Consider the following 55,613-nt stretch of genomic DNA (forward strand, 5'->3'; position numbering starts at 1 on the left):
CCGTGGCCAAGGCATCCAGGCCTATAAACGTGGAGGTGTGGGTCTGACCAACTTGGTCCAGGCTGAAGCCCGTCAGGCGGACCTCTTCGTTGGCCCTAACGAGAAAGCCGAACGCACCATGGCCGTGCTGGACCAGATCAACGCGAAGTTCGGCAGAGGCACTGTGGGAGTAGGCAACGTGGGCTGGCGGGTTGGTGGAGCCAGACTTGGAGAGCAGTCCAACGTGACTATCAACGCTCAATGGCGACCCATATTGCATTCGTTGTCGCCCAGCTATACAACGAAGTGGGGCGACCTTCTGCAGGTGCGCTGACAAGGATCGGTGAAATAGCGACCATCAAACACTAGACACAACCAAAAGGATGGCGGTTGAAAATGGAAAACAGCAACATCGAATCAGGGAAGTACAAGCCGCGCTTTGACTTCGAAAAAGATCAAAAAACAGATCCGCCTGAGACTGGAAGTATCAGCGAGCTTTTGGAAGAGCTCAACTACGAGATAGCGCATGCGTCAGATGGCAGCAAAGCGAAACACTCTAATGCTTCAGGGAAAACAATAACCCGCAAGGAACTTAAAGGGGTCATTGACTTCATAAACTCCACATTGGGACAAGAGATTCCTTCCGGGAACTGCACACTTCCAATCTCGACCCTAAAAACAATCAAGCTCCTTTACATCAAGAACGACTCCAGCGACACCCAGCTGCTTCAAAGAATATCGAAACCAGGAACCATTAAGGCCACCTTCGAGCACTGGACAGAACGTAACTCTCCAAGAAACGAAAAGACCATAAAAGCAGCGTCCTATCTCATGTCCACACTTAAGCTTGAGATCGACGAGGAAAGACTTAACCAAATCCACATCAATAGACTCACACCATCGAAACTCCTTGAATACTACGCCAGACACATCAAGGAGCTTATAGAACCCATCTACATGGCTTTCGATGGCAATGATGAAGCCATTGCAAGCGCCTTTATGTTTGGCGCACATCAAATAGAAAGCTATCAACCCTCAACTATCCTGCCCAGCAAAGAATCCGCCCCCCTCCACGAAAGGCTGTACATCTATTTGCTAACGCTCCCATTCCTGCACTTCGTTGGAGAGTATCAGCAGGTTGTCGAATCAGAATACGGCGAGTTGAGCAAATACAAGATAGAGCCACTCTTCGCTCACGCCATCTCCTCACCGACGGAGTGCGATGCCCTATTGCGACCTGTCACATCACTCGCAGCCATTCACTTCTTCCTGCAAACCCATGCGAATGAGCTGGCACGCTTGGTTCACCAAGCCACTGGTTACGAGTTGAGATCCAGCGAGATCACAAACATAGCCGACGAAACGCAGAAGGTTCTGCATGCCTATGTCTTCCACGAATGGCACAGAACAGATCTTGACGTCATCAACATTTCAATGGCGGACTGTGTTGCAGCCTTATCAGCCATCACGATCCAAAAGAAGATCAAAACGAAGTACACGCCCTACTGGAAGGGACAGAGCTCAAGCGATAAAACGGCATCTCGCCTACTGAGTCACCTGGACACCTCAAGAGACATCGAAGAGCTATATGAAGAGGACTACATCCCGCAAGGCGCGATGCTCACCCTCTATCATCGATATTGCATCGCCTACGCATTACTTTTCGGTCGCAGCAACCGCATGGAAGCGTTTATGCGATTCCAGATCGCATATCTGAAGCACATGTCCATAGCTCACTCTCATTTCGATCTTGAAGCAGGCAACGAATACGAGAGAAAGATCAACATGTTTTGCGAAGACCTTATTCAATATATCGAAAATCAAGCCACTTCGCACACAATGTAATTTTTAACTCACATCACCCTTATACATATGTAGAAACTCACTTACATCCTTCGAAGCAACAACACGAAGAATGAAAGGAATCGAAGGGAATAGAAATAAAATAGAACTGGCAATAGATTACAGGCAGGGTGTGGTACGCGCACTTACCCTTTCTATCTAATCGCAACACCCTTTGATCGTGAGCATCTACCTACAGCCGACAAGAATCACTCTTGTCGGCTTTTTTATTCTCCCAAGAGAAAGGGTGATACAGCAATGGCAAGTTTCCACTACAGCATCAAAAGCGGAAAGAAAGGCAGTGCACGCAGGCACGCCAACTACATCGAACGGCAAGGTTCACATAGCGACAAAAAAGACCTTGTCCAAACAGGACATGGGAACATGCCCGAATGGGCAGGAGATGATCCGAAACGGTTCTGGAGCGTTGCTGACAAGCATGAGCGTGCCAACGGAGCAGTGTACCGAGAACATGAAATCACTCTTCCGAGTGAGCTCAGCACTGAACAGCAGGTCGAACTTGCCGACCGGCTTGCAAAGAATCTCGCAGGGATCAAACCCTACCAATACGCGCTTCATGCGCCTGAAGGAAAACTCGGAGGGGATCCGAACCCACACATCCACCTGATGTGCTCGGACAGACTGCCTGATGGCATCCCCCGTACACCTGAACAGACCTTCGCCCGCTACAACGCCAAGAATCCTTCCGCAGGCGGATGCCGCAAGGATAGTGGCGGAAAGAGCCCAATGGAGTTGAAGCAGCAGGTGACTGCACAACGAAAGCTTGTAGCGGACACCCAGAATCAGTTCCTTGCTGAGAACGGATACTCCGCCCGTGTAGACCACCGCAGCTTGCGCGACCAGGGCATTGCCAGGCCCCCGGAGCGCCACCTCGGCCAACGCTTCGTAAAGGAGATGGCAGATGCAGAGAAGTCACAGTATGCTCAATGCCGTAAAGAAGCGCAGGTAGCTTCAGACACTTAAAATCAGACAGCGGCCAGTACCTCACCCAGCGATTCTGCTACAAAGTCGCAGAATCGCAATGACACCTGCTGACCACGTTAAAAAAGCCCCGGCCTATCGCCGGGGCTCCCTTGGTACAAAGACTGCTTACAGCGCCCTCCGGTCAAAGTAGTGATTCATCAAGCGAAGATACGTCCTCTTGTCCCGGTACCCACTGCAGATCTGAATTGCTCCCTGGCCTTCAAGAACCGAGATGGCTGCATTCAGCCTTGCTCGGTTACGTACAGGTCCACAGCGCAAAACCTGGTTCTTGGGAACGCACGTATCCGAATAAATCCCTCTCCACCACTTGGCATGCAGATACCGATCCAGAGCTTGAGCATCGGCCTGATCCTGCGATACCACGAACGCAGGTGAGAACAGATGCTTGTACTCATCAACATGCCACCGAACGATCTCGAAGGCACGATTGATCGTATCGAGGGTGATGTCACCTCCCTCTCCACTGAAGTACTGCATCGATGCAGCGAGTCGTGCCACGATCTCCATGATCTTTGCCGCGAAGTCATTGATATCGCTCAAGTACTCCCCGTCGCGCAGCAAAGACTCAGTTTCTGATGCCAACTCTACCCAGCGTGCCCTGGCATCGATGGAGAAGGACACCACTTCACGAGCAACGGCGCCCGAGGCTGAAAGCTCCTTGTACTTCAACAACAGCTCCGCGACCCGCTCATGGAATGCCGGCAAATGCTCCCACACCGGTTCCACGTCCTCGATTCGCCGATAGCCCATCATGGAGCGAGGCCACGCGACCAAGTAACGTGCCCAATGCCCACTCCCCTTTGCGACAGAGCCTCGCCTATTGAGGAACTGCTTGAGCGGTTCATACTGGGTCATGATGCTCACAGACACACGCGGATTCATCGCAATCAGATGCTCGTTCTCCGCACGATCCAACGGCATCATTCCTGGTGAATCCCAGAGACGATTGAGTAAGCCCACATTCGCCATTGCCTCGCTCTTGAACAGCATGTGACCTTCATCAGTCGTGATGGCTATGGACTCACCATCACCCTGAACGGCCTCCATAATGGCCTTGGCCGTGATGTCCTGCCGCAGGAAGCAACGCAAGCGAGGCTGCAGTGGTTTCTTTTCTGCATACTCCTTCAGCTGAGACTCGAGTGCTTCCACAGACTTACCTGCTGCAACTGCTTTACTGATCGCGCTCTTCAGCCCCTTCATCTTGGCCGTCCAGAGTCCGTACTCGATCTCATAAGCCTCAGTCTGCTGCTTGAACGCAGCCAGCGCCTTCGTATCAGCATCACGGAAAGGCGCCTGCAGCAGCTCGAACACCGTTGACTTGCGTTCACCAGACTCAGCCACAAGCATCAAGTTCTGCGTTACAGGCCGGGGCTGCCCGGTTGGCAACTTGACATCAATCAGCCCCTGACAAGCCATCGAGATGGCATTGATGAGACCCATGCCAACCATGGCATCAGGAACCTGCACGTTGCGGAAGATCTCAAGACCAGCCTCACGCGCAATGTGGTGGAAGCTTTCCAGGGGATATTTGGGGGCATAACGCTGCCAATGGGTAGTCATCATGCATCCTCCTCTGCCGCGCCAAACGCGGTCTGCTCTTCAGCCTCGACCAACAGATGGCCACAGCTCTGGCACCGAGCAGCATCGCCCTCCGCATGGCGACGAGCACGCTCCTCATTGAGCAGCTTGCGGAATTGAATCAGGTTCAGATCATGCTTGTAAGCAGCATTGAACTGCTCCACCAAGATCTTCTTGCGCATCTTCTTTGCGATATGCTGCTCCAACACCGGGTACGCCTCCCTGAAGTCCTGCTCGAGCTTGGTCTTGCCCTTGGACAGCTGTTCATGCAGGGCCTTCTCGAGCGAGGCGAGCGGCGTGTTGGTGATTCCGAGATTAGCCATCATCACTTCGCTCCCTTCGCACGACGGAACTTCGCTGCACGACCTTCAGCCCATGCCATGGCTTCATGCGTCCAGTAGAACTTCGGAGACAGTTCACTGTCATAGAGCGGAATGCCCTTCGGGAAGTCCGGATCGGTCTTCATCAGCTCGTATGCCTTGCTCCTACTGACGCGAAGCAATACGATCAGCTCCTTCAACCGCAGCGTGGGGCTATCGGGCCAGCCGATCTGGTTCCGCTTCAGATCCAAACTGGGCAAAGTCGTTCTCTTGTCCAGGCTCTCACGCAGACTGTTCTTGATGTGCGTCATTTACTGATTCCTTCTCGTTGTTGATCGTTAGAGGAAGGAATCCGGCCGGTTTCCTATCGAAGGGGATTGGCCTCCGACGTGATCAGTGTCGATATGCTGCTGTTGGGGGTACAGGGAAAAAAAATCCAGGTTTTTTCCAGGGACGCGCACAACCGACCAGATCAAAGAAAAATCAAACACTTACATGCCAGAGAGCTTTCGCTCCCTGGCATGTCTCGTCCTCTGCGCCCACAAACCGGTCCGTTCCATCCGATGTCCGCTCAGGACCTGAACTGCCTCTTGTCCGTACCTGATACAGATCCGTACCGGTACTGCTCCCCTACGACACCAACCGAGACGCTTGCGCTTCCAGTCTGTCCTTGAGACTTCCGTTTGCAGTTGCCTGAGCAACCTCGCCGTGACCTGACGGATAGAACTCCTCAACCACAGCCGGTACGTCCTCATCCAAGTCCTCGAAGGCCCCGTTAGCGAAGCCCTGTCTCGCCGCCTCATCCAGTGCAGCTTGGTCGATCCCCGCTGCAGCTCTTGTTGCGTGTCGCTCAACCGCCTCTGCGACAGCCTGTTCGAGCGTCAGCCCGCTCCGAACCACCAGATCGACGTAGTAGATCGCTGATCGGTAGCTCATCGTCGTGGACTTGCCCCGCAGCTTCAGCTCGAGCGGCAGACAAGACAGCCTTCCGCCCGACACTGCACTGAGGTAGTGCAGCCGTGCTGCCAGTGTGCGGATGGTGTTGTAGGAGGTGGTGCGCAGAACAAAGCTACCCATCGCATCCCCCGCCCCGTCCCCAATGACCACATTCAAGCGGGCATAGGCTTTGCAGCCCCCACTGGCAAACTGGCACCCATCCGGACCAGGACAAGGCAACGTCTCCATGCCTTCAGGCCCAGCACGCCGGCAGGTGTCTCCGTTGCCTACACACAGCGGTCTTCCGTTCTCGCGATTGAACAGCGAATAGTCAGCCCGGAGGTTCAGGGTTGGATCGTCGAAGAGCAGGCGCACCGGGATGGATCGCAGCTTGTTACCCTCCGATGCCTTCCGCAGCTCTTCATCCAGCGGGTGCAGCACCCAGCCCTCACGGTTCTGTACCTGGCTGGTGAGGGTGAACTGGTCGTCCTTTTCGGGCAGCCGCTTGCCATTGCGCTCTACTACCCGGCCGATGGAAATACGCCCAATCACGGGCGGCGTTATGGCCAGTCCCTTCAGCATGATGTGACCTCTTTGATCGTGGTGTTGATCCGGAATCGGCGCGACCCCGGACGGACTACCGTGTAGGCCGCAGCGATCTCCGGGTGCTCGGCTGCGAGCCGCTTGGTATCCAGTGACGTGCCATCCTTACTACGGCGGTAGATGACTTCTCCCAGTGAGCCGAACCGGGCAATGGAAGCGTCCCCCATGGCTTGCTGCAGTGTCTGCTTGAGCAGTTCTATCTGCTGTTCCTGCTCTGCAACTGCCTCAGTGAACGAGACCAGGTTGGTGAAGGTCTCGACCAATTCCGGGTCCTGACTGAAATCGACAACGGTGTCCTTGCCTGGGTACAAGCTCCGCAACGCACTGGCCGCTGACTCCGAGCCATCGGCTGGAGGCTCGATGTCATTGATGACGTGCTCCCAGAACCGGGCCTCCAATACCACCAAGCGGCTGATGATCTCTTCGTCTCGCTCAATACGGTGGATCCTTAGCGCCTGGCCACACAGCAGCACTGCCACATCTGCTGCCTGCTTCCCCGTCACTGCCAACTGATGCTGTACCTGCAGCTGCACGTACTCGGGAACCCCGTCTTTCCACAGCCGAGAGCCGAACTCCCCTGCTGTCTTGCACTCAAGGATTTGGACCGCCGGGGAACCAATTACCTCTCGATCGAGGTTGGCCAGCATGTGCGGGAAGGTCGGATGCTGCAGAACGGCGTTGACTCGGCGTACCCGGTTCCCCGTGCGCTCCTGGTAGGCTGTGGCCACCATGGGTTCGAGCAGGGTTCCCCAATAGCGGGGATCCTCTTGTCCAGGGGGGATCTCTTCCATTGGCTTGCGGCCCGTCTTCTCCTGCCACAGCTCCAGCTGGCTCTTGTAGGGGTTCAACCCCACGGCGGTGGCAGCATCCGAACTACCGATGCCGCCATTGCGGACCTCCAGCCACTGCTGGCGATCCAGTGAACGCGTATCAACCAAACGCAACGCGGTGTGCTTGCTCATTGGCAATCTCCGGAATAGAAAAGGCCGCCTTGATGGGCGGCCTTGGTCAGGTCTTTCATTTCAAGCTATCGATGTGGTCAAGATGAATGGGCGAAGCGACAGCACTGATCGCTGCAGCTCTGTCAGACCATGCCTTGAGAGGCCATCGAGACCACCTCATGACTGGTGACAACGAAATGGTCCAACAGCCTCACGTCCACGGTGTCCAAGGCAGCCTTCAGCCGCGCCGTGACTGCGCGATCTGATGCAGATGGCTGCAAGCTACCGCTTGGATGGTTGTGAGCCATGAGTACCGCCGATGCATTATGGGCAAGTGCCCTCTGAACCACGATCCGAGGATGAACCTCGGCTGCATCAATCGTTCCTGAGAAAAGCCGCTCAACTGCGATGAGCTGGAACTGCGTGTCGAGAAAGGCAACCTCGAAATGCTCGCGGTTTTCGCCTCCCAGACGTAGCCGGAAGAGCAATGCACCCTGGGTTGCTCCTCCCAGCACCTCCCCTGGCAACGATGCCCGTTTCTGCAGGATCTGCAGCGCCCTCGCAATCGTCCTGTCCTCACGTACCCGGATCCTGCTCTCCTCCTCATCGGATCCGGCCCTTGATGTGGTCATGTGATAGGCCTGCGCTTCCATCAGGCCACCAACTTCATCACTTCATCCCACGCGCGCTGCTTGAGCTGAGCTCCAGCACCGAACCATGCCGCATCACGGCGGTGATCATCGCTACGAGCTCGTCGGTGGTGGTCAACGTACTCCGTGACGCTGTTGAGTACGCCCCAGGCCGTTGCACGGCTGGAAGGCAACAAAGCGCCTCTACCGCCGCCCTCATACAGGGCACGGACACTGGCCAGCGCCTGTTCGTTGACGACCTCAGCGGTGCTGCCCTGGCCTTGGTAGGTAAGCACCCGTCGCAACAGACCATCGACCGTATCGGGGTCAACTGGACGGTCGCAGAGGGCTTTCATGCGAGCCACGAAGCTGTCCCATGTCGAGACGGTGATCCCCAACTGCCGCTTCACGGCATCCGGGTCGAACTGACTGCGGTGCGGGACCTTGATGGCTCCGCTGCTGTCTCCCAGAGCGATCTGTAAGGTGTTGTTGCACACCACCCGCACCGAGGTGAACTGCGCCGTCGTGGCCAACGTGCCGTCACAAGCGGTGGCCAACAAAAGATAGCCATCCACCCGGTCACGCCCCTTGAGCGAAGTGCTCTGGCCCGTCCGAGCCATGGCCCAGAACTTCTTGCCACCCTTGAGCACCCCCGCCGTCTCCAGCTCAAAGCCACTGTGCTGCGTCAGGTCACGGTAGAACTCCAGGATCTCTCCCGGCTGGACCACCTTGAACCGCTTGGAGACGACTGCCAGCGGCTCCCTGGTATCGGAGCGATAGAGCACCTTCTGCTCCGGGAAGGAGTGGATGGCACCGATGGCATTGCTACCCGTGATGAAGCGGACCTCGGAGTCCTCGATTTGCCAATCCATACCAGCCTGACGCTTCCAGACCTCAATGGGCTGGTGCTGTTCAAGCTTATTGCCCAGACCATGCCACGGCTTAGCACCCGCATAAGCCATTGTTTCAACCAGATGCATCGTATTTTCCTCGCTTCTTATGGCACAAACGCACAAGGCCCGGACGATGCCGGGCCTTGTGCGTATGCCAATGCAGTATCAATTAAAGGGTTCGATGTCTTCACTGCCCGAAGACAGAGCACACCGAGCAACCGCAGCGATGATGGAGGCTGCGACAACCAAAACACAGTACAGACAATCGGATCTTTCTTTCATACAGCCATACCCAAGGAAGATGCTTCATTGCGGAGCATCGACACGCGAAGCCAGCAACCACCGGCATCAACTGGGTGATATGTGTCTGAATTTATTTATATTACGCATCCGCAACTGCCCCAAACAAGGTTGAAAGCGGTGCACTATCGATCGTCTGAGTGGTCATCCTCCGCCTCTTTTAGTAATACTGCCGGATGTAGCTGTAGGCTCTCTCGAACAGCTCCTCATCCGCGTGCAGCTTGTATTTGAAGAGGGCCTTGCGCAGTGCCTTCTTGACTTCACGCTCACCGGCCTGCGTGCCTTGCCAGCCCGGGAAGCGGACTAGTCGCACAATCTCGTCGATGTCGGCGACCACACGTTCCACCATGATGGGTGTCTCGGCCGTCTTGACCTCGTTGAACAGCTCGGTGAGCGCCGCCTTGCCGCGATCCTCGTCCTCTTCGGGCGGGACATCCTTCTCGGCTTGCAGCGTTTCCTTGGCGATCTCCAACAACTGCTTGAGAAATTCAACGCTGTTGACCTGCCCAGACTCGAAGCGGTCTTTCAGCGCGTCCAACCGCTCGGAGAGCTGTTTGAACTTTGGGTTGCCTGCGTGCTTACGCATACGCCGACTCAGCTTGATCTCAATCTCCTTGGCCTTTTTAGGATCGGGATTCGAGAGCACTGCCTCCAATAGATCGGCATCCAACACCAATGTGTCGAGATCGTCCCGCACCGCGTCGACGTGGACGTTCTGATGGATCAGCTCGATGGTTTTGGCGCCCAGAGAGTGCCAAATCAACCTGCCATGCCCACTGGAGGGCTGCACCGACTGATAGACCTGAGACAACCACTTGTAGTCTTTTTCAAAAGGGCCCAGAACGGTGTCCGGTGACAGCGCCTCCCAGATCTTGCTGAGCACGCTGTACTCGGCAGCAAAGTTGTCTCGCACCTCGTTGTTGGGCAAGCACTCCTGCGCCGCCATCAAACCTTCGTAACCTTGCTGCTCACGATCAATGCCAGGGAAGAAGGCCAGGCACTTCTGCATGGCTTCGGGCAGCTTTTCCTTCAGCTCCTGGATATTGCTGACCACCTGCTTGACGCTCTGGTCGTCGAACTCCAGTGCCGCCGCCACATCGTCGAAGATGCCGAGGTAATCCACGATCAAGCCGTGGGTCTTCTGTTCGGAGTAGGTGCGGTTCACGCGGCAGATGGCCTGCAATAGCGTGTGGTCGCGCAGCGGCTTGTCCAGGTACATGGCCTGCAGGATCGGCGCGTCGAAGCCCGTCAGCAGTTTGGCCGTGACGATGATCAGCTTCAGCGGATCGGCTGGGTCGCGGAAGCGATCGAGCAGCCGTTCTTCCTCATCGCGTGAACGGTCATAGGCCGCGTACTCTGGATGCTCCTTCTTGTCGGACGCCTGCACCGACATCACGATGTCCGTGGCCTCGGGCGGCAGCAGCTTGTCCAGCTCGGCCTTGAACAACAGGCAGGACTCGCGGTCGAAGGTGACGATCTGGCCCTTGAAGCCGTTGGGCTCCACCTTGGTCTGGAAGTGCTCAACGATGTCCTCACAAACCTTGCGGATGCGCTCAGGCGTCTTCACCAGCACGGCCATCTTGGCGGCGGTCTTCGCGAGGTTGTCCTTGTCCAGATCCGACAGGCCGCCGGTCAGGTCTTTGTAGGCGGCGTCCAGGGCGGCTTTGTCAATGTGCAGATCGATCAAGCGCGGTTCGAAGTGCAGTTTCAGCGTGGCACCGTCGCGGATCGACTCCTCGAAACCGTACCGGCTCATGTAGCCCTTTTCGTCTTCGTCGGCACCAAAGGCGTAGAAGGTGTTGCGGTCGGCACGGTTGATCGGCGTACCGGTCAGGCCGAACAGAAACGCGTTGGGTAGGGTCTCACGCATCTTGCGGCCGAGGTCACCCTCTTGGGTGCGGTGAGCTTCGTCCACCAGGGCAATGATGTTGCTGCGGTCGTTCAGGCTGCCCGTAGCCTCGCCAAACTTGAAGATCGTGGTGATGATGATCTTGCGCACGTCCTGCGCCAGCAGCTGCTGCAGCTTCTCGCGGCTGTCGGCCTTCTCCAGGTTGGGAATGTCCGCTCCAGTAAACGTACCCGTGATCTGACTGTCGAGATCGATCCGATCCACCACGATCAGCACGGTGGGATTCTTCAGGCCGGCATGCATGCGTAGCTTCTGCGCGGCAAACACCATCAGCAGTGACTTGCCCGAACCCTGGAAGTGCCAGATCAGCCCTTTCCTGGGGTAGCCCGCCAGCACGCGCTCGACGATCTTGTTGGCCGCTTCAAACTGCTGGTAGCGGCAAATGATCTTGATGCGCTGCTTTTTCTTGTTGGTGGCGAACAGGGTGAAGCTGCCGAGGATGTCCAGCACCACATGCGGGCGCAACATGCTCTCGGCAGACAGCTTGAGTGATTTCAGCTGGTGGTGTTGGCCATCGTCACCATCACCATCCAGATGCCAAGGGCCCCAGTCCTTGACCGGAAGCCCGATGGAGCCGTAGCGGTAGGCCTTGCCCTCCGTGGCCACCGAGAACACGTTGCAAACGAACAGCTCCGGCACGAACTTCTCATAGTCGTCGTGCACCTGCACCGCGCCATCGACCCAGCTGATGCACTTCTTGACTGGCGTCTTGGCCTCGATCAGCACCAGCGGCAGCCCGTTGACCAACAACACCAGATCGGCGCGGCGCTCGGTGGGGCCTGCGCGGTAGATGAACTGCTGGGTGACGATGTACTGGTTCTGCGCCAGATCATCCAGGTCGATCAGCCGCACCGGCACATGCTCGTTGTTGGGGCCGAAGGGCATCGAGCGCTCACCGCGCATCCAGGCGGTCATTTCCTCGTTGGCGCGGATCAGGCCATCCGATCGCACCGACAGCACGATGGCGCGCAGCTTGTAGAGCACCTCGTCGGCGCGGTCGGGCTGGGCGGCAATCTCGGGGTTTAGGCGGATCAGTGCATCGCGCAGCCAGGGTTCGACCAGAACTTCCTGGATCTGGCGCGGCACCTCAGACGGAGCAGCGTAGCGCCAGCCGATGCCTTTGGGGCTGGGACCGTAGCTGGCTTGAGGTTCCTGGGCGGTGTTGGCCGGGACAGCCTTGACTGGGCCGGCGAGCAGATCGCGGACGTAGGCTTCGACGGTGTTGGATTCTGTAAAGGCCACGCTCATGTCCCTCCGTCGAGTTGATTCGTCAGACGCGCAGCCAGTTGCCGTGATGCAGCCAGGCGAGAACCGAGGTTCTCAATGGCCTCATCGATTGAGGCGCAATGGGCAATCACCTCCTCCTGCACCGAAATACTGGGGATCGCTATCTGATACTTGGCAAGGTGCTGCCAGAACATGTGCTTTACCTTGCTGCCCTCGCAGTTTGCGTGGGCGTGCTGGCGAAATCGGGATGTCTGCAAGCATCTGAACAGAAACTCCGGCCGCAGCAAGTCCTCGTTGCAGCGGAACCTACCGATTCGCTGATTAAGAAGACTCTTGTCGTGTTCTCGGGCTAGGCAGACACGGCCCATGAATCCGTCTTCCAGCGACTGTGCAGTCAGGTTGATGACAACATCGCCGGGACGTATCACGAAGTCTGCCGCAGAGGTTTCCCATTGGGGGTCAAGGCAGACGGTCTTTTCCGTGAGCCAGGTCAGATAGCCAGAAACTCCCAAGTTGCCTGGACGAAGCAGCCTGGTGCCTTGATCAGCGTACTCTTCCCCCGGAAAGGGGCGACCATTCTGCATAGTCGCAACCTGCTCAAGGCGAACAAATGTGGCGCTCTCTGGAAGGCGCAGCAGGTGATCGATAGTTGATTGTCTGAGGCCCTGCAGATTTCTCAGTGCATCTGCTTGGGCGTCCGCGACGGTGCGAGATGCCTGCAGGACTTCGACGATGACTTTCTGCTCCGCTGAATCGCCCAGGGTTCCGTAGACACCTCGCAGCCATAAACTATGGCTTAGGCGGAGGTGGTTATGAGCACGAAGCGGTACACCGATGAGTTCAAGATCGAGGCGGTCCGACAGATCGTTGAGTACGGCCGTCCGGTAGCGGAGGTTGCCGAGCGACTGGGCGTGTCGATCCATAGTCTTTACGGCTGGAAGCGGCAACAAGGCAAAGGCGATGTTGGCCGGCGTGTCGAGCAGGACCAGAACGCGGAAGTGCGCCGCCTCAAGGCTGAGCTACGCAGAGTCACTGAAGAGCGAGACATCCTAAAAAAAGCCGCCGCGTACTTTGCAAAGGGGTAAGAGCAAAGTACGCCTTCATGAAGCAACACGCAGATGAGTTCGGCCTCGCGGCGATGTGTCGGATGCTTGGCGTCCATCGCAGTGGCTACTACGCCTGGCTAAAAGAGCCGGCAAGCGCTCGCGACAAGGACGATCAGCGGTTGCTCGGCCTAATCAAGCACAGCTGGCTGGAAAGCGGCTCTGTGTATGGCCACCGCAAAGTGACCACAGATCTGCGCGAGCTTGGCGAGACGTGTAGTCGTCATCGCGTGGCACGCTTGATGAAGAGCGAGGGGCTGCGGGCAATGGTCGGCTACGGTCGGCGACCACGCCCATTGAGCGGCCCTGTTGGATCAGTCGCCAAGAACGTTCTGGCTCGCGGCTTCAAAGTCAGTGAGCCAAATCGCGCGTGGGTCACGGACATCACCTACATCCGCACGTACGACGGCTTCCTGTACTTGGCGGTAGTGCTTGATCTGTTTTCGCGTCAGGTCGTTGGATGGGCAACCCGACCAACTCAACATACGGACCTGGTTTTGCAGGCGCTATTGGCCGCAGTGTGGCGGCGCAAGCCAAGCCCCGGGCTTCTGCTTCACTCCGACCAGGGAACCCAGTTCACCAGCGAAGACTGGCAGAGCTTCCTGCGCGAGCACGACATCGTGTGCAGCATGAGTCGACGAGGAAACTGCCATGACAACGCAGCGATGGAGAGCTTCTTCCAGCTACTGAAGCGGGAGCGTATTAAGCGGAGGATCTACAGCAATCACGACGAGGCACGGGCCGACGTCTTCCAGTACATCGAGATGTTCTACAACCCAAAACGGCGGCACAGTTCCAACGACGGGCTGTCCCCGGTAGAGTTCGAGAAGCAGTACGCACTAAACGGCTGACGACTGTCTACAAAATCCTGGGCGATTCACGCAGTCGTGGGCAATGCGAACTCAAAGTCCGCCAAACTAGTCCAGTTGGTGCGGGGACTCAAGGAGCCTGCCGACGTACCCACGGCGTGATCGAAGAAGGCATCGGTCTGGCAAATGAAGGGCAGCAACTCCGGCAGCAAAACCTGTGCGTCCTTGGTCTCCAGCACGTAGATGTCCCCGGAACACACCCCAGAGAAATCCGCCACAGCCACCTTGCGCTGGTAAGCGCGTCGCTTGCCGAACAGCACCTGCCCCGGTTGAAACACGCTGGTGAAGGTCACGCCGTCAGCGACGCTGCCCCAGCTGCGGATACGCAAGTCACCGGGCTCGAGATGTTCCAGACCGACATAGCGTTCAATGCCATCGGCCAGAGGGTCTTTGCTACGCGCCTTGGACAGCCTTACCACATCGCCAAACTTCACTCGACGCCAGCCGGGCTTCATGACTTTTACTTCACTCATCTGCAGCTTCCTTGAATCGAAAGCTCTGCTTCAGATCATTCATCCATGAAGGCTCAATGAGGTGATCATGCTGCAAGCGCCCCACGACGATGCCGGGGTGGATGCCAATGCTTTCAGCAAAGGATCTGACAGCATCTTTGGTACGAAGCGTAACGAGAGCGTTGCTGTATTCCTGCGGTATCAGAACATTGCCTGCCCATTGGTTGGCCTCCTGCTCGCGCGGGTCGGCACTATGGCTGGCGTTAGGGTCATCCAGAAAGATGGATTTTTTGGCTTCTTTGCTGTCTGCATGTAGCAGGATGTGGGCCGCCTCGTGGAAAAAGGTGAACCAGAACTTGTCGTTGGTCTTGCCATAAAGAGAAAGCTGTATGAGCGGTCGGGTTGGGCTAAGCCAGCGCGCCACACCGCTTACATGGGCACGTGGGATTGCGGGAACAACTGCCAGCAACACACCTGCCGCCCTTAAAAGCTCAACCATGCGTGGATGAAAGACTTCCGGAGGCTCACAGGTCAGTGTGCGAATTTCATTTAGGGCTTTTGTTAAACGAGCCCTGTCGTATTTGGGTGCCTCTTGTTTTTCAACCGCCTGTTCACCCATGCGCAGCCAGGCTGAGATGGCCCCCACATCACTTTGTTCGTCCCGGCTGCGACGAAAGGCAACTTGCATACCGCCGTAGTGGCTGCGCCATTCATCAGGCGAGGCAACACCAAAAAAGCGCAGGCAGGACTCGACAATACCCGGCTTGTTCTTGTCATCGTTGCGCACCTTGGCAATCGCGCCACTGCTCATCAATTCTTTGACGGGCAGCTCATCTAGCCAGGGAATCCAGCTGGCATGGCGTTCTTCTGCTTCCAATCGGGCTTTGTGCTTTTGGTAATTGGCTTCCAGCGCCAGCCAAAAATCAATGGAGCTGCCCAGCACACGCTCTAACCTTTGTGCGGCATCCACGGTGATCGGAACCTTGCCATTGATGAGCTGGCTGATGTGTTTTTCGCTATAGCCCAGCCGCTGGGCCAGTTCGCCTTGTGACCAGCCACGCTCTTCGGCCAGGTCAAGAATGGATTCGCCGGGAGCCAACACCCAATCCGGCGCAAATGGAGCACTCAGTTCAGTCATGGTAGTCCCCTATGTATTCAATGGTCACGATGGTCACTTGCGCCCAGTCAATGCCGCCATCCAGCTTGGTGGGGCAAGGATCATGGGCGGGTACGAAAGTCAGACGCCAGCCGCCTGCCAGGTCGAGGGCAAACTCTCTAGCACGGTCTCCCTTGAGTGGGTGCGGATTGCCTGCAACCAGATCGGTAACGCGCTCTGCCGCCTCCATAGCTTGCAGGCGTATCATCAACTTACGGGCGCAGTCCGCCCCGAGCTTCTTATCGGCTACAGCACGCTTTTGGCACAGGTCTTGAAGCTTTTTGTTTTTGTACCCAATCTTCAAAGGCGCTCCATTCTATATTTTTTTACCTATCAGGTAAAGTTTAATCTACCTTCACCAGTCCATCGAGGGTCTCGACCAGCTCATCCATCTGTTGCCAAAACGCACGACCATCGGTTTGCCATTGGTCCCAGGCAGAGCGCAGCGATACCGCGTCGCCATTGCTGTCGTTGGCAACCATGGGGGTAGCGCGCTTCACGTACAACGGGATCGAGAGGTTGCCCGCATTGGCGCCGATTTCGGCCAAGGTGGCGACCTTGGCGAAACCGGGCACATCGACAAAGGTCTTGTAAGCGCTCAGGATGCGCTGCTGGTGCTCGGGCTTAAGAAAGCTCTGCGCCCGCTCCCGGGTGACCTCGTTCACCGCGTCGATGAAGATCACCTTGCCCTTGCGAGCAGCGGCCTTCTTGCGGTTGCAGATGACGATGCACGACTCCATTGGGGAGTTGTAGAACAGGTTGGGGCCCAAGCCGATGACAGCCTCGACCCAGTCCTGCTCAACCATCTTGGCGCGCATGGCCTGTTCTTCATTACGGAACAGCACACCGTGCGGCCAGAGCACGGCACTACGCCCCTTGGCGGTGAGGCTGGTCAGGATGTGCTGCTGGAAGGCGTAATCGGCGCGGCCTTGCGGCGGCGTGCCAAGGGAGTTGCGGCCCCACTTGTCACTGCTCCATGCCTCCCGGTTCCACTGCTTGATGGAGTACGGCGGGTTGGCCAGGATCACGTCGAACTGGCGCAGGCGGTCGCCTTCGATGTGCTTGGGTTCGGCCAGGGTGTCACCCCGGATGATTTCGAAGTCCTCCACGCCGTGCAGGAACAGGTTCATGCGAGCGATGGATGAGGTAATGAGGTTGCGCTCCTGCCCGTAGAGCTTGAGCGTGCGGTACTCGCCGCCCGAGCGTTTCACTTCGTCCAGCGCTGAAATCAGCATGCCGCCGGTGCCGCACGTGGGGTCGTAAATCGACTCGCCAGCCTGAGGTGCAAGAAGTTGCGTCATCAAGTGCACGACGGTGCGGTTGGTATAGAACTCGGCGGCTGTGTGGCCTGAGTCGTCCGCGAACTTCTTGATCAGGTATTCGTAGGCGTTGCCCAACTCGTCCTCGGGCACATTCGCCACCGAGAGTGTCTGCGTCGAGAAATGCTCGATGAGGTTTTTCAGCGTTTCGTCGGGCAGACGCTCGCGGTTGGTCCAGGGCGCGTCACCGAAGATGCCGTCGAGCAGATCCGGGTTGGCGCTTTCGATGGCGCGCATGGCCTTCTGGATGGCGGCACCGACGTTCTTCGGGGTCTGGCGTATATCGTTCCAGTGCGCGCCCTCGGGAATCTGGAAGCGGTGGTTCTCCGCGAACTGCGCGTAGGAGAGGTCGCCGCCTGAGTTGGCCAGGGCCGTTTGGTATTCCTCCTCCCACACATCCGACACGCGCTTGTAGAACAGCAGCGGGAAGATGAACTGCTTGTAGTCACCCGCGTCGATGAGACCGCGCAGCAGCACGGCGGCGCCCCACAGGTAGCTTTCGAGTTCTTGTTGGCTGATGCGTTTGGTGCTACGAGCTTTCTCTTGTTCCATCTGGGCAAACTTTTCCTTCAGTCGAGCGCGCGCAGCATTCGCCATTTCTTCAGTAAAGATCTTGTTGTCTTTGAATGGGCGGTCCGAGCTCATTGCAGCCATCCCCCTTCAGTCATGACCTGCGCAAGTCGTTCTTCGGCTTCACGGCAGCGGGTGAGCGCGTCCTTGAATGCCGCAATCGCATCGGGCAGCGGTGGGATGTCTTCCTGCAATGGCGGCAGGACATAGCGCGAAATGTTCAGCGTCCAGTCTTCGGCCTTGATCTCGTCGAGGCTGACCACGCGGACTGCGTCCTGCACATCGGCAAAGCCGCGATACCAGCTGAGGATTTCGGTGGCGTGCTCGGGCTCCAGATAGTTTTGCGCGCGGCCCCGGCGGAACAGGCGCGACGCATCGGCGATCAGTACCTTCTTCTTGTGCTTGGCCGGCTTGCGCTTGCGCAGAACCAGGATGCACGCGGCGAGCCCGGTGCCGTAGAAAAGGTTGGGCGCCAAACCGATCACCGCCTCGACCAGATCCATCTCCAGCAGCTTCTGGCGAATGTTGCCTTCCACACCTTTGCGGAACAGGGCGCCCTGGGGCAGCACCACGGCCATCCGACCACTGACGTCGGCCATCGACTTGACCATGTGTTGCACCCACGCGAAGTCACCGCTGGATGCCGGCGGCAGACCGGCAAAGTTGCGGCCGAAGGGATCGTTCAGCCACAGGTCCTCGCCCCACTTTTCCAGCGAAAACGGCGGATTGGCGATGACACAGTCGAAGGTGGCCAGCCGGTCGCCCTCGAAGAAGGCCGGGTTGCGCAGCGTGTCACCACGCACCACATGGAAATCCTCGATGCCGTGGAGAAACAGGTTCATCCGCGCGATGGATGATGTGGTGAGGTTTTTCTCTTGTCCGTACAGCTTGCCCCACAGCCGCTTCACCTCGCCATGCTGTTCCTTCACGTGCTGCACGGCGGCCAGCAACATGCCGCCAGTGCCGCAGGCCGGGTCGTAGATGGTCTCGGCTTCTTTGGGGTCGAGCATGTCGATCATCAGCCGCACGACGCTGCGCGGGGTGTAGAACTCGCCGGCCTTCTTGTTGGTGGCGTCGGCGAACTTCTTGATCAGGTATTCGTAGGCATCACCCAGCTGATCGGAATCCACATCCTTGTTGCCGAAGGGCTGCATCGAGAAATGCTCGATCAGATCCTTGAGCAGCGCATCAGACAGACGCTCTTTGTTGGACCACTGTGCATCACCGAAAACGCCATAGAGCGTGTCAGGGTTGGCTTTTTCGATCTCGCGCATGGCGCGCTGCAGGGCAGCGCCGACATTGCTAGCAACCTCACGCACCTCGTTCCAATGGCAGCCCTCAGGAATCTGGAAACGATGGGATTCCGGATACCAGGCCAACTGTTCATCGCCGGTCTCATCGACGATTTCCTGGTATTCCTCGTCCCAGACATCACAGATGCGCTTGAAGAACAGCAACGGGAAGATGTAGGTCTTGAAATCAGCGGCATCCACGGGGCCGCGAAGGATGTTCGCCGACTCCCACAGATGGTTTTGCAATGCAGATGAAGTATTCAAATCTGTACTCATAAAGCGCCCTTGGACTTCAGTCGGCTGGACAGCTGGTTGACTCTAGAGTGACGCATCTCTCAACGTGAGAAGCGCACACTGAAAGGTTTCTGATGGACCATTGCCACGGGAAGCAGGTACTCGATTCAGCCCAGCAGCTCAGCCCAGAGATTTTCTGCCAGGCCAGACTGCTCATCACGCAGCTCATCAATACGGGCTTGCAGCTGCATCTCGTGCTGCAGAACTTCGCCAGCGCGTGACTGCTCAGCCAAGGCCACCACTGGAACTTCCAGCTTGCGCAGGGTCTGAATGGATATCATCGGAATGGTCGAACCAGAGGTAATACCTGACAGCACACCCTGGCCCATCTTCGAACGCAGCCATAGTCCCAGCCAGCGCAGGTCTGCCTTGCCATCCGAACTGCGCAGAACGATGGCCGATTGCCCGGCAATCCAGCCACCTTGCCCAGCTGGCGGCACATCCTCCGGAACGATGCCAACCTTTCCGGTACTGCCCTTGGTGATCAGCACCACATCGCCCGGACGGAGAAAGACATCGTTACCACTGCCACTGCGGCGCACAGGCAGAACGATATTGACCTTTTTCTCTGGGCTCTTGATGTAGCCGTTAGCAGGTAGGTCCTGGGCCCCTACTTCCAGCACCTCGATCGCCTCCGGGCCTTCCTGGTTGCGATCCTTGTTGGGCACAGGGTTCAACAACTCCGCGACCTCACCCAACTCAGCCGTTTCCAATCGTTGCATCTGCCCCTGCAGACGCCTCTGCGATTCCGAGACCACATAGCGCTCAACAGCGAATGAAAAATCGTTCGACTGGAGTTCTTCGAAGGTGGCAGTCACTGCCAGATCCTGGCCTAGCAGGGCACTTGCCCGCTCAGTGTCACCTTCAGAAAGTGCATTGCAGTAGGCAACGATGTCGCCGGTGTTGATCAGCGCCTTCCGGGTGCGGTTGATCGATTGGCAAAAATAGGGCTGGCCCGCATCGATGAAGCCGACCCGGTCATTGGAACGACGGGTATCAAGAAGCAGCAAGCCACTGCCGATGCCAGTGTTCTTGTAGATCCCACCTGGCAAGCCAACGACCGCCGTCACCCAGCCCTTTTCCAGCAGGTACTGTCGCAAGTCACGATCCCTGCCGGGACCAAACAGGAAACTGTTTGGCACAACGATCACGGCACGGCCATCGGTTTGTGCCAGGATGTGCTGGATCATCAGGCCCGTAACCGTTGCCTGCTTGATCGGGAAACGGCCATAAATGTCCTGGTTCGCCACCTCGCTCTTTGGTAGCATTCCGAAGGGTGGGAAAGACATCGCCGAATCAAATTTTTTCAGACGACCGCTTTTGATCGCTGTGGGCGTTGCCAACGGATCAGCCACCTCGCAAAGGATTTCGCCTTTGTGGAAGAGGGCAAAAAGCGCAACCAACGGCGACAGGTAAGGCGTTTCCACGAAAACTTCAATCGCTTCGCAGAGCGTCGCACTGATCAGTTGCCCTTCCATCTCCCACGGGCAGTAGACAGAACGAGCTTCGAACCCGACGGCCAATTCGGCCACCATGGCGACCAGCTCCTTGGGTAATCCAAGTGACGCATCGCGTGGCGTTGCCAGTTCTGCCGCGATATCGGCCGGCAAGAAACGCTCGAAGATGCCACCATCGGCCAGACGCTTGGCAGCAGACAAGGCGCTCTCGATATCCGTACCCGCCGCACGGGCATGGCTTGCCGCCCCGCTGAATGCATGCCCCAGCAGACCGTCAGACATGGAGAGACGGTTGAGCGCTTCGACAATTTCCCGGGAGCCACCGTGGAGCGCCGTCTCTGCCATATCGGCTGGATGAATCTGATGCTCTTCGCCGAGATGTGCCCAGACCAGCAATTGAAATGCCAGCAGTTGCGCGTCCTCCGTGCGTAGCGGCCCGCGCAGCTGATCGGTCAACTGAAACAGTACCTGCCCTGCTTTGCTGTCGGTCATGTTCAATGACTCCGGCCTTCGTAGTTGTAAGTGGTCAGCTGGGATTCGCCGGCAGCAACAACGACCAAACCGCCCTTGTCCAGGATCTTGGCCAGGGTGCGTGCCGCATGCATCAGGCGCTCGGCGGCCTTGCGACTGAGGATGAGCTTGTCCCCCTGCTGCTCGCCGTACTCCATGACCAGCTGAACCATGTCCTTGTTGATGCCCCGCTGGGACATCCGCTTCTCGAAGTGAACTGTCTTTCGCATAGCACTTCCTCTCTTTGATGATGTAAGCATACATCATCAAAGATCTTAGATGCGATACTTTTTTCAAGAAGGAACAGTTATTTTTCCAACTTCTGCAGTTGATCGACTGAATTTCTTTGTAAGCTATTGATTTTTAAAGGAGGATAACAACGCACCTACAGGACCCCCTTCATCTACTCCGTCCACAAAGCTTGCCAGACCAAGAGAGAGAATGAAGGTGCGCCTGCTCGCCTGCATCCTAAGCGTCGAGACCAAGGGCCAACCAACCAGTCGCGCAACGCTACGGCGCATTGAAGCCCCGGAGCTCTAGCCTGACATCATGACCCGTCTCGAAAGAACGACGTCACCCGCCATCAGTAGCGGGGCGGTTTAGAGTCTAGGGGGCGACGTTACCTGCACGCAGGCTGTCCAGATAGTCGGCCCACGCCTGCACCTCCGCCTTACGCAGCTCGCCAGGACGAGTAAAGACCAGCGGAGCCAGTCGCAAGGCGCACAGCGTCGTGAACTGCCCAGTCTAGCGATCGATGGCATGCAAACGCCCCTTTCAGCAAGGCATATCTGCGCTAATTGCAGGCGTGCAGACGTCCAGAGTGATCCAGCAGCAGCCAGCTCCTCATGGCATACCAGATGGCATACCAGCCAGGCCATAAATGAAAAAAGCCCTTGAATATCAAGGGCTTAGTTCAAGTATCTGGCGGAGAGGGGGGGATTCGAACCCCCGAGGCGCTATAAACGCCTGCCTGATTTCGAGTCAGGTACATTCAACCGCTCTGCCACCTCTCCAGATGTTCCCCGGCGAACCGGGGACGCGCATCATACGAGGAAGCGCGGCTGACGACAAGTCATTATGGCCTGCGAAGTGAAATTTTCCTGACTGCATGGCTTGCCGGATGTCCGCTTGGCCGTGATGATGCCGTTCTCCCCGGCATTACCCCGTCCCCAGCACCCACCATGATCGAATTCGGACATCTCACCCACCCCGGCCTGCGCCGCGAGCTCAACGAGGACACCTATTACGGTGACGGCGAGCTGGCCCTGTGGCTGGTGGCCGACGGCATGGGCGGGCACGCCTGCGGCGAAGTGGCCAGCGCGCTGGCGCGCGAGACCATCGTCCGCGAGATCCGCCGTGGCGCGCCGTTGGCGCAGGCGATCCGCACGGCCGACGAAGAGATCATCCGCGCCTCGCGCCGGCGCAACGACAGCCTGCCGATGGGCACCACCGTGGTCGCTGCACGGGTGCAGGGCAACCGCTACGAAGTGGCCTGGGTCGGCGACAGCCGCGCCTATCTGTGGCGCGATGGCCAGCTTGCCCAGCTCAGCCAGGACCACAGCGTGGTGCAGGAACTGGTCGCGCAGGGCAACCTGACCGCCGAGCAGGCGCGCGCCCATCCGCACCGCAACGTGGTCACCCAGGCACTGGGCGTCACCGACCCGGCACACCTGAATGTGGCGACCACCAGCGGCGAGCTGCGCCCGGGCATGCAGTTGCTGCTGTGCAGTGATGGCCTGACCGAGGAAGTGGATGATCGCGGCATCGCCCGCACCCTCGCCTTCGACGATGCCAGCGCGCAGGAATGCGTGGACAGCCTGGTCGCCACCGCCCTAGACGGCGGCGGCTCGGACAACATCACCGTGATCCTGGTGCGCTGCCACTGAAGCCGGCTGGAGGGAAGCCCCCTGAGTCAGGGGGCGGCCGCGAAGCGGCGGGGGTATGGATGCTGGTGAGACGGGGCCCACGATTTGCAACGCAAATTGTGGGGCGGCAGCGCGATTGCGCTGGCGCGTCATCGGACAACATCACCGTGATCCTGGTGCGCTGCCACTGAGCAACGGCATCCACGCATGGCGTGGATCTACCGCAGAGCCACGCCATGCGTGGCTGCATTTCGCACCTGTCACCCCGCCATGCGTCCTACGCGCTCGCAGCCTCTTCCACCTTCGGGCCATCCCACAACGCGTGGCCAGCTTTCTTGCGCAGCCGCTCCAGACGCGCCGCGTGCGCTTCCTGTTCCGATGGCGTGGCCACCACGCGCGGGCGCGGCAGCAGCTTGGACGCATCGAACGCCTGCAACGCCGCAGCGCCACCGGCATCGTCATCGCCCAGCCCGAAGCCGATCTCCTCCTGGCCCGAGGTCAGCGCGATGTACACATCGCCGAGGATCTGCGCATCCAGCAGACCGCCATGCAGGGCGCGGTGCGAGTTGTCCACGCCCAGCCGCTTGCACAGCGCATCGAGCGAGTTGCGTTGGCCCGGGAAACGCTCGCGCGCCAGCGCCAGGGTATCGATCACCGTGCAGCGATCGGTGATCTTCCCGTACTGCTCGCCGAGCAGGGACAGCTCGTTGTCGAGGAAGCCCAGATCGAACGCCGCGTTGTGGATGATCAGTTCGGCGCCATCGATGAAGGCCAGGAACTCCTCCACGACCTGCGCGAACTGCGGCTTGTCGGCCAGGAATTCCAGGGTCAGGCCGGTGACTTCCTGCGCGCCCTGTTCGAATTCGCAGTCGGGCTTCAGGTACTGGTGATAGGTGTTGCCGGTCGGGCGGCGCTTGAACAACTCGACGCAGCCGATTTCGACGACGCGGTTGCCCTTCTTCCACTCCAGGCCGGTGGTTTCGGTATCAAGGATGATCTGACGCATGGGCTCAGTTTACCGGGCTGCCGTCGCGGATCTGGATCGCGGCGTTGCGGGCCAGGGTATCCACGCGTTCATTGTCCGGATCGCCGGAATGGCCCTTCACCCAGCGCCAATCGATCTGGTGCCGCAGCGTGGCTGCCTGCAGGCGCTCCCACAGTTCACGGTTCTTCACCGGGTCACCGCCGGCGGTCTTCCAGTTCTTGCGGATCCAGCCCGGCAGCCACTGGGTCAGGCCCTGCCGTACGTACTGCGAATCGGTGTAGAGGACGATCTCGCAGGGCTCGGTCAGCGACTCCAGGCCGGAAATGGCCGCCATCAGCTCCATCCGATTGTTGGTGGTATGCGCTTCACCACCGCTCAGTTCGCGCTCATGCCCCTTGTAACGCAGCAGCGCCGCCCAGCCACCGGGGCCGGGATTGCCGAGGCAGGAACCGTCGGTGTGGATTTCGATGGTTTTCAATACAACTCCAGATCAGGTAGCAACGGTGCCGTGCCAGCGCACGGGCAACGGGGTCGGCCCGGGCAGGGCCAGCGTGCGTTTCTCGGCGTGGAACAGGCAGGCCGCGCGCAGGGGGGCCCAGCCGCCGCGATGGCGGCTGCCGGCCCCCTGCCAAATCGGCCCCAGGTAGCGCGTGTCCTCGCATTCCAGCCCGTGGCGCTGCAGCAGTTGGCGGATGCGCTGCGGCGTGCGTACCGCCAGCCCGTGCTGGCGCCAGCGGGTGCGGAACGGGCTGAACGGATTGAGGCTGGTCAGCCACAGATGGCCGCCGGGCATCAACACGCGCTCGCATTCGTCCAGCAGATGGTCGGCATCACCGACGGTCACATGCTGCAGCACGATGGCGTTGACGCTCTCGTTGGGCAGCGGCAACGGCAGTGCGCAGCGGGTATCGCCAGCGTAGCCAGTGCCCTCGCGATGCAGCCGCAGGCCACGCCCGCCCAGCTGCGCATCAGCCAGCCAGGCGGCGCTGGGGGCGATCCACAACCAGGGCCGGGCCGGCAACAGCGACAGCTGCGGCAGCAGCAGTTGCCGTTCGAGCACGCGCAAGGCCTCCGCCGGTTCGCTGTCGAACCACGGGGCCTGGCTCGCTTGACGGGTGCTCTGCAGCGCGGGCATGGTCCAATTCTATGCGACTGACTGCCCTGCCCGCATTTGCGGACAACTACATCTGGATGCTGATCGCCGACGACGGCGCTGCCGTGGTCGTCGATCCCGGCGACGCTGCGCCGATACTGGCGCTGGCCGACCAAGGCGTGCGCGTGGACACCATCCTGCTCACCCATCATCACGACGACCACATCGACGGGGTAGCGGCGCTGCAGGCGCGTTTCGCCGGCGTGCGCGTGGTCGCACCGGTCGAAGAGCGCATCCCGATGGCCACCGAGCGGGTTGGTGAAGGTGAACGTGTTCAGGCATTAGGCCAGATGTTCCACGTACTATCCGTCCCCGGGCACACCCGCAGCCACATCGCGTTTCACACCGCTGAACAGCTTTTCAGCGGAGATTCGTTGTTCAGCCTGGGCTGTGGACGCCTGTTCGAAGGTACGCCGTCCCAGCTGCTGGCATCGATGCGCAAGCTGGGTGCCCTGCCCGCGCAGCTGCTGCTGTGTTGCGCTCACGAGTACACCGTGTCAAATGCCGTCTTCGCGCGGCATGTCGACCCCGCCAACGCTGCCTTGTTGCAGCGCCAAGAGGAGGCTTTGGCCATGCGCCGCGATGACCGTTCCACCCTGCCAGTATCCCTGGCCGATGAAATTGCCTGTAATCCGTTCCTGCGTACCCACACTGCGCCCATCCGCGCGGCCGTGTCGGCGCACCTGGGGCGCGAGGTCGTGGACGACGTCGACGTCATGGCCGGTCTCCGGCACTGGAAAGACGGCTTCCGCGCATGAGTCGCCGAAGTCTGCCGCTGGCCCTGGGTCTTGTCCTGGGGTTGGCCGGAACTGCCGGCGCACAATCGCTGGGCGCCGGCATCAGCCAGAACCTGACCGCCGCCTCGGCCCTGCCACTGGATCCGTCAACGCTGCCGGCCGCATCGGTCCGCAACGGCCAGGAGATCTTCTCCAGCTTCCGCGACGGCCTGGCTGAACCTACCTGCGACGCCGATGCGACCAGCCCGCGCTGGCAGAAGCAGTTCGCCCACGCCCCTTCGCGGCTGGCCAACCAGGATGACGACGCGCTGGTGCTGTTCGGTTATGTGGTCGAAGAGCTGCGCAAAGCCAACCTGCCCACCGAATTCGCCCTGATTCCTTTCGTCGAAAGCGGCTACCGGCCCAATGCCCGCAACGGCAGCGGCCCGACCGGCCTGTGGCAGTTCATCGCCACCACCGCACGCAACCATCGCGTGCCGATGAGCAACAACTACGACGGCCGGCTGTCGGCAGTGGAGTCCACCCAGGCCGCCGTGCGCTACCTGAAGACCCTGCATGGCATGTTTGGCGGTGACTGGCGCCTGGCCACCATGGCCTACAACGCCGGCGAGTACCGCGTGCTGCAGTCCATGCGCAAGGCCGGCATGAACGCGCAGAACGCCAAGCCGGCCGGCCTGCCCGGGCTGTCGCCGGTCACCCACGCCTATGTCGAGAAGCTGCATGCCCTGGCCTGCGTGCTGGAAGACGTGGAAGACCAGCCGGGCGTGATGGCCTCGCTGGACCGCACCGTACCGGTGCTGAAGGACCACACCCTGCCGGCGGGCACCAGCGTCCAGCAGTGGGCCGCCCAGCGCGCCCTGGACCCGGCGAAGATCGCCCGCTTGAATCCGGCATTGGCCGCCGGCAACCGCCCGTCGGGCACGGCCCGCGTACTGGCCCCTGTTTCGGCGTCCAATGCGAACGTTGCCGACATCGCCAGCACGGCCGTTGCCACCGCACTGGCCAGCGCTGCGCCGAGCCCGCAGGTGGCAAAGGTGGTCGCGTCGGCTGCTGATCGCCCGCGCAACCGCCGCCACACCGTGCGCAACGGCGAATCGGCATGGACCATCGCCCGCCGCTACGGCATGCCGGTGAAGGCATTGTTGTCGCTGAACGGCTTGAGCGGCAGCAGCGTGCTGAAGCCAGGCGCGGTACTGCGCGTCGAAGACTGACGGACAGGCCAAGCGCCTCCCCGTGTAGAGCCGAGCCTGTGCTCGGCTTTTTCTTGCCTGCGACCTGTCGGGGTTCATGACAAGCCGAGCATAGGCTCGGCTCTACAGTTCAATCTCCAGCAGCGCTCTCGCACAAAAAAGGCCCGGCAACGCCGGGCCTTTTCGTTCCTGCTCGCCAGAGGGCTTACAGGTTCGCTTCGGTGGTCTGGATCAAGAAATTCTTGCGCATCGCCTCGATGTAGGCCTTGGCCGCAGCCATGCCGTCGATCTGGCTCAGCTGGTCCTTCAGCTGCTTCTGCTGCTCGGCGGTCACTTCCTTGATGTCGCCCGGGTTGACCTTGTTCACCGCGAAGACCAGCGCATGGCCGTTGACATCGACCTTGCCGTAGCTCGGCTTGCCTTCGGCCGGCACCGGCGCGCTGAAGATCGCGCGGTTGATCTCCGGGGTCGGCACCGGCTGGCTGCGCGGCAGGCCCGGCATCGGGCTCAGCTGCAGCTTCTCGCTGGCGGCCAGCGACTGCAGGGTCGCGCCCGCCTTCAGCTTGGCCAGCAGGGCATCAGCGGCCTTGTCACCGGCCTGGCGCTGACGGTCGGCACGGATCGCGGCGATCACCTGCTCACGCGCCTTGTCCAACGGCATCGCCTGCTCCGGGGTATGCGCGGCAACACGGATCACCACGCTGTGGTTGCTGCTGCCACCCAGGGCGATCGGATCGCTGGCGGTACCGTCCTGCACCAGGACATCGGAGAAGGCAGCACGCAGCACGGCCGGATCAGCGGCAATGCCGGTGGCGGTGGTGCGCGTGATCGGGCCCAGCGTCTGCATCGACAGGCCGACGTCCTTGGCGGCTGCGGCCAGGTCGCTCGGGCTCTTGTTGATGGCATCGACCAGGCGGCCTGCCAGATCGTTGAAGCCACGCTCACCGTCGGCCTTCAGCTGCTCGGCTGCCAGGGTGTCACGCACTTCTTCAAACGACTTGCCCTGGCCGCCACGAACCGCAGCGACCTTGATGATGTGGAAGCCGAAGTCGGTCTTGACCGGGCCGATCACTTCACCGGCCTTGGCGCCAAACAGTGCGTCTTCAAACGGCTTGACCATCGCGCCACGTTCCACCCAACCCAGGTCACCGCCCTGCGCCTTGGAACCGGGATCTTCCGAGTTTGCCTTGGCCAGCGCGGCAAAATCGGCACCTGCCGCCTTTGCTTCAACCGCCAGCTTGGCGGCCTTGGCTTCAGCACCGTCGCCGGTGATCAGGATATGCGCCGCCTGGCGCTGTTCCGGGGTGGTGAACTTGGCCTTTTCGTCTTCATAGCGCTTGCGCAGGGTCGCCTCGTCGGCCGCGGTCGGCGCCGGCAGGTTCGCACCATTGAGCTCGACATATTCCAGCGACACCGATTCGGCCTGGCGGAAATCCTTGCCATGGCTGTCGTACCACTGCTTGATCTGCTCATCGGTCACCGGCGCGGTATCAACCGGAACTTCCGGCAGTGCGGCCAGCTCCACATCGCGGGTCTCGCCCAGCAGCTTCAACAAACGCTCGGTCTCGGCCTGGGTGACAAAGCCGGAGTTCTGCAGGCCCGACGGGATCACCGACTGCTGCAGGCTCTCACGTACCAGTTCCTGGAACTGGGTCGGCGTGCGCGGCGGATTGCCACCGGCCAGGGCCAGACGGTAATTGCTCTCGCTGAACTTGCCATCGGCGCCCAGGAAGCCCGGAATGGTGGTGATGTATTCGCGCACAGCGCCGTCGCCAATCACGACACCGGCCTGCTCACCGACCAGGCGCACGACCTGCTCGTCGATCAACTGGTCGAGCACGGCCAGCTTGTTCTCGGTGCTTTCGAACGCGCGCGGGTCGAAGTTCTCGCCCTGCTGCTGGCGTTCGCGCATGCGTTCCTGCTCGAAACGGGTGCGGAAATCCTGTGCGCTGATCTCATGGTGCTGCCACATCATGCGCACCGGCCACCAGGACGGTGCCGAGCGCCACCAGGTCGGCGGTGCCGAAACCTTGGCGACGTTCTGTGCGCCGACGCCACCGAGGTAGCTGTTGTCGATGACGAACAGGAACGGAATCATCAGCAGCCCCAGGATCACGGTAACGATCCAGCCTGAGGTCTTGTCGCGGAGTTTCTGCAGCATGGTGAGGAATCACAAGGCTTGATTGGCGAGCCCGGCAGTGTAACCCGCTTCGCGGCGTGGACCAAAAGCAGTGCCGGCGGGGTCTGCCGCGATCATGGCCAGGCGATCGACACGATCGCGCGCATCAAACGATGAAAACGACGCAAAGAAAAAGCCCCCGACTTGCGTCGAGGGCTCTTAGAGTTGGCGGAGCGGACGGGACTCGAACCCGCGACCTCCGGCGTGACAGGCCAGCATTCTAACCAGCTGAACTACCGCTCCGCGCTTGAAACTTTGCAGGCGCTCAGTATATCCGAAGACTTCCTGAAAACCTACCCCGCTGAACACTTTTTTCAAAGTTTTTTCACGAGGATTTAAGAGTTTTGCAATGGCGGAGCGGACGGGACTCGAACCCGCGACCTCCGGCGTGACAGGCCAGCATTCTAACCAGCTGAACTACCGCTCCGTATTGCAGACCTCTTTGTTTTCTCTGCAACCGGGTGGTTGGAGAGAAAACAAGGCCCCCAGCTTTTCGGCCGGGGGCCTCGTTGAAAATGGCGGAGCGGACGGGACTCGAACCCGCGACCTCCGGCGTGACAGGCCAGCATTCTAACCAGCTGAACTACCGCTCCACATTTCAAACTTACCGCGGTGCTGTGGTGGGTGCTGAGGGTTTCGAACCCCCGACCCTCTCCGTGTAAAGGAGACGCTCTACCGCTGAGCTAAGCACCCCAGCGAGCCGCTTAGTTTACAGCATCCTTCAGGGCCTTACCAGCCTTGAACGACGGATTCTTCGAAGCAGCGATCTTGATGGTGTCGCCGGTCTTCGGGTTGCGGCCGGTGCGGGCAGCACGGTCGCGGACCTGGAAAGTACCGAAGCCAACCAGGGTGACCGCATCGCCGTCCTTCAGCGCCTTGGTGACGGCAGCAACGACGGCATCGACAGCGCGGCTGGACTCGGCCTTGGTCAGGTCGGCAGCTTCAGCAACGGCATCGATCAATTCGGTCTTGTTCATTCTTTACAACTCCTTTGGCGGTGGGTTCCGCGTATTCGACAGGGAAGCAACCGCACGACGTCTGCATGCGGTTGCCATGTGGAAACGGTTCGCCGAATTCAGTGAGCGCTGACTGCGATCACTCATTCGCGAGTGCTGCTTTTATACCAGCGGCCCTACCCCCACGCAAGCTGGAAAGCCAGCAACGACGCGGGTTTCAAGCATTTCGACAGGACGCATCAATGCTTGACGCGCGCGTTTCCACTCGGTTTGGCCTTGCTGCGCACCGTGACGCGCTGCGCACTCTTGCGCGCCTTCTTCGGTGCCAGCGGACGTTCCAGCGCCAGATCGAGCACCTCCTCGATGTACTTCACCGGCACGATCTCCAGATCGCGGGTGACGTTGGCCGGAATGTCGGCAAGATCCTTGCGGTTCTCATCAGGGATGATCACCGTGCGGATTCCGCCGCGCAGGGCAGCCAGCAACTTCTCCTTCAGGCCGCCGATCGCAGTGACGCGACCGCGCAGGGTGATTTCGCCGGTCATCGCCACATCGGCGCGCACGGCCACCTTGGTCAGCATCGACACCAGCGAGGTGACCATTGCCGCACCGGCACTGGGGCCATCCTTCGGCGTCGCACCATCGGGCACATGCAGGTGCACGTCGTGCTTCTGCAGGAAGTCCGCATCGATGCCGAAGCGCTCGGCGCGCGAACGCACCACCGACAACGCCGCCGATGCCGATTCCTTCATCACGTTGCCGAGCTGGCCGGTCAGGATCAGCTGGCCCTTGCCCGGTACCAGCGTCGATTCGATCTGCAGCAGATCGCCACCGACTTCGGTCCAGGCCAGACCGGTGACCAGGCCGATCTCGTTCTCTTCTTCGGCACGGCCGAAGTCGAAGCGACGCACGCCCAGGTACTTGTCCAGGTTCTTGCTCGACACGCTCACCAGCGCCTTGGACTTGCGCGCGCCCTTCTTCGCCTTCGCCACCGGCTGCGGTCCACCCAGCGCGATCTCCTTCACCACCTTGCGGCAGATCTTGGCGATCTCGCGTTCCAGGTTGCGCACGCCGGATTCGCGCGTGTAGTAGCGCACGATGTCCTGGATCGCATCGCTGCCGATCTCCAGCTCTTCCGGCTTCAAGCCGTTGGCCTTGATCTGCTTGGGAGCCAGGTAACGGGTGGCGATGTTGAGCTTCTCATCCTCGGTGTAACCGGGGATGCGGATGACTTCCATGCGGTCCAGCAGCGGACCCGGAATGTTGAGCGAGTTCGAGGTGGCCACGAACATCACTTCGGACAGGTCCAGGTCCACTTCCAGGTAGTGGTCGTTGAATGCGTTGTTCTGCTCGGGGTCGAGCACTTCCAGCAGCGCCGAGGACGGATCGCCGCGGAAGTCCATCGACATCTTGTCGATCTCGTCCAGCACGAACAGCGGGTTCTTGCTGCCGACCTTGTTGAGGTTCTGCACGATGCGGCCCGGCATCGAACCGACATAGGTACGACGGTGGCCACGGATCTCGGCTTCGTCGCGCACGCCGCCCAGCGACATGCGCACGAACTTGCGGTTGGTGGCCTTGGCGATGGACTGGCCCAGCGAAGTCTTGCCCACGCCCGGCGGGCCGACCAGACACAGGATCGGGCCCTTCATCTGCTTCACCCGCGACTGCACCGCCAGGTATTCAAGGATGCGCTCCTTGACCTTCTCCAGGCCGTAGTGATCGGCATCGAGGGTGTCCTGCGCGGCCTTCAGGTCCTTGCGCACCTTGCTGCGCTTCTTCCACGGCACGCCCAGCAGCCACTCCAGGTAGTTGCGCACGACCGCTGCTTCGGCGGACATCGGCGACATCTGCTTGAGCTTGTTGAGTTCGTTGCGCGCCTTGGCTTCCACCGGCTTGGGCATGCCCGCTTCGGCGATCTTGCGGGCCAGCTCTTCCAGTTCGCCCGGCGCGTCGTCGAGGTCGCCCAGTTCCTTCTGGATGGCCTTCATCTGTTCGTTGAGGTAGTACTCGCGCTGGCTCTTTTCCATCTGCGACTTCACGCGGCCGCGGATGCGCTTTTCCATCTGCTGCACGTCGATCTCGCCGTCAACCAGACCGACCAGCATCTCCAGGCGTTCGCCCACGGCCAGCGTTTCCAGCAGGCGCTGCTTGTCCGACAACCGCACGCTGATATGCGCGGCGATGGTGTCGGCAAGGCGGGTCGGCTCATCGATGCCGGCCAGGGTCTGCAGCAGCTCCGGCGGCAGCTTGCGGTTGGTCTTGACGTACTGCTCGAACAGCGACATCAGCGAGCGGGCGATGGCCTCGATCTCGCGCGGCTCGCGTGCGTCGGTGGCCTCGATTTCGACGGCCTGGCCGTGCAGCGAGCCATCACGCTCGCTGACGCTGGTCACCTGCACGCGCGACAGGCCTTCGACCAGCACCTTGATGGTGCCGTCGGGCAGCTTCAGCAGCTGCAGCACCTGCGCCAGGGTGCCGACCTGGTAGAGGTCGGCGGCCTGCGGGTCATCGGTCTCGGCCGACTTCTGCGCCAGCAGCAGGATGCGCTTGTCCGCTTCCATTGCCTGTTCCAGCGCATGCATGGACTTGTCGCGGCCGACGAACAGCGGGATGACCATGTGCGGGAATACCACTACGTCGCGCAGCGGCAGGACCGGCAGGTCGAGGGTCTCACTTGGGGAACGGGCCATGGGGGCTCCAGGGAAGGGGAAAACCGTCTCCGGGAGGGCATCTTCCGGAGACAAAAAAAGCCGATGGCCCCGTTATGGGGCCATCGGCTTTCAGATGCAAGACGTTCCGAGAAAATTCTTTCTATTCAACAAGTTGAAAGAATCACTCGGCGCCAGCGGCCTTCTGTTCAGGGGCCGGTGGGGTCTGGTAGATCAGGTACGGCTCGGACTTGTGCTCGATCACCGATTCATCCACGACAACCTTGCTGACGTTTTCCTGCGACGGCAGGTCGTACATGGTGTCCAGCAGGACCGATTCGACGATGGTACGCAGGCCACGGGCGCCGGTCTTGCGCTTGAGCGCCTTCTTGGCGATGGCCGACAACGCGTCCGGACGGAACTCCAGCTCGACGTTCTCCATCTCGAACAGCTTCTTGAACTGCTTGGTGATGGCGTTCTTCGGCTCGGTCAGGATGCGGATCAGGGCCGGCTCGTCCAGCTCCTCCAGGGTCGCGACCACCGGCAGGCGGCCCACGAACTCGGGAATCAGGCCGAACTTGATCAGGTCTTCCGGCTCAACTTCGGCCAGCACCTTGCCCACTTCCTGCTTGCGCTCGCTGCTCTTCACCTTGGCGCCGAAACCAATGCCGCCGGCGTCGTTGGAACGCTGCTGGATCACCTTGTCCAGCCCAGCGAACGCGCCGCCGCAGATGAACAGGATGTTCTTGGTGTCCACCTGCAGGAATTCCTGCTGCGGATGCTTGCGCCCACCCTGCGGCGGAACGCTGGCCACGGTGCCTTCGATCAGCTTCAACAGGGCCTGCTGCACGCCTTCGCCGGACACATCGCGGGTGATCGACGGGTTCTCGCTCTTGCGCGAGATCTTGTCGATTTCATCGATGTAGACGATGCCCTGCTGTGCCTTCTCGACGTCGTAGTCGCACTTCTGCAGCAGCTTCTGGATGATGTTCTCCACGTCCTCGCCCACGTAACCGGCTTCGGTCAGCGTGGTGGCATCGGCCATGGTGAACGGCACGTTGAGCAGGCGGGCCAGGGTCTCGGCCAGCAGGGTCTTGCCCGAACCGGTCGGACCGACCAGCAGGATGTTCGACTTCGCCAGCTCGACTTCGTCGTTCTTCTGGCGGCTCTCGATGCGCTTGTAGTGGTTGTACACGGCCACGGCCAACGTCCGCTTCGCGCGGTTCTGGCCGATCACGTACTGGTCGAGCACCTCGAGGATCTCGCGCGGCTTGGGCAGCGAACTGCGTGCCGACTGCGCCTTTTCCTCAAGCTCCTCACGGATGATGTCGTTGCACAGCTCCACGCACTCATCGCAGATGAACACGCTCGGACCGGCAATCAGCTTGCGCACTTCATGCTGGCTCTTGCCGCAGAAAGAGCAGTAGAGGATCTTGCCGGTGTCCGTGGAACGACCTTGGCGGTCTTCGCTCATGCTTCGCTTACCCAGTTACGCCACCCGCTGAACGGGGGTTCGATTCGAGAATAACACAGGGCCGGAAGGACATCAGTCCACCCGACCCTGCAGGAACGGGGCCTGCCATGGCCCCGTGAGTGCCGGTCAGCCGGCCTGGATCGACTCTTCCGGACGACGCTCCAGGACCTGGTCGACCAGGCCGTAGGCGACCGCATCGACCGCGCTCTTGAAGTTGTCGCGCTCGGTATCACGCGCGATGGTCTCCAGCGACTGGCCGGTGTGCTTGGCCAGCACTTCGTTCAGGCGCGCACGCAGGGTCAGGATCTCGCGTGCGTGGATGTCGATGTCGGTGGCCTGGCCCTGGAAGCCGCCCAGCGGCTGGTGGATCATCACCCGCGAGTTCGGCAGCGCATAGCGCTTGCCGGCTGCACCGGAAGCCAGCAGCAGCGCGCCCATCGAGGCGGCCTGGCCGACGCAGATGGTGCTCACGTCCGGCTTGATGTACTGCATGGTGTCGTAGATCGCCATGCCGGCGGTGACCACGCCACCCGGCGAGTTGATGTAGATGCTGATGTCCTTTTCCGGGTTTTCCGCTTCCAGGAACAGCAGCTGCGCCACCACCACGTTGGCCATGTGATCGTCGATCGGGCCAACCAGGAAGATCAGGCGCTCCTTCAACAGGCGCGAATAGATGTCGTAGGCACGCTCGCCGCGGCTGGTCTGCTCGACCACCATGGGAACCATGTTCAGGGCTTTGGTTCGGTTGTCCATTTCGTGAGGTACCTATCTTGGGGGGAAACACCCCCGCGCCAGGGCTGGCGCGGGGTATCCGGCAATCCGCCAGGGATTACTGGCGGATCGCGTCCTGGAACGACAGCTTTTCTTCAGTGTGCTGGGCGCGCTCGGCGATCCAGTCGATCACCTGCTCTTCCATCACGCGGTTCTGCAGGCCAGACATCAGCTGGGGGTCGTTGCGGTACATCTCAATGACCTGCTCCGGCTCTTCGTAGGTCGAAGCGATCAGACGCATCGTTTCATTCAGACGCTTCGGCTCCAGGCGCAGGTCGTTGCTGCGGGCCACTTCGCCGACCACCAGGCCGACCAGCACGCGCTTGGCAGCAGCGTCCTTGAAGCCTTCGTGGGCGTCGGCCGGGATCTCGCCCGGGTTGCGGCCGCTGCGGCGGATCTGCTCGACCTGCTGGGCCAGCATGGCGCGGGCTTCGTTCTCGACCAGGCGCGGCGGCATTTCCACCGATGCGTAGGCCGCGATCAGCTGCTCGCCGACTTCACGACGCAGGCGGTTCATCAGCGCGCCCTTCAGCTCGCGCTCGAGGTTGGCACGGATGTCGCTGCGGAACTGCTCGACGTCGCCGCCCTTCACGCCGAAGCTCTTGATGAAGGCTTCATCGACCGCCGGCACGACCGGCTCGGACACGTCAGTGACCTTGACGGTGACCTGCACGGTCTTGCCCGCCAGCGCCGGCACGCGCCAGTCAGCCGGGAACTCGACGTCCAGGGTCTTCTCTTCGTCCTTGGCCATGCCGACCAGGCCCTGCTCGATGGTCTCGAACATCATGCCCTGACCGAGCACGATGCTGCCCTTCTCGGTGCCTTCCGCCGGCAGGCGCTCGTCACCGGCCTGCGACCAGGTTTCCAGTGCGACCAGGTCGCCGTCCTGCGCGGCACGGGTGACCGGCGACCAGCTGCGACGCTGGGTCTGCAGGTTCTCGATCATCTGGTCGATGTCGGCGTCGGTGATCTCGGCGGTGTGGCGCACGACGGTCAGCTTGCTGACGTCGATGTCACCGAAGTCCGGCACCACTTCAACGGTGGCCACGAAGGAGAACTCGCCCTCGTCACCCTTGTCGATGCGCGGGCTGCCGACGATGCGCAGGTCGTGCTCGCGCACGGCGGCGTCGAAGGTTTCGCGCAGGAGGCCGTCCAGCGCCTCGCCACGGACCTGCGCGCCGAAGCGCTGCTCGATCACCTTGGCCGGCACTTTGCCCGGACGGAAACCCTTGATGCGGGTGGTGCGGGCGATTTCGCCCAGGCGGCCGTTGATGTGGCTCTGCAGACGGTCTTCCGGCAGCGAGAAGCTCAGGCGGCGTTCCAGGTTGCCGATGGTTTCGATCGAAGCTTGCATGTTGACTCCTGCCACCGGTGGCGCCCTGGCCCCCGGCTCGATGATGGATGAAACGGTTGTAAGGACACGACGTCGATGACGCGCCTGCTTGCCGCAGCCCTTTAGTTTCGCCCAATTCGGGCGGCGCCGCCAGCACGGCCGGGCGCAGGGGTTGACGCGGGATGCCCGACTGGGCGGGGGACGGGCCGGCCTGGTGCGAAAGGGGGGACTCGAACCCCCACGCCTTGCGGCACTGGAACCTAAATCCAGGGCGTCTACCAATTCCGCCACTTTCGCGTGGCCGGCTCAGGTGTTCATTGTTGCAGGCGGGGGCGGAAAGCGGAAGGCTTCCACAAAACTGAATAGGCTATTTGATGAAGAACGCGGCCCGGGCGGCGGATGCAGGCCCGGGCCACCGGATCAATGCGCGGGCTGCACCTGCCCGGAGGCTGCACCATCACTACCCACCGCCGCATCGCGCTTGCGGACCTCAAGCGTCGCGCCGTCTTCAGAGCGCTTCATTTCAACCGTCTCCGCCGGCACCCGCTCCCCCGACCCCTCGGCCGGACGCACCGTCATCGCCGGGTCGACCGGCTGCGCGGGAACATGCTCGACATCCGCAGCACGCGCCACCGTCTGCGCGTGATCCGGCGCGGCACCGGCAGTGGCGGCGTCGTCCGCCCTGCAGCCCGACAGGGCGATCACCACCACCCCGGACACGATCACGCCCACGCTCTTGCTGACTGCCATCGAAGCACTCCTCATGCATGCGCCTTCGGCGCGGAACATCTATTGGGAGCGATGCCGATGGCAACCGGTGAGAAGCAGCTCACAGCATTGAACATGTCGATGACGCATTTGACGCTGTTTTCAGCCGTGCTTCAGTAGATCCACGCCATGCGTGGATTGCGCGCTTCGTACAGCCCTCATCCACGCAGGGCGCGGACCTACCAATGCTGTCGAAGGCAAGAAAAAAGCCACTTGGCGGACCAAGTGGCTTTCGTCTGGTGGGCTGTCAAGGATTCGAACCTTGGGGACGCGGCTGCGCATTCGCGCTGCCGCCCCACGCGCTGCTGCGCATCGCGCGGGCCCCTCTCATCAACACCCACATCCCCCCGGCTTCGCCGCGCCCCCTTGACTCAAGGGGGCTATCCTCCAGCCGGCTCCACGCCAGCGGAGACATAAAGAAAAAAGCCACTTGGCGGACCAAGTGGCTTTCGTCTGGTGGGCTGTCAAGGATTCGAACCTTGGACCTATTGATTAAGAGTCAACTGCTCTACCAACTGAGCTAACAGCCCGAAATCGGGGGCGAATTATGACCCGATCCGCGAGGGCGTTGCAAGTACTTTCTTCAACGTCGTTGAAACAAGCACTGCAACCGGCGATCCATCGCGAAGGGTTACATCTGAAGAGAAAAGCCACCGGGCGGACCCGATGGCTTCTGTCTTGGTGGGCTGTCAAGGATTCGAACCTTGGACCTATTGATTAAGAGTCAACTGCTCTACCAACTGAGCTAACAGCCCTTGAAACTCAGACGCACATTGTAGCGTGCACTCTGTTTATTGCAATACCGTTTCGGCGTTGCCGATGCGGTTGAATCAGTGGGGTGGCTGAGGGGATTCGAACCCCCGACCACCGGAATCACAATCCGGTACTCTAACCAACTGAGCTACAGCCACCACTGAAACTTTCGCTTCACCGTCGATGCTGCCGACGTTGACGCTTGATACGTTGCCCGAGGACTGTCACCGAAGTTCCGGTCCGCCGAAGCGAGTCCGACATTCTGGTGGAGTCGACAGGCTTTTGCAAGCACTTCTTCACATCCGCCAGCTACGTTCCGGTGTCGCACCAACCAATGGCGCGCCGGACAGGAATCGAACCTGTAACCGCCGGCTCGGAAGTCTGCCTGACTCTGGATGCGAATCAAAGACTTGCTTTGTCTTCATTTCTGAGCAGGCACTTGCACAGCAAGGGCTCGGTGGCGAGGTTTCTGGAGGCTCTGCGCCTGCGACGGCGACCATCGGGCCCCTACCCATCCAACCGAACGGCGGCGGCTGCATGCTTGCCTTGGCCAGCCTATTGGCGCGCCGCCTTCTCCTGCATCCACTCGGTAGGCAGTTCTGCGATGTCCATCGTTACCGATTCACCTTCGAGCCCGCGCAGCTTCGCGCGCCGGGTCTCCGGGTGCATCGACTTGCCGCGGCGGCGGCTCGGGCGGCGCAGGATTGGCGCCATGGAGATCAGCAACTCAGGGAAGGCGGCCAGGGATGGCCTTGCAGGCACCGTCGACCGGGGCGGTGCGGTTCGCGTCAGGGTCATGGATCACGGGCGCCAGGACGGCGGCGGCTCTTCGATGCCGAGCAAGCGAAGCACCTGCGGAATGCTGGGCACCTGATCCTCTTCCGCCCACGCCTCGACCAGCTCTACGCGCAGTTGCAGCATCTTGGCCAACTGCGCGTCGTTGTTCAGGCCCAACTTGGCGCGCAACGCGCGCTTGCTCAGGCGCTTGTCCGAGAAGGTTCGAACCACTGCAGCCGGCGGCGCGGCAAAGGCTTCCGGCTTGAGCAGCTCGAGAAATTGCCTACGGGCCGGAGGGATTCCCTTGGAGCGCCACTCGCTCACGGAAGGCGACTTGATTTGGCAAATACGGGCCACCTCGGCGGTGCCACCCAAGCGATCGATGATCTCGGAAGCAGTAAGGTTTTCCATGCGAAAAGATTAGGACTAGCTAATTATTCAGTCAACAGCCAGTCCTAATCCAACTGCAATTAGCCTTTCCTAATGACTACTCTCGCCGAACGACTCACTCTCGCCATCAAGCACGCCAAGATCACCAAAGCGGAACTTGCTCGCCGGGTCGGAATTTCCGCCCCCAGTGTCAACGGTTGGTTCAGCGGCAAAGCCAAGTTCCTGCGAGGGGAGAACCTGTTGGCAGCGGCCAAAGGTTTGGGCGTAAGCGAGACCTGGTTAGCCACAGGCAAAGGACAGATGCTGTTGGGCGCAGACCCTGCGGAATGGATCTCGCCAGTCCGAGAGATTGAGACGCCACCCGGCTATGCTCGCTTCGACGTGTTTGAAGGGAGTGCGGGGATGGGAGCAGGGATGGTCAACCAGGACTACCCGGAGGTAGTGAAGAGCATCGAGGTCGCCGAATGGGAGGTGCGCAGGAAGCTCGGCTACCTGCCCCAGCCTGGCCGCATCCAGCTCATCACTGGCCGGGGGCCCTCCATGCGTCCGAAGCTGGAGGACGGCGACATTGTGTGGATCGACACGAGCTGTGACTACTTCGACGGCGACGACTACTACCTCATCAACATCGGTGGCCAGACGCAGATCAAGATGCTGCAGAGGCGCGGCGATGGGCTGTACGTGGTCAGCGTCAACACTGACTTCCCAGCCTATCGACCTGATCCCGGCGAGGTAAGCATCCTAGGCAAGGCGCTGATCCACGCAGGCCTTCGGAAGTTCTAGGCTGTGCTTGAAGCAGCGCAACAAAATAGCCCTGCTCTAGCCGAGCTTCTTTTGTGTCTTCTTTTTAGACTTGGTGTCCCGAGCAGCATCGCTGTCTTTTTTGGGCGCCTTCTTCCGGCTTGGCGCCTTCGACATCCAAGTAGGCAGTGAGTCCTCATCCCTAACGTAGAGCTTCACATCCTCAGCATTGCATTGATCGCCAACGACGCATACATCTGGCGAACACGATCCACGAGAAGCTCTCCTTGAACATCCGAAGTTTCCGAACCGAATGCGCGACTTCCTTGAAGGAGCGCTGTTGTTCGCCGGCCTGATGGCCGTGCCTGTGGAGTTCATCGCCGTCGGGAACTCGAAGCCGCATGGCTTTGCAATGAGCGCGCTGGGCCGGCCGACGCAGACCGTGCAGCCCTAAGACTTCGGCACTCCCTTCACCAAGGGTGCAACGCTCTGGCTGAAGAACCTGCCGGCGCTGGTGGCCAGCCACACGAAAGCGCAGTTGATCGAGCCGCACGGAAAGACTGACACGGCAGGCGGCCCCGTCGTCGCCGAGCAAGTGCGCGCCTGGGCGGACATCCTGATGGTCGAGCTTTACTCAGCTCACGGGCCGGTGGGAGTACCGTCATGCGGACGAGTTCACGCCGGGCTCCTGGGCAGAGGCCAACGCGGAACCGGTCTACTACGGCCCACAGCGCGGCCTGGTGATCCGCGCACTGTTCGACAAGCCGCGCGTGCGGCAGCCGGAGAGGGAACACGCGCTCAAGAACCGCACCTGATCCTGGTGTGGCGACCCCGAAGACTGGGCCGGTCCGGACTGCGTGCCGCTTATGCACGAGGTAGATCCGCGTGCCCGGCTCCCCTTCGATGCGCGCTGGCTGGTCCAGGCGCTGCAGTGGCTGCGCGACGCCGGCCCGTTTGCCCTGAACCGTTTCGACCGGGAACACCGGTCCAAGCAAGCCGCCTTCCTGCTTGAAAAGCTGGAAACCCACATTGCGGAGTGCGAAAAGCCATGACCCAGAAGCAGATCAGCCATCCCGAAGGCCTGCCAAACTGCGCCGCCGGCCACCGCGCGCGCCACATCCACGACGAGCGGCGCGCGAGCGCCGGTGGTGGCCACCTTGTCGAATGCTGCTGCAGGTCGACCAGCAAGAAGGCCGACGCCGATGCAGCGCTGGCCGAGTGGCGCCGGATCAACCGGCCAGCGCGAAGCCCGCGCGCCGTGCCGACCGCGCCAGGCAACGTCTTGCAGTTCAAGCTGGGGCTGGCCGAGCAGCCAGCGGCGAAGCGAGTTCAAGGAGGCTTGCCGTGATCGGTGAAGTTCTTCAGTTCCGCGACTTGCAGGAGCTGTGCCGGCCCGGGAAGCGCCCACGGCTCGCCACCGTGGAACGCTGGGCCAAGCAGCGCAAGATCCGCGTGCAGTACGACGGCCAGGGAGGAATCTGGACCACCACGGCCGCTCTCAACGAGGCCCTGGGCCTCACCACTTCCGCTTTCGAGAACGAGAGCTACCCCGCTTCGCTGATCTGAAAGGACGCACAGCAGCACCATGGCTAGACCGCGCAAAGCCGCACCCAACCTGCCGTCGCACATCGATCACACCATGCTGCCGGTCGGGATCTACTGGGATCCCACCGGCCGCGGTCGGTGGTAAGTGCGCAACCCCCACGAGGAAGGCTACGGCTATCGAAAGAAGACCGTGGCCGGCCCGACCGCGCGCATGTCCGACCTGCACGCGATCATGGAAGCACGCCAGGGTGATGCACTGCGCGGCACTGTCGCGTTCGTGATCGACCGGCACGCGGAAAGCTTGGCGTTTGCGCAGCTCAAGCCCTCAACGCAGGCGGGCTACAAGGACTATGCCGGGGCCATCAAGGCCTACCCGCTCAAGAACGGAACTACCTTGGGCGATGCGACCGTGGACAGGCTGACGCCTGGGTTCATACGGCGCTTGATCGACGTAATCGCACAAGGCCGGCCGGGCCAGAAGCCCGGCGATCCAGCCATACCCGGTTACCCCACGAAGGCGAACCACTGGCTACGCTACCTGCGCCGTGTGTTCGGCTGGGCGCGCGAGCACGATCACGTGAGCACAAACCCTGCCGCCGGCATCAAGCAGGTCAAGGAGAAAGGGGACCACCGAATGCCCGCCGTCGACGTGTTCCGGCGGGTCCAGTCCTACGCGAAGCAATGCAGCGCGCGCGGACCTCGCGCCAAGGGCGCGGTGCCGCCCTACCTGTGGGCCGCGATGGAACTGGCTTACCAGGCACGTCTGCGCGGCATCGAGGTGCTGACGCTGACCGACGCGCACGTGGATGGCGAAGTGCTGCGCACGGACCGCCGGAAGGGTAGCCGCGACAACCTGGTGCGCAAGGGGGCCGAGACCGAGGAAGCGATCGCGATGCTGCGGGCGCGGCGCGCGGCGATCTGGGAGAAGAACGGGGGAGTGATTCCGATCCGGGCCGAGAGCCGCTATCTGTTCGTCAGCGAGGACGGGGAGCGGTTGACCGAGGATGGTTGGCAGACCGCCTGGGGGCGCATGATGCGCAACGCGGTGAAGGACGGGATCCTGAGTCAGGAAGACCGCTTCGGTCTACATAGCCTCAAGCACCGCGGCGTTACCGACACTAAGGGCAACAAAAAGGAAGCCAGCGGGCACAAGACGGACGCAATGATGCACGTCTACGACCACTCACTGCCAATCGTGCCTGAATCCGGCAACAGCTAGGCGGCTCACGAAAAAAGATTGTTACAGCGAAGGGTTCAGGCGTCGCCAGACGCTTGTGGGTGCAGTATCAGCCAGTTGCCACTTTCCCATCGGCTTCCACCACACCAACGAGGGTCTTCGCAGCACGAATTACCTGCTCCACACGGTGAATCTGCCCCATCGCATCAGAGTGATTCACATCGTTGCCGAGCCGATAGTCGGCGATAACCCTTTTGCTGCGAGCAGTATCCATGGCACGCTGCGCGCGAGCCTTGATATCCCGGAACGATGAAAGCTCGGCGCAAACATCATCAACCTTCCACTCGACAAGTCGCTCCGTGACTTCAACGTGCGTCACCTCCCTTCCGCGTGCCTTCGCCGACGGCGGGAGCAACTCGACAAGCGGCAGTAGCGCGTGGAATGCGGCGTAGTAGGAGCGGCTCATGGATGCCCTGAGCTGGCATTCATCCGCACCTTGCTCTGCAAGTGACTTTGCGTAGCCAAGCAGGTCATCTTCCGTGATCGACATAGTGGGCTCAGCTCTCCGTTGAGTGCGCCGTGACACTGAAAAGAATACGCCGGTTCAATTCGAACGGAAAACGCTGAGCCTCAAGCTCGCCATAGAGATCCCACTCCAACTCAGCGGCTCGATCCATGGATGCCTCAACTCGCAACTCGTAGAGGAGTGCCGAGGGCATCCCATCAGATGCTGGAACAACAGAGATGCCAACGCGATGCAGCAGCACGCCCTGTTGGTACAAAAAATTCCGAGCGAACGCTACAACGGGAGCGGTATCGGAATCCGCCACACCGTCGCCATCGAAATAGGCAAGCAAGTGCTCCCCAGGCGCGTAGGACACCTCTGGCACGGGCGCGTTCATCTTGGTCAGTTCGGTCCTCAAATCGTTCGCGGCGTCCAGAAATCCATGGCTGGCCAACATCTGCCTCGCCTCTCTGGTAGCCGTGACGTTACCGGCAAACGCGTGAGCATTTCGAAAAAAAACGTCCGCGACTTCGCTGGAGAAACCGCGCTGCTGCAAGCCTTGCATGTAGCGAAGTGTCGCCTCTGCGGAAGCTCCCGCCATTGAAAGCGCGCGGTCCAACAACTGGCGCCCGGTATCAGAGTCGCCCGAAAGCAAGGCAATGTGCCCCTTGATCTCAGTGCCGGCCACAGCGTCGACCGCACACAACCGATCAGCCCGGACTTTCAACTGACGAAGGCCGAACTCATTTATCTGTCGCGTACCAAGGTACAGCCCGGCGACTTCAAGAAGCATCTCGCCGTAGATCGTCTCAGGAGCGGCTGATGGGCTCATCTGTTCCTCTGAAAGGATGCCATCCAGTGCATCCAGATCAATGATCGTAGACCAAACTAGCCTGCAAAACATTAACGACGCTACCCGGATTTTCCGGAGGATTTTCCGGAGCCAACCCCCTCTCCAGCGTAAGCCATTGATTTATATGGCGCGCCCGACAGGAATCGAACCTGTAACCGCCGGCTTAGAAGGCCGGTGCTCTATCCAGTTGAGCTACGGGCGCCCGAACCGGAACGGCGTCCAATCCGACGTGATGTGGATTGGTCGGGGTAGAGGGATTCGAACCCCCGACATCCTGCTCCCAAAGCAGGCGCGCTACCAGACTGCGCTATACCCCGGTGTTGCAATCCCCTCGGGCCTGGACCCGGGGAGCTGACCATTGTGGCCAAGCGCCGTGCGAACTGTCAACGCGCAATCCCTGCCCTGCCCCGCCATGACCACAGCTTACGCAGTCATCGGCTATGCTCGCAGCCAGCGGCCGGATGGCCGAATCGCCCCCTTTTCGCACGGAGACCTCGCATGCGCAGCGGCAACCCGGCTCTTTCCGAGTCGACCTTCCTCGATCTGGCCAGTGGCTCGGTGGTGACCAGCCCCGACCAGGCCATGACCATCAACGGCACCGTCAACAAGACCGGCCTCCTGCTGCTGTTGACCGTGCTGACCGCCGCCTTCGCCTGGAACCAGAGCGTGGACGACTATGGCCAGGTGATGGCCGGCGCCAAGCTGTACGCCATGGGCGGCGCGATCGGCGGCCTGGTGCTGGCCCTGATCACCATCTTCAAGAAGGAGTGGTCGCCAGTCACCGCGCCGATGTATGCGCTGGTCGAAGGCCTGTTCCTGGGTGCGATTTCCGCACTGTTCGAACTGCGCTTCCCCGGCATCGTTTTCCAGGCGGTGCTGCTGACCTTCGGCACCCTGTTCGCATTGCTGATCGCCTACCGCAGCGGCGTGATCAAGGCCACCGAGAACTTCAAGCTCGGCGTGGTCGCTGCCACAGGCGGCATCGCCCTGCTGTACCTGGCTTCGTTCGTGTTGTCGTTCTTCAACATCCAAGTGCCGCTGATCCATTCCTCAAGCGGCTGGGGCATCGCCTTCAGCCTGTTCGTGGTGGTGGTTGCTGCGCTGAACCTTGTGCTGGATTTCGATTTCATCGAAACCGGCGCAGCCCAGCGCGCACCGAAGTACATGGAATGGTATGGCGCATTCGGCCTGATGGTGACCCTGGTCTGGCTGTATGTGGAATTCCTGCGCCTGCTGTCGAAGATCCAGCAGCGCTGATCCAATCCATGCCATAAACGACAAGGCCGCGGTCCGTCGGGATCGCGGCCTTTTTTGTAGCGTCGAGCGCGCTCGACTTCCGCGGAACCACGCCCCATGGCAGATACCTCCCCTCCCCGCTTCCACAGCTATCGCCCGGCCGACGGCCATCGCCTGCCGCACGATCCGTTCAACGCCATCATCGGCCCGCGCCCCATCGGCTGGATCTCCAGTCGTGATGCCGACAGCAATGTGAACCTGGCGCCCTACAGCTTCTTCAACGCCTTCAACTACACGCCGCCGATCATTGGTTTCAGCAGCCAGGGGCGCAAGGACTCGCTGCGCAACATCGAAGCCACCGGCGAGTTTGTCTGGAACCTCGCCACCTTCGATCTGGCCCAGGCAATGAACGAAAGCTGCCGCGCAGTCGCGCCCGAAGTGGACGAGTTCGCATTGGCGGGGCTGACACCACTGGCCTCGGAGCAGGTTGCACCGCCGCGCGTGGCGCAGAGCCCGGTGAGCATGGAGTGCCGCTGCACGCAGATCGTGCGCCTGCGCGACGCGGCCGGTAACGACACCAATGGCTGGCTGGTGCTGGGAGAAGTGGTCGCCGTGCATATCGATACGCAGCTGCTCGTCGACGGCATCTACGACACCGCAGCGAGCGACACCATCCTGCGCGGCGGCGGACCGGCCGACTATTTCCGGATCAGCGCCGAGCAACGCTTCCGCATGCTGCGACCCGCCTAAGCCCTCATCCCGCCGCCCCACGGGACAACAGCAACGGCAACGACGAGGCCAGCATGGCAACGCCGGAGGCCGTCAACAGCCCCAGCACGATCTGCCGGAAACGCGCTTCACTGATACCGACATACAGCTTGGCCCCCAGCAGCGTTGGCACCAGCATTGCCGGCGCGACGATGGCGAAGTACGGCAGCATCTGCAGGGTGATCATGCCGGTGCCGACATAGACTGCCATCGTCACCGCCAGCATCGCCAGGTTGAAGTTCTGGATGACCGCGCGCTGCTCGTCCTTGCCGAAGCCACGCAGCGTGCTCCACAGCGTCGGCACCGGTCCGGCAAAGCCGCCGATGCCACTGAGCACACCGCCGGCCATGCCGGCCAGTGCGTCGCCAAAACGACCACCCACGGTGACCGGCGGCAGCGAACGCGCCATCAACATCACCGGGCACCATAGCGCCAGGAATCCTCCCAGCAGCGCCTTGAACCAGACCATGTCCAGCTGTGGCAGCACCAGCACGCCCAGCGGAATGCCCGCCAACCCACCGAGCACGAACGGCAGCAGCAGGCGCAGGTTGAAGCCACGGCGCACGGTGAACACCGCCAGCAACTGGCCGACCAGCGCGCCGAACACCGACAGCGTCGCCGCAAGCCGGGGATCCAGCCCCCAGGCCCAGAACGACATCGCGACCATGCCGAACGCGAAACCCGACAGGCCCTGTACGAATCCCGCGACGATCGCGCCCAGCGCGACCAGCAGATACACCGACTCCATCCCCACTCCTCACCGCTGCCGTGCAACTACCCTTCCGCACCCGACGCTGCAGCGTAATGCGCGGCAAGATGATCGACCAGCGCGCGCACCTTCGGCGCCAGCGCACGCGCATGGGGATACAGCGCGAAATAGCAGCGCGTGCCACCGTGCCAGCTGGGTAGCACGCGGATCAACCGGCCAGCGCGCAGGTCTTCCTGCACCGTGAGCGCAGTGAACAGACTGATGCCCATGCCGGCCAGCACGGCCGCATGCAGTGCCGGCGTGGCGTCCACGCGCAGTCGTTGACCGGCTTCCACGCTGACGATGGCACCACGCAGCCCGTGCAGCTGCCACGGCGTGATCGCCGCAATCGGGTTGAATGCCAACAACGTGTGGTTCTGCAGATCGGCAACCTGTCGAGGCAGTCCATGCCGGGCCAGGTAGGCTGGTGCCGCAACCAGGATGCGCGGGCAGCGCGCCAGTTCACGGGCGACCAGTTGGCTGTCAGGCAAGGACGGCGCGATGCGCAGGGCGAGATCGAAGCCACCGCCGACCACATCGACCAGCTGATCGTCGGCCGACAGTTCCAGTGCCACCTGCGGATAGCGCGCCAGGAAGCCAGGCAGCCAATGCGGCAACTCCTGGCTGGCGACCACCTGCGGCACGCTGACCCGCACGCGCCCGCTGGGCTGGGCCTGGCCGGCCCGCGCACGGTCATCGGCGGCCTCCAACCGGTCAAGCAGCGCCACCGCCTCGCGGTAGTAGTCGCGCCCGGCCTCGGTCAGCGACAGTCGCCGGCTGTTGCGATCCAGCAGCCGCACCTGCAGGTGCTCTTCAAGTTGACGCAACTGCCGCGACATCGCCGAATGGGTGGTATCCAGCCGCTCGGCGGCGGCAGTGAAACTGCCTGCATCGACGATCGCGCGCAAGGCTCGCAGGGCGGCGAAATGGTCCATCGGGAGGTGACTCCGGTCGGCGGGGCCCGCTCGCTGCGGACCCCGCCAGCTTATCAAGCGTCGTCGCCGGCCTTGCGCACCGGCAAGGCCAGGATCGCCGAGGTGGTCATGACATCGCCAAAGGCATCCTCGATCTGTGCCAGCGACGCTTCATGCAATGCACGATGGCCGATGCTCCCGCCATTAGCCAGATCCAGATCGCGGCTGGCAGAGGCATCGGAGGCGACGATCACCCGATAGCCGCGCGGCGCTGCAGCGGCATCGCGTGCAGCACCGGCAACGCAGGCATGGGTCTGCAGGCCGGTGACGATCAGGGTGTCGACACCGGCGTCCTTCAGCGCCTTGTCCAGCACTGCCGCCGAGGCACCGGCGAACACGCTGACGTTTTCCTTCTGCACCACGGTCTCGCCCTTGCGCGGCTGCATGTCCCGGTGGAACGCCGCGTTGACGCTGCCCTCTGCGAACAGCGGCGCACCGGCCGGCAGCACGTGCTGCACATGGATCACGCGGATGCCGTTGGCATCAGCGAAGTCGACCACGCGGCGCGTCTGCCGCAGGGCCGCCACGCCATCGGGGATGACCATGCGGCCCCCGGCAAAGCCCGCGGCGGCGCCGGCATCGAAGTACTCGTTCTGGAAGTCGATCACCAGCACGGCGGTCTTCATTGCGTCGAGCGAGGTGGCAGCCGGAGCGCCGGCCATATGGCGGATGGTGGGATGGGACGACTCGGCGGCGACGGCCGGGGCGGTGGCGGCCATGCCGATCAGGCTGGCCAGGCCGAAAGCAGTGAGGTTCATGGTCAAGCTCCTGTGCAATGGAAAGTGGGCACAGGATGAGGAGCATTGAACGCACGAACCAGCCGCATTCGAGCACACAATCTGTGCGCTAGTCGCACAGATAATTTTTCTGGCGTTGAGCTTGCGCGACGCTACGAGGTCAGCTTTGCCCCATTGAGCCGCACGATCATCGCGTACTCGCGGCCCAGTACGACTTCGGCGGTATTGCTACCAGCGCGCAGTGCATGCTTCAGGCCCGCCGGATACTTCACCGGCACGCCAGCCAGCGTGTGGACATGCCGGGGAGGAGAATCGACGCTCCTGATGACGAATTCCGCGCAGGCCCCTTCCAGCAGGAGAACCGGCGCCCCTGCCGGAAACTCGATCAACTGCAGTGCGCGCTCCTCGGACCGCCGCATGCTGCGAACGGGCGCCCCATCCCTGCGCAGGCGGCGCAGCGCGCGCTGCGAACGGGACCACGGCCAGTAGAAGACGAAGTAGATGGCCACACCCAGAACGTAAACGGCAGCAGCCGCCAGGATCCACACAGCCGTCTCAGGCATCCATAACATCCTGTCGGTGAAAAATGTGCAGCTCAAAACGCAGACGGGCCGTACAAGGACGGCCCGTCTGCAACTACCCGAGGCCCTGCTGGAAATCGCCTGCGACGATCTGCAGCACGACAGCCGGCCGCTTACAGGCGGCTGGCGATCGCCTTGGCAAAGCCCATCGTGTTGCCGGTGCCGCCGAGGTCGCCGGTCAGCGAATCCTTGGCTTCCAGCGTAGCGACGATGGCCTTGCGCAGGCGCTCGGCATTTTCCGGCTGGCCGACATGGTCCAGCATCTGTGCCGCTGCCAGCAGCAGGGCGCACGGATTGGCCTTGCCCTGGCCGGCGATGTCCGGCGCGGTGCCGTGCACGGCTTCGAAGATCGCCGCGTTCTCACCGATGTTGGCGCCCGGGGCCAGGCCCAGGCCACCGACCAGACCTGCACACAGGTCGGAGATGATGTCGCCGAACAGGTTGGTGGTGACGATGACGTCGAACTGTTCCGGACGCATCACCAACTGCATGCAGCAGTTGTCGACGATCATTTCCTGGAACTCGATGTCCGGGTACTTGGCCGCCACTTCGCGCGCCACGGCCAGGAACAGGCCCGAGGTCGACTTGATGATGTTGGCCTTGTGCACGGCGGTGACCTTCTTGCGGCCGGTGCTGCGGGCCAGCTCGAAGGCGTAACGCACGATGCGCTCGGAGCCCTTGCGGGTGATGCGGGTGCCGGAGAACGCGGTCTCGCCGTCGGCCGACACTTCCTGGCCTTCAGCCAGGTACGCACCTTCGGTGTTCTCACGAACGGTGATCAGGTCGACGTTGTCGAAACGCGACTTGGTGTTCGGGAAGGTGTGGGCCGGACGCACGTTGGCGTACAGGTCAAAGTGGCGGCGCAGGCTGACGTTGATCGAGGTGAAGCCGCCACCGACCGGCGTGGTCAGCGGGCTCTTCAGTGCGACCTTGTTGCGCGCGATCGATTCCAGGGTCACCGCCGGCATCAGATCGCCGTGCTTCTCCAGGGCCACCAGGCCGGCGTCGGCGTCTTCGTACTCCAGGCCAGTCTTGAGCTGGTCGAGCACGAACAGGGTGGCGTCCATGATTTCCGGGCCAATGCCGTCGCCGCGGATGACCGTAATTTTCTGCGTCATTGATCGATGTTCCGAACAGGGGGAAAAACGCCGTCCGGACGTGCCCGGAAACGCCGGCGCAAAGGAAGTTTCACCCGCAATTATGCCTTACCCGGCTCGGAGACCCCAAATAGGCAATTAGTCCGAGCCGGGTAAGGCAGAATTGCCCGCGTATTCCACCTCTACCCCCGCCTGTCGGCGCGCCCCTGCAAACCGCTCTGCGGCTTGCCCGCGCATTCCACCTTATCCCCGCGCCTACCGGCGCGCCCCCTTGAACAACAAGGGGGCTCCTGGTCAGGGAGATCGCGGGGAAGGCCCCTGCGCGCGGGCGGTAGTGCCGGCCGCTGGCCGGCACCACCGGGAAGGGCGCAAGGTCCCGGTTCCCGGCGCTCGTCGGGGTCAGTGCTCGTGCGCTTCGGGGGCGGCAGCGCCACCTTCCAGCTGGTCGAGGAAATCCACGGCGCGGCGCAGGTGCGGGATCACGATCGAGCCACCGACCACCAGACCGACCGAGAAGGTCTCGAAGAACTCCTCACGGGTCACGCCGGCGTCCTTGCACTGGGCCACGTGGTAGCTGATGCAGTCGTCGCAGCGCAGCACCATCGAGGCCACCAGGCCCAGCAGCTCCTTGGTCTTCACATCCAGCGCGCCGGCCTGGTAGGTCTGCGTGTCCAGCGCGAAGAAGCGGCGCACCACCTGGTTCGGCTCGCCCAGGATGCGTTCATTCATGCGCTTGCGGAAATCGGTGAACTCGGCGATCCGGTCCTTGCTGCCGTCGTCGGCCGCGCTCATGCCTGGCCCTGCCCGGCCAGCAGCGGCTCGAGCTTGCCTTCACGATGCAGGGCCATCATGTCGTCGTAGCCGCCCACGTGGACGTCGCCCACGAAGATCTGCGGCACGCTGGTACGGCGGGTCTTGGCCATCATCTTCTCGCGCTCGACCGGGTCCAGGTCGATGCGGACCTCGGTCCATTGCTGGCCCTTGCTCTTGAGGAAGTTCTTGGCGGCCACGCAGTACGGGCAGACGGCGGTGGAATAGATGGTGATGGCGGGGGTAGCGCCGGCGGACTGGGCTGTCACGGGAAACTCCACGATGGATCGACGGTCCATATATGGTACCGGTGCGCTGGAATTTCCACGCCACGCCCGCAACACTGTGGATTGATTAACGAATGGTTGCCCCCTGCCCTGCCACGCTGGCCAGACTTTGCCCGAGGATCGACCGCTTGCGACCCCTGCTGCTCACCGCTGCCCTGACCCTGGCCCTGGCCGCCCCGCTGGCGCAGGCCCAGGAGAAGCTGCCGGACATCGGCTCCTCGGCGGGCGAACTGCTGACCCCGGCCCGCCAGGCCGAGTACGGCGCGATGATGCTGCGCGAGCTGCGCAACTACGGCTACCTGCTGGACGATCCGCTGGTCAACGACTGGCTGCAGACCATGGGCACCCGCCTTGGCTCCAACAGCGACCAGCCGCGCCAGCCCTACACGTTCTTCGTGATGAAGGACCGCCAGATCAATGCCTTCGCCACCCTCGGCGGCTATATCGGCGTCAATGCCGGCCTGGTGCTGACGGCCGAGCGCGAGGACGAGGTGGCGGCGGTGCTGTCGCACGAAATCGCCCACGTCACCCAGCAGCACGTGCTGCGCGGAGTCGAGCGCGCCCAGCGCGACCAGATCCCGATCCTGCTGGGCATGCTGGCGGCGGTGGTCGCCGCCCAGGCCAGCAACAGCTCCTCCTCGGGCAACGCCACCATGGCGGCGATCAGCTCGGGCATGGGCCTGATGCAGCAACGGCAGATCGACTACACCCGTTCCAATGAATCCGAGGCCGACCGGCTGGGCATCCGCACGCTGTCGCGCAGCGGCTACGACGTGGATGCAATGGCCGGCTTCTTCGAACGCATGTCCTCGGCAATGCGCGGCAACGACGGCGGTTACAGCGTTCCCGACTTCCTGCGCACCCACCCGGTCAACACCACCCGCATCAGCGAGGCCAAGGCCCGCGCCGAACAGATGAAGAAGGACACGGTGCTGCTGACCACCCGCACGCCCAGCGGCGAGCGCAGGGAACGGGTGGATCCGGCCGACCCGACCCTGGGCGATCCGCTGCTGCGCGGCATCAACCCGCTGCTGCCCAGCAGCGTGCTGCGGGTTCCGATCGGCCAGCTCAGCCGCGGCGCCAGTGGCGATTTCAACTGGGCCCGCGAACGCCTGCGCGTACTCAGTGCCGACAGCCCGGCCGAACTGCAACGCGAGTACGCCGATCTTGCGCGGCGGCAGAAGGATGGCCTGGACGACGCCCAGCGTTACGGCCAGGCACTGGCCACGATGCGCGGCGGCCGCAGCGGCGCCAGCGAGGCCCGGCAGACGTTGACCGACCTGCTGAAGACCCACCCGGACAGCCTGTGGGTCGCCCTGGCCCTGGCCGAGGCGGAATCGCGCACCGGCCAATCCGCCCAGGCCAATGCGCGCTTCGAGCAGCTGCTGCATGAGCACCCCAACAGCCGGCCGGTGGCCCTGACCTATGCCGAAATCCTGAACGAGCAGGGAGGCCAGGCCGCGGGCCAGCGCGCACAGGCGATGCTGCGTCCGCTGCTGTCGCAAAGCGGTAACGATCCGGTCTTCCAGCAGCGCTACGCCCGCGCCAGTGAACTGGCCGGTGACAGTGTCCGTGCCAGCGAGGCCTATGCCGAGGCGGCATTCCTGGGCGGGCGCCCGGAACAGGCCCTGATGCAGCTGCAGGCACTCAAGCGCAACCCCGCCCTGGACTACGTCGGCCGGGCCCGGGTGGATGCGCGGATCGAGTCGATCACGCCTACCGTGCTCGAGCTGCGTCGGCAGGGTGTACAGGACCCTGACCTGGACCGCCGCTGAGTGCGGCATGACCGGCAGATGGCAGGAATGCCAGATGCCGGCCAGGTAGTCACAAACATGTCATCAAACCGTAGTCTACTGGCACCACTCCAGTAACTGAGCCCTACGGTGCCCTCGTGCAGAAACGCATCCTGATCGTCGATGACGAGCCCGCGATCCGCGAAATGGTCGCCTTCGCCCTTCGCAAGGGCGATTACGAACCTGTCCACGCCGGTGACGCCCGCGAGGCCCAGACCGCCATCGCCGACCGCGTCCCCGACCTGATCCTGCTGGACTGGATGCTGCCCGGCACCAGCGGCCTGGACCTGGCCCGGCGCTGGCGCAAGGAAACCCTCACCCGCGAAGTGCCGATCATCATGCTGACCGCACGCGGCGAAGAGAACGACCGCGTGGGCGGCCTCGAAGCCGGTGTGGACGACTACGTGGTCAAGCCGTTCTCGGCGCGCGAACTGCTGGCCCGCATCCGCGCGGTGATGCGCCGCGCCCGCGACGATGACGAGGACGGCAGCGTGGCGGTGGGCTCGATCCGCATCGACGGCGCTGCCCATCGCGTGTTCGCCAACGACCAGCCGGTGCCGATCGGCCCGACCGAATACCGCCTGCTGCACTTCTTCATGACCCACCCCGAGCGCGTGTACACCCGCGCGCAGCTGCTGGACCACGTGTGGGGCGGCAGCGTGTATGTGGAAGAACGCACCATCGACGTGCATATCCGACGCCTGCGCAAGACGCTGGAACCGTTCAACGCCGAGAACATGGTGCAGACCGTGCGCGGCGCCGGTTACCGCTTCTCCACCGCAACCTGAGCCTCGTCGTGCCGGCGCCGTGCACCCCACGGTGCCTGCGTCGGCAACTCTGCTATAACCCTCGGTTCACCTGCGTGAACCGCCGCAACCCACGACGAGACCGCAATGCCCCGCCACATCCGCTCTGCCTGGTTGAAGACACTGGCCACCGTGGCCATCGTGTTGCTGTTGGCCGGTCTGGTCGGATGGTTCACTGGCCACCTGTGGCTGTGCATCGCGCTGGCGGCACTGGCGACGCTGGTCTGGCACTACTGGCGGCTGCGCCGCGTGCTGCGCCGGCTGACCGCGCGCCAGCGCTGGGACACCGCCGCCGAAGGCACCGGCGTCTGGAACGAGCTGGACCGACTGCTGTACCGCAACCAGGTGGAGATGCGCGTGCGCAAGCGACGCCTGCTGGACATGCTGCGCAGCTATCGCGCCGCCGCCGCCGCGCTGCCCGACGCCGTGGTGGTGCTGGACCGCAACAGCCAGCGCGTGCAGTGGTTCAACGAAGCGGCCACGGCACTGCTCGGCCTGCACCATCCCGGCGATCTGGGTGAGGCCCTGGTCGAACGCCTGCAGCCGATGCCGCTGGCCCACTGGCTGGCCGGTGGCCGCAACGCCGAACCGATCCTGGACGTGCCCTCGCCGGTCGATCCTGCGATCCGCCTGAACCTGCGCCTGATTCCCTATTCGTCCGACTACTGGCTGCTGATCGCCCGCGATGTGAGCAAGCTGCTGCGCCTGGAACAGGTGCGCCGCGACTTCGTGGCCAATGTTTCACACGAACTGCGCACCCCGCTCACCGTGGTCCACGGCTACCTGGACATGATGGACCCGGAGGATTTCCCGGGAACCGGACCGATGCTGGAAGAGATGCGCAAGCAGAGCCAGCGCATGGCCCAGCTGGTGGAAGACCTGTTGACCCTGTCGCGGCTGGAATCGCAGGAACACAGCGAGGCCGAGACGGTGGCCATGCAGCCCATGCTGGCCACGCTGCGCCGCGAAGCCGAGGCGCACAGCCAGGGCCGCCACCAGATCAGCATCGACGACCTGGCCGGCGTGGACCTGCAGGGCTCGACCAAGGAACTGCACAGCGCGTTCTCCAACCTGGTCACCAACGCGGTGCGCTACACCCCGGCCGGTGGCCGCATCGCGGTGGAGTTCCGCCGCGAGGGCGACGGCGTGGTGCTGGCGGTGCGTGACACCGGCTACGGCATTCCCGCCGCGCACCTGCCGCGCCTGACCGAACGGTTCTACCGTGTCTCCAGCAGCCGCTCACGCGAAAGCGGTGGCACCGGCCTGGGCCTGTCGATCGTCAAGCACATCCTCGGTCTGCACCACGCACGCCTGGAAATCGACAGCGAGGTCGGCAAGGGCTCGGTGTTCGCCTGCCATTTCGATGCCGACCACGTGCGACCGCGTGAGTCCGCCCCCCTGACCTCCTTCGAAGAATGACGCCATGAGCAGCCTCGGATCCCTCCCCCTCCCCGTGAGCACGGACAGCGATCCGTTGCGCGACCCGGCGCTGTACATCAACCGCGAACTGTCGCAGCTGGATTTCAACTTCCGCGTGCTGGCGCAGGCAATGGACCCGCAGGTGCCGCTGCTGGAGCGCCTGCGCTTCATGTGCATCTCCTGCACCAACCTGGATGAATTCTTCGAGATCCGTGCCGCTGCGGTCCGCCATGCGCAGGAGTTCGGCCTGCCGCCGGCACCGGATGGCATGAGCCCGCAGGCCATTCTCAACGCCATCCACGAGCGCGCCGCCGAGCTGGTGGACCAGCAGTACCGCTGCTGGAACCAGACGCTGCGTCCGGCGCTGATG

General features: G+C 61.7%; 56 protein-coding genes and 11 tRNA genes (2 of these 67 only partly in view). 19 read left to right on the forward strand and 48 right to left on the reverse strand.

From position 1 onward, the window contains the following. The 3 genes from GIW57_RS02010 to GIW57_RS02020 all read left to right on the forward strand — a co-directional run. On the forward strand, nt 1-313 hold the final stretch of the coding sequence (locus GIW57_RS02010; protein WP_236509027.1) for a Y-family DNA polymerase. 989 nt of this gene lie to the left of the window's left edge; only the last 313 of its 1,302 coding nucleotides appear in the window; the start codon falls outside the window, past its left edge; its stop codon occupies nt 311-313. 62 nt (nt 314-375) lie between these two features. Further along, complete coding sequence (locus tag GIW57_RS02015; protein WP_236509028.1) at nt 376-1,824, forward strand: hypothetical protein; 1,449 nt, start codon at nt 376-378, stop codon at nt 1,822-1,824. Between the two features lie 255 nt (nt 1,825-2,079). Continuing rightward, nucleotides 2,080-2,805 carry a MobA/MobL family protein gene (locus GIW57_RS02020; RefSeq protein WP_236509029.1) on the forward strand — a complete coding sequence of 242 codons (726 nt, stop codon included), beginning with the start codon at nt 2,080-2,082 and terminating at the stop codon, nt 2,803-2,805. A gap of 126 nt (nt 2,806-2,931) precedes the next feature. Here GIW57_RS02020 and GIW57_RS02025 read toward each other — a convergent pair whose 3' ends face one another. The 9 genes from GIW57_RS02025 to GIW57_RS02065 all read right to left on the reverse strand — a co-directional run bounded on the left by GIW57_RS02025 (nt 2,932) and on the right by GIW57_RS02065 (nt 13,085). Then, nucleotides 2,932-4,389: a YfjI family protein gene (locus GIW57_RS02025; RefSeq protein ID WP_236509030.1), complete on the reverse strand. Its 1,458-nt coding sequence runs from the start codon at nt 4,387-4,389 to the stop codon at nt 2,932-2,934. Beyond that, nucleotides 4,386-4,730 carry a hypothetical protein gene (locus GIW57_RS02030; protein ID WP_099475968.1) on the reverse strand — a complete coding sequence of 115 codons (345 nt, stop codon included), beginning with the start codon at nt 4,728-4,730 and terminating at the stop codon, nt 4,386-4,388. Before GIW57_RS02030 ends, GIW57_RS02025 begins: the two co-directional genes overlap by 4 nt. Then, nucleotides 4,730-5,035, reverse strand: a complete 306-nt coding sequence (locus GIW57_RS02035) for an AlpA family phage regulatory protein (protein ID WP_099475969.1) — start codon at nt 5,033-5,035, stop codon at nt 4,730-4,732. The genes GIW57_RS02030 and GIW57_RS02035 overlap by 1 nt, the downstream gene beginning before the upstream one ends. Before the next feature lie 319 nt (nt 5,036-5,354). Then, a complete protein-coding gene (locus GIW57_RS02040) occupies nt 5,355-6,242 on the reverse strand; it encodes a hydrolase or metal-binding protein (protein WP_236509031.1) in 888 nt (295 codons plus the stop codon). Further along, entirely contained in the window at nt 6,236-7,225 is a 990-nt protein-coding gene (locus GIW57_RS02045; protein WP_236509032.1) for a lambda-exonuclease family protein, read from the reverse strand. Before GIW57_RS02045 ends, GIW57_RS02040 begins: the two co-directional genes overlap by 7 nt. Nucleotides 7,226-7,347: 122 nt before the next feature. Next, nucleotides 7,348-7,836, reverse strand: coding sequence for a JAB domain-containing protein (locus tag GIW57_RS02050; protein ID WP_329605738.1), 489 nt, complete (start codon nt 7,834-7,836; stop codon nt 7,348-7,350). 20 nt (nt 7,837-7,856) lie between these two features. Next, nucleotides 7,857-8,813 (reverse strand): DUF932 domain-containing protein, encoded by a 957-nt coding sequence (locus GIW57_RS02055; protein WP_135965900.1) that lies wholly within the window; start codon nt 8,811-8,813, stop codon nt 7,857-7,859. Between the two features lie 373 nt (nt 8,814-9,186). Next, nucleotides 9,187-12,183, reverse strand: coding sequence for a type I restriction endonuclease subunit R (locus GIW57_RS02060; protein ID WP_236509034.1), 2,997 nt, complete (start codon nt 12,181-12,183; stop codon nt 9,187-9,189). Further along, nucleotides 12,180-13,085 carry a restriction endonuclease subunit S gene (locus GIW57_RS02065; protein WP_236509062.1) on the reverse strand — a complete coding sequence of 302 codons (906 nt, stop codon included), beginning with the start codon at nt 13,083-13,085 and terminating at the stop codon, nt 12,180-12,182. The genes GIW57_RS02060 and GIW57_RS02065 overlap by 4 nt, the downstream gene beginning before the upstream one ends. Here GIW57_RS02065 and GIW57_RS02070 point away from each other — a divergent pair. Then, nucleotides 12,975-14,116, forward strand: a protein-coding gene (locus GIW57_RS02070) for an IS3-like element ISStma9 family transposase (protein ID WP_087944428.1) whose coding sequence is annotated in 2 segments (ribosomal slippage) — nt 12,975-13,212 and nt 13,212-14,116 — 1,143 coding nt in all. Because the reading frame shifts where the segments join, the coding sequence is not laid out codon by codon here. The genes GIW57_RS02065 and GIW57_RS02070 overlap by 111 nt on opposite strands. 26 nt (nt 14,117-14,142) lie before the next feature. Here the strand turns inward: GIW57_RS02070 and GIW57_RS02075 are convergent. The 8 genes from GIW57_RS02075 to GIW57_RS02110 all read right to left on the reverse strand — a co-directional run bounded on the left by GIW57_RS02075 (nt 14,143) and on the right by GIW57_RS02110 (nt 22,197). After that, nucleotides 14,143-14,607, reverse strand: a complete 465-nt coding sequence (locus GIW57_RS02075; protein WP_236509035.1) for a hypothetical protein — start codon at nt 14,605-14,607, stop codon at nt 14,143-14,145. Further along, nucleotides 14,600-15,724: a helix-turn-helix domain-containing protein gene (locus tag GIW57_RS02080; RefSeq protein WP_236509036.1), complete on the reverse strand. Its 1,125-nt coding sequence runs from the start codon at nt 15,722-15,724 to the stop codon at nt 14,600-14,602. The genes GIW57_RS02075 and GIW57_RS02080 overlap by 8 nt, the downstream gene beginning before the upstream one ends. Next, nucleotides 15,717-16,046: a type II toxin-antitoxin system RelE/ParE family toxin gene (locus tag GIW57_RS02085; protein WP_236509037.1), complete on the reverse strand. Its 330-nt coding sequence runs from the start codon at nt 16,044-16,046 to the stop codon at nt 15,717-15,719. The genes GIW57_RS02080 and GIW57_RS02085 overlap by 8 nt, the downstream gene beginning before the upstream one ends. A 40-nt stretch (nt 16,047-16,086) precedes the next feature. Further along, nucleotides 16,087-17,706 carry a class I SAM-dependent DNA methyltransferase gene (locus GIW57_RS02090; RefSeq protein WP_236509038.1) on the reverse strand — a complete coding sequence of 540 codons (1,620 nt, stop codon included), beginning with the start codon at nt 17,704-17,706 and terminating at the stop codon, nt 16,087-16,089. Beyond that, a complete protein-coding gene (locus tag GIW57_RS02095; RefSeq protein WP_236509039.1) occupies nt 17,703-19,199 on the reverse strand; it encodes a class I SAM-dependent DNA methyltransferase in 1,497 nt (498 codons plus the stop codon). Before GIW57_RS02095 ends, GIW57_RS02090 begins: the two co-directional genes overlap by 4 nt. A gap of 125 nt (nt 19,200-19,324) precedes the next feature. Further along, a complete protein-coding gene (locus tag GIW57_RS02100) occupies nt 19,325-21,166 on the reverse strand; it encodes an N-6 DNA methylase (RefSeq protein WP_236509040.1) in 1,842 nt (613 codons plus the stop codon). 2 nt (nt 21,167-21,168) lie between these two features. Beyond that, nucleotides 21,169-21,414, reverse strand: coding sequence for a DUF4258 domain-containing protein (locus GIW57_RS02105; RefSeq protein WP_235641868.1), 246 nt, complete (start codon nt 21,412-21,414; stop codon nt 21,169-21,171). Between the two features lie 692 nt (nt 21,415-22,106). Next, nucleotides 22,107-22,197: transfer RNA gene (locus GIW57_RS02110), tRNA-Ser, on the reverse strand. A gap of 168 nt (nt 22,198-22,365) precedes the next feature. Here GIW57_RS02110 and GIW57_RS02115 point away from each other — a divergent pair. Beyond that, a complete protein-coding gene (locus tag GIW57_RS02115; protein WP_099819184.1) occupies nt 22,366-23,070 on the forward strand; it encodes a protein phosphatase 2C domain-containing protein in 705 nt (234 codons plus the stop codon). A 256-nt stretch (nt 23,071-23,326) separates the two neighbouring features. Here GIW57_RS02115 and dnaQ read toward each other — a convergent pair whose 3' ends face one another. Genes dnaQ through GIW57_RS02130 form a run of 3 tightly spaced genes read right to left on the reverse strand, consistent with a single transcriptional unit; the run spans nt 23,327 to nt 25,169 of the window. Further along, nucleotides 23,327-24,055: a DNA polymerase III subunit epsilon gene (gene dnaQ, locus GIW57_RS02120; RefSeq protein ID WP_100463376.1), complete on the reverse strand. Its 729-nt coding sequence runs from the start codon at nt 24,053-24,055 to the stop codon at nt 23,327-23,329. 4 nt (nt 24,056-24,059) lie between these two features. Then, nucleotides 24,060-24,512 (reverse strand): ribonuclease HI, encoded by a 453-nt coding sequence (gene rnhA / locus GIW57_RS02125; RefSeq protein ID WP_025878155.1) that lies wholly within the window; start codon nt 24,510-24,512, stop codon nt 24,060-24,062. Nucleotides 24,513-24,524: 12 nt separating this feature from the next. Then, nucleotides 24,525-25,169 (reverse strand): class I SAM-dependent methyltransferase, encoded by a 645-nt coding sequence (locus GIW57_RS02130; RefSeq protein WP_236509041.1) that lies wholly within the window; start codon nt 25,167-25,169, stop codon nt 24,525-24,527. Between the two features lie 11 nt (nt 25,170-25,180). On the opposite strand from GIW57_RS02130, the gene gloB reads away from it, so the two are divergent. Then, nucleotides 25,181-25,945 carry a hydroxyacylglutathione hydrolase gene (gene gloB, locus GIW57_RS02135; RefSeq protein WP_236509042.1) on the forward strand — a complete coding sequence of 255 codons (765 nt, stop codon included), beginning with the start codon at nt 25,181-25,183 and terminating at the stop codon, nt 25,943-25,945. Beyond that, nucleotides 25,942-27,135, forward strand: a complete 1,194-nt coding sequence (locus GIW57_RS02140; protein WP_236509043.1) for a lytic transglycosylase domain-containing protein — start codon at nt 25,942-25,944, stop codon at nt 27,133-27,135. Before gloB ends, GIW57_RS02140 begins: the two co-directional genes overlap by 4 nt. Before the next feature lie 184 nt (nt 27,136-27,319). Here the strand turns inward: GIW57_RS02140 and GIW57_RS02145 are convergent, their stop codons facing one another. The 17 genes from GIW57_RS02145 to GIW57_RS02225 form a co-directional block, all read right to left on the reverse strand. Beyond that, nucleotides 27,320-29,275 (reverse strand): peptidyl-prolyl cis-trans isomerase, encoded by a 1,956-nt coding sequence (locus GIW57_RS02145; protein ID WP_100463361.1) that lies wholly within the window; start codon nt 29,273-29,275, stop codon nt 27,320-27,322. 184 nt (nt 29,276-29,459) lie between these two features. Beyond that, nucleotides 29,460-29,536 (reverse strand) — tRNA-Asp (locus GIW57_RS02150). Nucleotides 29,537-29,643: 107 nt separating this feature from the next. Next, a tRNA-Asp gene (locus GIW57_RS02155) sits at nt 29,644-29,720 on the reverse strand. Between the two features lie 89 nt (nt 29,721-29,809). Further along, nucleotides 29,810-29,886 (reverse strand) — tRNA-Asp (locus tag GIW57_RS02160). Between the two features lie 25 nt (nt 29,887-29,911). Beyond that, a tRNA-Val gene (locus GIW57_RS02165) sits at nt 29,912-29,986 on the reverse strand. A gap of 11 nt (nt 29,987-29,997) precedes the next feature. After that, nucleotides 29,998-30,270, reverse strand: coding sequence for an HU family DNA-binding protein (locus tag GIW57_RS02170; RefSeq protein WP_004146343.1), 273 nt, complete (start codon nt 30,268-30,270; stop codon nt 29,998-30,000). 218 nt (nt 30,271-30,488) lie between these two features. Next, on the reverse strand, nt 30,489-32,942 hold the full coding sequence (gene lon / locus GIW57_RS02175) for an endopeptidase La (protein ID WP_100463355.1): 2,454 nt from the start codon (nt 32,940-32,942) through the stop codon (nt 30,489-30,491). Between the two features lie 142 nt (nt 32,943-33,084). Further along, nucleotides 33,085-34,374 (reverse strand): ATP-dependent Clp protease ATP-binding subunit ClpX, encoded by a 1,290-nt coding sequence (clpX, locus tag GIW57_RS02180; RefSeq protein WP_099819177.1) that lies wholly within the window; start codon nt 34,372-34,374, stop codon nt 33,085-33,087. A gap of 126 nt (nt 34,375-34,500) precedes the next feature. Next, nucleotides 34,501-35,127, reverse strand: coding sequence for an ATP-dependent Clp endopeptidase proteolytic subunit ClpP (clpP, locus tag GIW57_RS02185; protein WP_025878142.1), 627 nt, complete (start codon nt 35,125-35,127; stop codon nt 34,501-34,503). A 76-nt stretch (nt 35,128-35,203) separates the two neighbouring features. Beyond that, entirely contained in the window at nt 35,204-36,499 is a 1,296-nt protein-coding gene (gene tig, locus GIW57_RS02190) for a trigger factor (RefSeq protein WP_100463349.1), read from the reverse strand. A gap of 191 nt (nt 36,500-36,690) precedes the next feature. Then, nucleotides 36,691-36,775: transfer RNA gene (locus GIW57_RS02195), tRNA-Leu, on the reverse strand. 123 nt (nt 36,776-36,898) lie between these two features. Continuing rightward, nucleotides 36,899-37,228: a hypothetical protein gene (locus tag GIW57_RS02200; protein ID WP_236509044.1), complete on the reverse strand. Its 330-nt coding sequence runs from the start codon at nt 37,226-37,228 to the stop codon at nt 36,899-36,901. Between the two features lie 472 nt (nt 37,229-37,700). Then, a tRNA-Lys gene (locus GIW57_RS02205) sits at nt 37,701-37,776 on the reverse strand. A 149-nt stretch (nt 37,777-37,925) separates the two neighbouring features. Then, nucleotides 37,926-38,001, reverse strand: a tRNA-Lys gene (locus GIW57_RS02210). 79 nt (nt 38,002-38,080) lie between these two features. Further along, nucleotides 38,081-38,157: transfer RNA gene (locus tag GIW57_RS02215), tRNA-His, on the reverse strand. A gap of 397 nt (nt 38,158-38,554) precedes the next feature. Further along, nucleotides 38,555-38,797 (reverse strand): hypothetical protein, encoded by a 243-nt coding sequence (locus tag GIW57_RS02220; protein ID WP_236509045.1) that lies wholly within the window; start codon nt 38,795-38,797, stop codon nt 38,555-38,557. A 3-nt stretch (nt 38,798-38,800) separates the two neighbouring features. Continuing rightward, nucleotides 38,801-39,187: a helix-turn-helix domain-containing protein gene (locus GIW57_RS02225; RefSeq protein WP_236509046.1), complete on the reverse strand. Its 387-nt coding sequence runs from the start codon at nt 39,185-39,187 to the stop codon at nt 38,801-38,803. Nucleotides 39,188-39,259: 72 nt separating this feature from the next. Between GIW57_RS02225 and GIW57_RS02230 the strand changes: the two genes are divergently transcribed. From GIW57_RS02230 to GIW57_RS02255, 6 genes are all read left to right on the forward strand, one after another. Next, complete coding sequence (locus GIW57_RS02230; protein ID WP_236509047.1) at nt 39,260-39,949, forward strand: helix-turn-helix transcriptional regulator; 690 nt, start codon at nt 39,260-39,262, stop codon at nt 39,947-39,949. A 271-nt stretch (nt 39,950-40,220) separates the two neighbouring features. Continuing rightward, nucleotides 40,221-40,361: a hypothetical protein gene (locus tag GIW57_RS02235; protein WP_236509048.1), complete on the forward strand. Its 141-nt coding sequence runs from the start codon at nt 40,221-40,223 to the stop codon at nt 40,359-40,361. A gap of 403 nt (nt 40,362-40,764) precedes the next feature. Continuing rightward, nucleotides 40,765-40,959 (forward strand): hypothetical protein, encoded by a 195-nt coding sequence (locus GIW57_RS02240; RefSeq protein WP_236509049.1) that lies wholly within the window; start codon nt 40,765-40,767, stop codon nt 40,957-40,959. Then, the gene (locus GIW57_RS02245) at nt 40,956-41,255 is read left to right on the forward strand and encodes a hypothetical protein (RefSeq protein WP_236509050.1); all 300 of its coding nucleotides are present in this window, start codon (nt 40,956-40,958) and stop codon (nt 41,253-41,255) included. The genes GIW57_RS02240 and GIW57_RS02245 overlap by 4 nt, the downstream gene beginning before the upstream one ends. Continuing rightward, on the forward strand, nt 41,252-41,473 hold the full coding sequence (locus GIW57_RS02250; RefSeq protein WP_229979279.1) for a hypothetical protein: 222 nt from the start codon (nt 41,252-41,254) through the stop codon (nt 41,471-41,473). The genes GIW57_RS02245 and GIW57_RS02250 overlap by 4 nt, the downstream gene beginning before the upstream one ends. A gap of 124 nt (nt 41,474-41,597) precedes the next feature. Beyond that, a complete protein-coding gene (locus tag GIW57_RS02255) occupies nt 41,598-42,671 on the forward strand; it encodes an integrase (protein ID WP_236509051.1) in 1,074 nt (357 codons plus the stop codon). Nucleotides 42,672-42,738: 67 nt separating this feature from the next. Here GIW57_RS02255 and GIW57_RS02260 read toward each other — a convergent pair whose 3' ends face one another. From GIW57_RS02260 to GIW57_RS02275, 4 genes are all read right to left on the reverse strand, one after another. Next, a complete protein-coding gene (locus tag GIW57_RS02260; protein WP_236509052.1) occupies nt 42,739-43,179 on the reverse strand; it encodes a hypothetical protein in 441 nt (146 codons plus the stop codon). A gap of 7 nt (nt 43,180-43,186) precedes the next feature. Continuing rightward, nucleotides 43,187-43,966 carry a hypothetical protein gene (locus GIW57_RS02265; protein WP_236509053.1) on the reverse strand — a complete coding sequence of 260 codons (780 nt, stop codon included), beginning with the start codon at nt 43,964-43,966 and terminating at the stop codon, nt 43,187-43,189. A 146-nt stretch (nt 43,967-44,112) separates the two neighbouring features. After that, a tRNA-Arg gene (locus GIW57_RS02270) sits at nt 44,113-44,189 on the reverse strand. Nucleotides 44,190-44,227: 38 nt separating this feature from the next. Continuing rightward, nucleotides 44,228-44,304, reverse strand: a tRNA-Pro gene (locus GIW57_RS02275). 181 nt (nt 44,305-44,485) lie between these two features. On the opposite strand from GIW57_RS02275, the gene GIW57_RS02280 reads away from it, so the two are divergent. Together GIW57_RS02280 and GIW57_RS02285 are read left to right on the forward strand one after the other, a co-directional pair. After that, entirely contained in the window at nt 44,486-45,244 is a 759-nt protein-coding gene (locus GIW57_RS02280) for a Bax inhibitor-1/YccA family protein (RefSeq protein WP_089239090.1), read from the forward strand. 96 nt (nt 45,245-45,340) lie between these two features. After that, a complete protein-coding gene (locus GIW57_RS02285) occupies nt 45,341-45,973 on the forward strand; it encodes a flavin reductase family protein (protein ID WP_100463339.1) in 633 nt (210 codons plus the stop codon). 4 nt (nt 45,974-45,977) lie between these two features. Here the strand turns inward: GIW57_RS02285 and GIW57_RS02290 are convergent, their stop codons facing one another. The 7 genes from GIW57_RS02290 to grxC all read right to left on the reverse strand — a co-directional run bounded on the left by GIW57_RS02290 (nt 45,978) and on the right by grxC (nt 51,207). Further along, on the reverse strand, nt 45,978-46,739 hold the full coding sequence (locus GIW57_RS02290; RefSeq protein WP_100463335.1) for a sulfite exporter TauE/SafE family protein: 762 nt from the start codon (nt 46,737-46,739) through the stop codon (nt 45,978-45,980). A 26-nt stretch (nt 46,740-46,765) separates the two neighbouring features. Beyond that, nucleotides 46,766-47,674, reverse strand: coding sequence for a LysR family transcriptional regulator (locus GIW57_RS02295; protein WP_236509054.1), 909 nt, complete (start codon nt 47,672-47,674; stop codon nt 46,766-46,768). Between the two features lie 53 nt (nt 47,675-47,727). Continuing rightward, nucleotides 47,728-48,471 (reverse strand): cysteine hydrolase, encoded by a 744-nt coding sequence (locus GIW57_RS02300; protein ID WP_236509055.1) that lies wholly within the window; start codon nt 48,469-48,471, stop codon nt 47,728-47,730. Nucleotides 48,472-48,602: 131 nt separating this feature from the next. Next, nucleotides 48,603-49,013: a hypothetical protein gene (locus tag GIW57_RS02305; RefSeq protein WP_100463320.1), complete on the reverse strand. Its 411-nt coding sequence runs from the start codon at nt 49,011-49,013 to the stop codon at nt 48,603-48,605. Between the two features lie 131 nt (nt 49,014-49,144). Continuing rightward, nucleotides 49,145-50,149 carry an isocitrate dehydrogenase gene (locus tag GIW57_RS02310; RefSeq protein WP_100463316.1) on the reverse strand — a complete coding sequence of 335 codons (1,005 nt, stop codon included), beginning with the start codon at nt 50,147-50,149 and terminating at the stop codon, nt 49,145-49,147. A gap of 378 nt (nt 50,150-50,527) precedes the next feature. After that, nucleotides 50,528-50,920, reverse strand: a complete 393-nt coding sequence (locus GIW57_RS02315; RefSeq protein ID WP_046986956.1) for a carboxymuconolactone decarboxylase family protein — start codon at nt 50,918-50,920, stop codon at nt 50,528-50,530. Next, nucleotides 50,917-51,207, reverse strand: coding sequence for a glutaredoxin 3 (gene grxC, locus GIW57_RS02320; protein WP_025878124.1), 291 nt, complete (start codon nt 51,205-51,207; stop codon nt 50,917-50,919). The genes GIW57_RS02315 and grxC overlap by 4 nt, the downstream gene beginning before the upstream one ends. Nucleotides 51,208-51,299: 92 nt before the next feature. On the opposite strand from grxC, the gene GIW57_RS02325 reads away from it, so the two are divergent. The 4 genes from GIW57_RS02325 to ppk1 all read left to right on the forward strand — a co-directional run. Further along, on the forward strand, nt 51,300-53,000 hold the full coding sequence (locus GIW57_RS02325; RefSeq protein WP_202908256.1) for a M48 family metalloprotease: 1,701 nt from the start codon (nt 51,300-51,302) through the stop codon (nt 52,998-53,000). A 116-nt stretch (nt 53,001-53,116) separates the two neighbouring features. Continuing rightward, nucleotides 53,117-53,806 carry a phosphate regulon transcriptional regulator PhoB gene (gene phoB, locus GIW57_RS02330; protein ID WP_089239076.1) on the forward strand — a complete coding sequence of 230 codons (690 nt, stop codon included), beginning with the start codon at nt 53,117-53,119 and terminating at the stop codon, nt 53,804-53,806. Nucleotides 53,807-53,911: 105 nt separating this feature from the next. Next, on the forward strand, nt 53,912-55,243 hold the full coding sequence (phoR, locus tag GIW57_RS02335) for a phosphate regulon sensor histidine kinase PhoR (RefSeq protein ID WP_100463308.1): 1,332 nt from the start codon (nt 53,912-53,914) through the stop codon (nt 55,241-55,243). 4 nt (nt 55,244-55,247) lie between these two features. Continuing rightward, on the forward strand, nt 55,248-55,613 hold the start of the coding sequence (gene ppk1, locus GIW57_RS02340) for a polyphosphate kinase 1 (protein ID WP_236509056.1). 1,722 nt of this gene lie beyond the right edge of the window; the window shows 366 of its 2,088 coding nt (coding positions 1-366); it begins with the start codon at nt 55,248-55,250; its stop codon lies off the right edge, out of view.

This window comes from Stenotrophomonas sp. PA-6-5C (assembly GCF_021605635.1).
GTDB classification, from domain to species: Bacteria; Pseudomonadota; Gammaproteobacteria; order Xanthomonadales; family Xanthomonadaceae; genus Stenotrophomonas; species Stenotrophomonas lactitubi.

Bases quoted from the DNA above. Each gene is read 5' to 3' on its own strand.
- GIW57_RS02015 (WP_236509028.1), top strand. From the start codon at position 376: ATGGAAAACAGCAACATCGAATCAGGGAAGTACAAGCCGCGCTTTGAC.
- GIW57_RS02020 (WP_236509029.1), top strand. From the start codon at position 2,080: ATGGCAAGTTTCCACTACAGCATCAAAAGCGGAAAGAAAGGCAGTGCA.
- GIW57_RS02025 (WP_236509030.1), bottom strand. From the start codon at position 4,389: ATGATGACTACCCATTGGCAGCGTTATGCCCCCAAATATCCCCTGGAA.
- GIW57_RS02030 (WP_099475968.1), bottom strand. From the start codon at position 4,730: ATGATGGCTAATCTCGGAATCACCAACACGCCGCTCGCCTCGCTCGAG.
- GIW57_RS02035 (WP_099475969.1), bottom strand. From the start codon at position 5,035: ATGACGCACATCAAGAACAGTCTGCGTGAGAGCCTGGACAAGAGAACG.
- GIW57_RS02040 (WP_236509031.1), bottom strand. From the start codon at position 6,242: ATGCTGAAGGGACTGGCCATAACGCCGCCCGTGATTGGGCGTATTTCC.
- GIW57_RS02045 (WP_236509032.1), bottom strand. From the start codon at position 7,225: ATGAGCAAGCACACCGCGTTGCGTTTGGTTGATACGCGTTCACTGGAT.
- GIW57_RS02050 (WP_329605738.1), bottom strand. From the start codon at position 7,836: ATGACCACATCAAGGGCCGGATCCGATGAGGAGGAGAGCAGGATCCGG.
- GIW57_RS02055 (WP_135965900.1), bottom strand. From the start codon at position 8,813: ATGCATCTGGTTGAAACAATGGCTTATGCGGGTGCTAAGCCGTGGCAT.
- GIW57_RS02060 (WP_236509034.1), bottom strand. From the start codon at position 12,183: ATGAGCGTGGCCTTTACAGAATCCAACACCGTCGAAGCCTACGTCCGC.
- GIW57_RS02065 (WP_236509062.1), bottom strand. From the start codon at position 13,085: ATGGATCGACACGCCCAGTCGCTCGGCAACCTCCGCTACCGGACGGCC.
- GIW57_RS02075 (WP_236509035.1), bottom strand. From the start codon at position 14,607: ATGAGTGAAGTAAAAGTCATGAAGCCCGGCTGGCGTCGAGTGAAGTTT.
- GIW57_RS02080 (WP_236509036.1), bottom strand. From the start codon at position 15,724: ATGACTGAACTGAGTGCTCCATTTGCGCCGGATTGGGTGTTGGCTCCC.
- GIW57_RS02090 (WP_236509038.1), bottom strand. From the start codon at position 17,706: ATGAGCTCGGACCGCCCATTCAAAGACAACAAGATCTTTACTGAAGAA.
- GIW57_RS02095 (WP_236509039.1), bottom strand. From the start codon at position 19,199: ATGAGTACAGATTTGAATACTTCATCTGCATTGCAAAACCATCTGTGG.
- GIW57_RS02100 (WP_236509040.1), bottom strand. From the start codon at position 21,166: ATGACCGACAGCAAAGCAGGGCAGGTACTGTTTCAGTTGACCGATCAG.
- GIW57_RS02105 (WP_235641868.1), bottom strand. From the start codon at position 21,414: ATGCGAAAGACAGTTCACTTCGAGAAGCGGATGTCCCAGCGGGGCATC.
- GIW57_RS02115 (WP_099819184.1), top strand. From the start codon at position 22,366: ATGATCGAATTCGGACATCTCACCCACCCCGGCCTGCGCCGCGAGCTC.
- dnaQ (WP_100463376.1), bottom strand. From the start codon at position 24,055: ATGCGTCAGATCATCCTTGATACCGAAACCACCGGCCTGGAGTGGAAG.
- GIW57_RS02130 (WP_236509041.1), bottom strand. From the start codon at position 25,169: ATGCCCGCGCTGCAGAGCACCCGTCAAGCGAGCCAGGCCCCGTGGTTC.
- gloB (WP_236509042.1), top strand. From the start codon at position 25,181: ATGCGACTGACTGCCCTGCCCGCATTTGCGGACAACTACATCTGGATG.
- GIW57_RS02140 (WP_236509043.1), top strand. From the start codon at position 25,942: ATGAGTCGCCGAAGTCTGCCGCTGGCCCTGGGTCTTGTCCTGGGGTTG.
- GIW57_RS02145 (WP_100463361.1), bottom strand. From the start codon at position 29,275: ATGCTGCAGAAACTCCGCGACAAGACCTCAGGCTGGATCGTTACCGTG.
- GIW57_RS02170 (WP_004146343.1), bottom strand. From the start codon at position 30,270: ATGAACAAGACCGAATTGATCGATGCCGTTGCTGAAGCTGCCGACCTG.
- lon (WP_100463355.1), bottom strand. From the start codon at position 32,942: ATGGCCCGTTCCCCAAGTGAGACCCTCGACCTGCCGGTCCTGCCGCTG.
- clpX (WP_099819177.1), bottom strand. From the start codon at position 34,374: ATGAGCGAAGACCGCCAAGGTCGTTCCACGGACACCGGCAAGATCCTC.
- clpP (WP_025878142.1), bottom strand. From the start codon at position 35,127: ATGGACAACCGAACCAAAGCCCTGAACATGGTTCCCATGGTGGTCGAG.
- tig (WP_100463349.1), bottom strand. From the start codon at position 36,499: ATGCAAGCTTCGATCGAAACCATCGGCAACCTGGAACGCCGCCTGAGC.
- GIW57_RS02200 (WP_236509044.1), bottom strand. From the start codon at position 37,228: ATGGCAGTCAGCAAGAGCGTGGGCGTGATCGTGTCCGGGGTGGTGGTG.
- GIW57_RS02220 (WP_236509045.1), bottom strand. From the start codon at position 38,797: ATGACCCTGACGCGAACCGCACCGCCCCGGTCGACGGTGCCTGCAAGG.
- GIW57_RS02225 (WP_236509046.1), bottom strand. From the start codon at position 39,187: ATGGAAAACCTTACTGCTTCCGAGATCATCGATCGCTTGGGTGGCACC.
- GIW57_RS02230 (WP_236509047.1), top strand. From the start codon at position 39,260: ATGACTACTCTCGCCGAACGACTCACTCTCGCCATCAAGCACGCCAAG.
- GIW57_RS02235 (WP_236509048.1), top strand. From the start codon at position 40,221: ATGCGCGACTTCCTTGAAGGAGCGCTGTTGTTCGCCGGCCTGATGGCC.
- GIW57_RS02245 (WP_236509050.1), top strand. From the start codon at position 40,956: ATGACCCAGAAGCAGATCAGCCATCCCGAAGGCCTGCCAAACTGCGCC.
- GIW57_RS02260 (WP_236509052.1), bottom strand. From the start codon at position 43,179: ATGTCGATCACGGAAGATGACCTGCTTGGCTACGCAAAGTCACTTGCA.
- GIW57_RS02265 (WP_236509053.1), bottom strand. From the start codon at position 43,966: ATGAGCCCATCAGCCGCTCCTGAGACGATCTACGGCGAGATGCTTCTT.
- GIW57_RS02280 (WP_089239090.1), top strand. From the start codon at position 44,486: ATGCGCAGCGGCAACCCGGCTCTTTCCGAGTCGACCTTCCTCGATCTG.
- GIW57_RS02285 (WP_100463339.1), top strand. From the start codon at position 45,341: ATGGCAGATACCTCCCCTCCCCGCTTCCACAGCTATCGCCCGGCCGAC.
- GIW57_RS02290 (WP_100463335.1), bottom strand. From the start codon at position 46,739: ATGGAGTCGGTGTATCTGCTGGTCGCGCTGGGCGCGATCGTCGCGGGA.
- GIW57_RS02295 (WP_236509054.1), bottom strand. From the start codon at position 47,674: ATGGACCATTTCGCCGCCCTGCGAGCCTTGCGCGCGATCGTCGATGCA.
- GIW57_RS02300 (WP_236509055.1), bottom strand. From the start codon at position 48,471: ATGAACCTCACTGCTTTCGGCCTGGCCAGCCTGATCGGCATGGCCGCC.
- GIW57_RS02305 (WP_100463320.1), bottom strand. From the start codon at position 49,013: ATGCCTGAGACGGCTGTGTGGATCCTGGCGGCTGCTGCCGTTTACGTT.
- GIW57_RS02310 (WP_100463316.1), bottom strand. From the start codon at position 50,149: ATGACGCAGAAAATTACGGTCATCCGCGGCGACGGCATTGGCCCGGAA.
- GIW57_RS02315 (WP_046986956.1), bottom strand. From the start codon at position 50,920: ATGAGCGCGGCCGACGACGGCAGCAAGGACCGGATCGCCGAGTTCACC.
- GIW57_RS02325 (WP_202908256.1), top strand. From the start codon at position 51,300: ATGGTTGCCCCCTGCCCTGCCACGCTGGCCAGACTTTGCCCGAGGATC.
- phoR (WP_100463308.1), top strand. From the start codon at position 53,912: ATGCCCCGCCACATCCGCTCTGCCTGGTTGAAGACACTGGCCACCGTG.